Source organism: Paenibacillus tepidiphilus (assembly GCF_008635795.1).
GTDB lineage: Bacteria > Bacillota > Bacilli > Paenibacillales > Paenibacillaceae > Paenibacillus_AQ > Paenibacillus_AQ tepidiphilus.
In genome coordinates, this window is record NZ_VWRQ01000006.1 from 57,672 (window position 1) to 115,342 (window position 57,671).

Annotated in this window: 49 protein-coding genes and 1 pseudogene (2 of these 50 cut by a window edge); 22 read left to right on the forward strand and 28 right to left on the reverse strand. The window is 54.6% G+C overall.

All coding sequences use genetic code 11. The features are described from left to right. From F1379_RS09560 to F1379_RS09580, 5 genes are all read right to left on the reverse strand, one after another. Positions 1 to 357, reverse strand: the 5' portion of a protein-coding gene (locus tag F1379_RS09560) for a Cof-type HAD-IIB family hydrolase (RefSeq protein ID WP_150268921.1). Its footprint begins 423 nt before the window's first position; the window shows 357 of its 780 coding nt (coding positions 1-357); the start codon lies at positions 355 to 357; its stop codon lies off the left edge, out of view. 43 nt (positions 358 to 400) lie between these two features. Beyond that, on the reverse strand, positions 401 to 2,539 hold the full coding sequence (locus tag F1379_RS09565) for a peptidoglycan D,D-transpeptidase FtsI family protein (protein WP_150268923.1): 2,139 nt from the start codon (positions 2,537 to 2,539) through the stop codon (positions 401 to 403). Between the two features lie 27 nt (positions 2,540 to 2,566). After that, positions 2,567 to 4,645 (reverse strand): peptidoglycan D,D-transpeptidase FtsI family protein, encoded by a 2,079-nt coding sequence (locus F1379_RS09570; RefSeq protein ID WP_150268925.1) that lies wholly within the window; start codon positions 4,643 to 4,645, stop codon positions 2,567 to 2,569. 179 nt (positions 4,646 to 4,824) lie between these two features. Further along, positions 4,825 to 5,970 carry a transglutaminase domain-containing protein gene (locus tag F1379_RS09575; protein WP_150268928.1) on the reverse strand — a complete coding sequence of 382 codons (1,146 nt, stop codon included), beginning with the start codon at positions 5,968 to 5,970 and terminating at the stop codon, positions 4,825 to 4,827. Positions 5,971 to 6,012: 42 nt separating this feature from the next. Further along, complete coding sequence (locus F1379_RS09580) at positions 6,013 to 6,459, reverse strand: hypothetical protein (protein ID WP_150269291.1); 447 nt, start codon at positions 6,457 to 6,459, stop codon at positions 6,013 to 6,015. A gap of 234 nt (positions 6,460 to 6,693) precedes the next feature. Between F1379_RS09580 and F1379_RS09585 the strand changes: the two genes are divergently transcribed. After that, a complete protein-coding gene (locus F1379_RS09585) occupies positions 6,694 to 7,866 on the forward strand; it encodes an MFS transporter (protein WP_150268930.1) in 1,173 nt (390 codons plus the stop codon). A gap of 383 nt (positions 7,867 to 8,249) precedes the next feature. Beyond that, positions 8,250 to 8,606, forward strand: a complete 357-nt coding sequence (locus F1379_RS09590; RefSeq protein ID WP_150268932.1) for a toprim domain-containing protein — start codon at positions 8,250 to 8,252, stop codon at positions 8,604 to 8,606. 161 nt (positions 8,607 to 8,767) lie between these two features. On the opposite strand, the gene cyoE is transcribed toward F1379_RS09590, so the two are convergent. After that, positions 8,768 to 9,697 carry a heme o synthase gene (cyoE, locus tag F1379_RS09595; RefSeq protein WP_150268934.1) on the reverse strand — a complete coding sequence of 310 codons (930 nt, stop codon included), beginning with the start codon at positions 9,695 to 9,697 and terminating at the stop codon, positions 8,768 to 8,770. A 261-nt stretch (positions 9,698 to 9,958) separates the two neighbouring features. Here cyoE and F1379_RS09600 point away from each other — a divergent pair, with 261 nt between their 5' ends. Continuing rightward, positions 9,959 to 10,960 (forward strand): metal-dependent hydrolase, encoded by a 1,002-nt coding sequence (locus tag F1379_RS09600; RefSeq protein ID WP_150268936.1) that lies wholly within the window; start codon positions 9,959 to 9,961, stop codon positions 10,958 to 10,960. Between the two features lie 143 nt (positions 10,961 to 11,103). Further along, a complete protein-coding gene (locus tag F1379_RS09605; protein ID WP_150268938.1) occupies positions 11,104 to 11,298 on the forward strand; it encodes a DUF5325 family protein in 195 nt (64 codons plus the stop codon). Here F1379_RS09605 and trpS read toward each other — a convergent pair. Then, on the reverse strand, positions 11,295 to 12,284 hold the full coding sequence (gene trpS, locus F1379_RS09610; protein WP_150268940.1) for a tryptophan--tRNA ligase: 990 nt from the start codon (positions 12,282 to 12,284) through the stop codon (positions 11,295 to 11,297). The two genes, F1379_RS09605 and trpS, sit on opposite strands and share 4 nt — an antisense overlap. A gap of 465 nt (positions 12,285 to 12,749) precedes the next feature. Here trpS and F1379_RS09615 point away from each other — a divergent pair, with 465 nt between their 5' ends. Further along, complete coding sequence (locus F1379_RS09615; RefSeq protein WP_150268942.1) at positions 12,750 to 13,736, forward strand: aldose 1-epimerase; 987 nt, start codon at positions 12,750 to 12,752, stop codon at positions 13,734 to 13,736. Between the two features lie 91 nt (positions 13,737 to 13,827). Continuing rightward, positions 13,828 to 14,064: an alpha/beta-type small acid-soluble spore protein gene (locus F1379_RS09620; protein WP_150268944.1), complete on the forward strand. Its 237-nt coding sequence runs from the start codon at positions 13,828 to 13,830 to the stop codon at positions 14,062 to 14,064. A 138-nt stretch (positions 14,065 to 14,202) separates the two neighbouring features. On the opposite strand, the gene F1379_RS09625 is transcribed toward F1379_RS09620, so the two are convergent. Together F1379_RS09625 and F1379_RS09630 are read right to left on the reverse strand one after the other, a co-directional pair. Continuing rightward, on the reverse strand, positions 14,203 to 14,616 hold the full coding sequence (locus tag F1379_RS09625) for an O-methyltransferase (RefSeq protein WP_150268946.1): 414 nt from the start codon (positions 14,614 to 14,616) through the stop codon (positions 14,203 to 14,205). Between the two features lie 339 nt (positions 14,617 to 14,955). After that, a complete protein-coding gene (locus F1379_RS09630) occupies positions 14,956 to 16,755 on the reverse strand; it encodes a M3 family oligoendopeptidase (protein WP_150268948.1) in 1,800 nt (599 codons plus the stop codon). Positions 16,756 to 16,871: 116 nt separating this feature from the next. Between F1379_RS09630 and F1379_RS09635 the strand changes: the two genes are divergently transcribed. Then, a complete protein-coding gene (locus F1379_RS09635) occupies positions 16,872 to 17,063 on the forward strand; it encodes a YycC family protein (protein WP_150268950.1) in 192 nt (63 codons plus the stop codon). Beyond that, positions 17,060 to 17,290, forward strand: coding sequence for a hypothetical protein (locus tag F1379_RS09640; RefSeq protein ID WP_150268952.1), 231 nt, complete (start codon positions 17,060 to 17,062; stop codon positions 17,288 to 17,290). Before F1379_RS09635 ends, F1379_RS09640 begins: the two co-directional genes overlap by 4 nt. Before the next feature lie 111 nt (positions 17,291 to 17,401). On the opposite strand, the gene F1379_RS09645 is transcribed toward F1379_RS09640, so the two are convergent. Further along, positions 17,402 to 18,088 carry a DUF2225 domain-containing protein gene (locus F1379_RS09645; RefSeq protein ID WP_150269293.1) on the reverse strand — a complete coding sequence of 229 codons (687 nt, stop codon included), beginning with the start codon at positions 18,086 to 18,088 and terminating at the stop codon, positions 17,402 to 17,404. 45 nt (positions 18,089 to 18,133) lie between these two features. Beyond that, positions 18,134 to 18,517: a globin domain-containing protein gene (locus F1379_RS09650; RefSeq protein ID WP_150268954.1), complete on the reverse strand. Its 384-nt coding sequence runs from the start codon at positions 18,515 to 18,517 to the stop codon at positions 18,134 to 18,136. Between the two features lie 456 nt (positions 18,518 to 18,973). Here F1379_RS09650 and ylbJ point away from each other — a divergent pair, with 456 nt between their 5' ends. The 4 genes from ylbJ (at position 18,974) to F1379_RS09675 (ending at position 23,952) form a co-directional block, all read left to right on the forward strand. Further along, entirely contained in the window at positions 18,974 to 20,224 is a 1,251-nt protein-coding gene (gene ylbJ, locus F1379_RS09660; protein WP_150268958.1) for a sporulation integral membrane protein YlbJ, read from the forward strand. Between the two features lie 102 nt (positions 20,225 to 20,326). Next, entirely contained in the window at positions 20,327 to 21,130 is an 804-nt protein-coding gene (locus tag F1379_RS09665; protein ID WP_150268960.1) for an NAD kinase, read from the forward strand. Positions 21,131 to 21,294: 164 nt separating this feature from the next. After that, positions 21,295 to 22,461 carry a copper amine oxidase N-terminal domain-containing protein gene (locus F1379_RS09670; RefSeq protein WP_162551111.1) on the forward strand — a complete coding sequence of 389 codons (1,167 nt, stop codon included), beginning with the start codon at positions 21,295 to 21,297 and terminating at the stop codon, positions 22,459 to 22,461. Positions 22,462 to 22,509: 48 nt separating this feature from the next. Beyond that, on the forward strand, positions 22,510 to 23,952 hold the full coding sequence (locus F1379_RS09675; protein ID WP_150268964.1) for a S41 family peptidase: 1,443 nt from the start codon (positions 22,510 to 22,512) through the stop codon (positions 23,950 to 23,952). A 188-nt stretch (positions 23,953 to 24,140) separates the two neighbouring features. Here the strand turns inward: F1379_RS09675 and F1379_RS09680 are convergent, their stop codons facing one another. Then, positions 24,141 to 24,758 carry a YutD family protein gene (locus tag F1379_RS09680; protein WP_150268966.1) on the reverse strand — a complete coding sequence of 206 codons (618 nt, stop codon included), beginning with the start codon at positions 24,756 to 24,758 and terminating at the stop codon, positions 24,141 to 24,143. A 362-nt stretch (positions 24,759 to 25,120) separates the two neighbouring features. Between F1379_RS09680 and F1379_RS09685 the strand changes: the two genes are divergently transcribed. Beyond that, entirely contained in the window at positions 25,121 to 26,185 is a 1,065-nt protein-coding gene (locus F1379_RS09685) for a M23 family metallopeptidase (RefSeq protein ID WP_150268968.1), read from the forward strand. 8 nt (positions 26,186 to 26,193) lie between these two features. On the opposite strand, the gene F1379_RS09690 is transcribed toward F1379_RS09685, so the two are convergent. The 3 genes from F1379_RS09690 to F1379_RS09700 form a co-directional block, all read right to left on the reverse strand. Next, positions 26,194 to 27,894, reverse strand: coding sequence for an alpha amylase N-terminal ig-like domain-containing protein (locus tag F1379_RS09690; RefSeq protein WP_150268970.1), 1,701 nt, complete (start codon positions 27,892 to 27,894; stop codon positions 26,194 to 26,196). A gap of 218 nt (positions 27,895 to 28,112) precedes the next feature. Continuing rightward, complete coding sequence (locus F1379_RS09695) at positions 28,113 to 28,700, reverse strand: hypothetical protein (RefSeq protein ID WP_150268972.1); 588 nt, start codon at positions 28,698 to 28,700, stop codon at positions 28,113 to 28,115. A gap of 18 nt (positions 28,701 to 28,718) precedes the next feature. Continuing rightward, positions 28,719 to 29,255: a hypothetical protein gene (locus tag F1379_RS09700; RefSeq protein ID WP_150268974.1), complete on the reverse strand. Its 537-nt coding sequence runs from the start codon at positions 29,253 to 29,255 to the stop codon at positions 28,719 to 28,721. Positions 29,256 to 29,534: 279 nt separating this feature from the next. On the opposite strand from F1379_RS09700, the gene F1379_RS30260 reads away from it, so the two are divergent. The 4 genes from F1379_RS30260 (at position 29,535) to F1379_RS09725 (ending at position 37,558) form a co-directional block, all read left to right on the forward strand. Beyond that, positions 29,535 to 31,316 (forward strand): DUF6385 domain-containing protein, encoded by a 1,782-nt coding sequence (locus F1379_RS30260; protein ID WP_239004614.1) that lies wholly within the window; start codon positions 29,535 to 29,537, stop codon positions 31,314 to 31,316. Positions 31,317 to 31,437: 121 nt separating this feature from the next. Next, the gene (locus F1379_RS09715; protein WP_239004625.1) at positions 31,438 to 33,447 is read left to right on the forward strand and encodes a TPR domain-containing glycosyltransferase; all 2,010 of its coding nucleotides are present in this window, start codon (positions 31,438 to 31,440) and stop codon (positions 33,445 to 33,447) included. Beyond that, entirely contained in the window at positions 33,444 to 35,270 is a 1,827-nt protein-coding gene (locus tag F1379_RS09720; protein WP_162551113.1) for a glycosyltransferase family 2 protein, read from the forward strand. Before F1379_RS09715 ends, F1379_RS09720 begins: the two co-directional genes overlap by 4 nt. Then, positions 35,267 to 37,558 carry a glycosyltransferase gene (locus tag F1379_RS09725; protein WP_150268980.1) on the forward strand — a complete coding sequence of 764 codons (2,292 nt, stop codon included), beginning with the start codon at positions 35,267 to 35,269 and terminating at the stop codon, positions 37,556 to 37,558. The genes F1379_RS09720 and F1379_RS09725 overlap by 4 nt, the downstream gene beginning before the upstream one ends. Before the next feature lie 213 nt (positions 37,559 to 37,771). On the opposite strand, the gene yunB is transcribed toward F1379_RS09725, so the two are convergent. Continuing rightward, positions 37,772 to 38,953: a sporulation protein YunB gene (yunB, locus tag F1379_RS09730; RefSeq protein ID WP_338046128.1), complete on the reverse strand. Its 1,182-nt coding sequence runs from the start codon at positions 38,951 to 38,953 to the stop codon at positions 37,772 to 37,774. A 224-nt stretch (positions 38,954 to 39,177) separates the two neighbouring features. On the opposite strand from yunB, the gene F1379_RS09735 reads away from it, so the two are divergent. Next, complete coding sequence (locus tag F1379_RS09735) at positions 39,178 to 39,786, forward strand: hypothetical protein (protein ID WP_150268982.1); 609 nt, start codon at positions 39,178 to 39,180, stop codon at positions 39,784 to 39,786. Positions 39,787 to 39,850: 64 nt separating this feature from the next. After that, the gene (locus F1379_RS09740) at positions 39,851 to 40,108 is read left to right on the forward strand and encodes a hypothetical protein (protein ID WP_150268985.1); all 258 of its coding nucleotides are present in this window, start codon (positions 39,851 to 39,853) and stop codon (positions 40,106 to 40,108) included. A 173-nt stretch (positions 40,109 to 40,281) separates the two neighbouring features. On the opposite strand, the gene F1379_RS09745 is transcribed toward F1379_RS09740, so the two are convergent. From F1379_RS09745 to F1379_RS09760, 4 genes are all read right to left on the reverse strand, one after another. Beyond that, entirely contained in the window at positions 40,282 to 40,893 is a 612-nt protein-coding gene (locus F1379_RS09745; protein ID WP_150268987.1) for a TVP38/TMEM64 family protein, read from the reverse strand. Between the two features lie 163 nt (positions 40,894 to 41,056). Continuing rightward, the gene (locus F1379_RS09750) at positions 41,057 to 41,953 is read right to left on the reverse strand and encodes a glycine betaine ABC transporter substrate-binding protein (protein WP_239004615.1); all 897 of its coding nucleotides are present in this window, start codon (positions 41,951 to 41,953) and stop codon (positions 41,057 to 41,059) included. Positions 41,954 to 41,971: 18 nt separating this feature from the next. Continuing rightward, the gene (locus tag F1379_RS09755; RefSeq protein WP_150268989.1) at positions 41,972 to 42,805 is read right to left on the reverse strand and encodes an ABC transporter permease; all 834 of its coding nucleotides are present in this window, start codon (positions 42,803 to 42,805) and stop codon (positions 41,972 to 41,974) included. Further along, entirely contained in the window at positions 42,802 to 44,001 is a 1,200-nt protein-coding gene (locus F1379_RS09760; RefSeq protein ID WP_150268991.1) for a quaternary amine ABC transporter ATP-binding protein, read from the reverse strand. The genes F1379_RS09755 and F1379_RS09760 overlap by 4 nt, the downstream gene beginning before the upstream one ends. A 254-nt stretch (positions 44,002 to 44,255) precedes the next feature. On the opposite strand from F1379_RS09760, the gene F1379_RS09765 reads away from it, so the two are divergent. Continuing rightward, positions 44,256 to 44,813 carry a GbsR/MarR family transcriptional regulator gene (locus F1379_RS09765; protein WP_150268993.1) on the forward strand — a complete coding sequence of 186 codons (558 nt, stop codon included), beginning with the start codon at positions 44,256 to 44,258 and terminating at the stop codon, positions 44,811 to 44,813. Positions 44,814 to 45,014: 201 nt separating this feature from the next. Further along, a complete protein-coding gene (locus tag F1379_RS09770) occupies positions 45,015 to 46,052 on the forward strand; it encodes a LacI family DNA-binding transcriptional regulator (protein WP_150268995.1) in 1,038 nt (345 codons plus the stop codon). Positions 46,053 to 46,892: 840 nt separating this feature from the next. On the opposite strand, the gene F1379_RS09775 is transcribed toward F1379_RS09770, so the two are convergent. Both F1379_RS09775 and F1379_RS09780 read right to left on the reverse strand, forming a co-directional pair. Then, positions 46,893 to 47,909, reverse strand: coding sequence for a ketoacyl-ACP synthase III (locus F1379_RS09775; RefSeq protein WP_150268997.1), 1,017 nt, complete (start codon positions 47,907 to 47,909; stop codon positions 46,893 to 46,895). Positions 47,910 to 48,145: 236 nt separating this feature from the next. Further along, positions 48,146 to 49,000, reverse strand: a complete 855-nt coding sequence (locus F1379_RS09780) for an SDR family NAD(P)-dependent oxidoreductase (protein ID WP_150268999.1) — start codon at positions 48,998 to 49,000, stop codon at positions 48,146 to 48,148. Positions 49,001 to 49,177: 177 nt separating this feature from the next. Here F1379_RS09780 and F1379_RS09785 point away from each other — a divergent pair. Next, positions 49,178 to 49,656 (forward strand): annotated as a pseudogene (locus F1379_RS09785) (MerR family transcriptional regulator). Positions 49,657 to 49,763: 107 nt separating this feature from the next. On the opposite strand, the gene F1379_RS09790 reads toward F1379_RS09785, so the two are convergent. From F1379_RS09790 to F1379_RS09815, 6 genes are all read right to left on the reverse strand, one after another. Continuing rightward, entirely contained in the window at positions 49,764 to 51,107 is a 1,344-nt protein-coding gene (locus F1379_RS09790; protein ID WP_150269002.1) for a glycoside hydrolase family 28 protein, read from the reverse strand. 16 nt (positions 51,108 to 51,123) lie between these two features. Next, positions 51,124 to 51,999, reverse strand: a complete 876-nt coding sequence (locus tag F1379_RS09795) for a carbohydrate ABC transporter permease (protein WP_150269003.1) — start codon at positions 51,997 to 51,999, stop codon at positions 51,124 to 51,126. 22 nt (positions 52,000 to 52,021) lie between these two features. Beyond that, positions 52,022 to 52,990 (reverse strand): ABC transporter permease, encoded by a 969-nt coding sequence (locus F1379_RS09800; RefSeq protein ID WP_150269007.1) that lies wholly within the window; start codon positions 52,988 to 52,990, stop codon positions 52,022 to 52,024. Between the two features lie 99 nt (positions 52,991 to 53,089). Continuing rightward, the gene (locus tag F1379_RS09805; protein ID WP_150269008.1) at positions 53,090 to 54,661 is read right to left on the reverse strand and encodes an extracellular solute-binding protein; all 1,572 of its coding nucleotides are present in this window, start codon (positions 54,659 to 54,661) and stop codon (positions 53,090 to 53,092) included. A 772-nt stretch (positions 54,662 to 55,433) separates the two neighbouring features. Further along, positions 55,434 to 56,780 carry a helix-turn-helix domain-containing protein gene (locus tag F1379_RS09810; RefSeq protein ID WP_150269009.1) on the reverse strand — a complete coding sequence of 449 codons (1,347 nt, stop codon included), beginning with the start codon at positions 56,778 to 56,780 and terminating at the stop codon, positions 55,434 to 55,436. A gap of 341 nt (positions 56,781 to 57,121) precedes the next feature. Beyond that, positions 57,122 to 57,671, reverse strand: partial view of a helix-turn-helix domain-containing protein gene (locus F1379_RS09815; protein WP_150269011.1) — the end only. Its footprint extends 848 nt past the window's final position; 550 of the gene's 1,398 nt are visible here — the last part of the coding sequence; its start codon lies off the right edge, out of view — the gene reads right to left on this strand; it ends in the stop codon at positions 57,122 to 57,124.

Below are 57,671 nucleotides of genomic sequence, written 5' to 3' on the forward strand. Positions count from 1 at the left end.
CCAGTTACGCTGGTTGTACACCTGGTCCACCGAGTACGCCCAATACCAGACGCCGAATTCCTGAGCCAGGTCGTACATCTGCTGTACCAGCGCCGGGTCCATCAGCGAGCGGCGGTACAGCTCACCGGGCGCGCGCCACACCTCACTGCCGTTGACCATAATCATCGGCGTCTTCAGCCCGAGCTGTTCGGCATAGGGCATAGCACTGCGCGTAGCGCGGCCGGTAGACAGGCAGACATGTACGCCCGCATCCACCGCTTTCTTGATCCACTCCACAGTAAGGGGAGTGATGATCTGCTCATCATTCAGCAAGGTTCCATCCATATCCAGTGCAAGCAGGCGGTATTTGGCATTCATCTGCCATCCCTCCATTCTATGTGATCTTTCTATAAATCCAGCTTCAGTTGCCGGTGTTTGCAGTGCCCGTATCCTCAGCTTGTCCGGATGCACCGCTTCCTTCGCCGTCTGCATCCGCTTGCTGCAGGCTCTTCTTCGGCACGCCGTCCAGACCGTATTCCCAGTCGTAGGCGTCAAAGATCTTCCGTGCCACCGGAGCGGCGCTGCTCGAGCCAAAGCCGCCTTCGGGGATGACTACGGCAACAGCCAGCTTCGGATTCTCACGCGGAGCGAAGGCGATAAAGACACCGTTATCCGCCATTTCCCGGCGGCCTTTTACATAGTACTCCTGCTGGGAGGTCCCGGTCTTGCGGGCAAAATCATACTCGAAATCGGAGAAGGCGCTGACTTCACTGTTCATGCCCTTCTTGATCTCTCTCCAATAAGACTTGTCGAACGAAGTGACCGCATCGAGCACCTCGCGATCGAACTCCTTGACTACATTGCCTTCAGGGTCTGTAATCTTGCTGACGAGCTGCGGCTTAACGCGTATCCCTTCATTCGCCAGTGTAGAAGCGTATTGCGCCAGCTGCAGCACCGTATAGCTGCCCTGCTGTCCGAAGGAAGCATAGACCAGCGCCGCCTGGGCGCTGCCTGCGGCCTTGATATTGGTATAGTTGATCTGGCCGAGATACTCGTTGGGCAGACCGCTTTTGGTAGATACGCCCAGACCAAATTCCTTCATGTAGGTATCCCAGACATTGACGCCCTCACCCTGGTACTTTTCATACAGCTTCTTGCCGATCATGTCCACCATGAAGGCATTGGACGATTTCTCAATGGCCCGCGACGGGTCCATCTGGCCATAGACGTGGCCGGAGGAGTTGCGTACGGAAGACGCGTCATTTTTACCGAAATAGGCAATCCCTCTGTCCGTATAGATGTAAGATGTGCCGAAAAAGCCTTCGTTCAAGCCAATCAGCACACTAAGCGGCTTGATTGTAGAACCGAGCAGCACCGTCGAGCCGAATCCGTTCCCGGACATTCCGGAGGAATACGGCGTAATCGTGCCGTTCTGATAATTACCCATAATCTTGTTCCAGACCTCAGTGTCCATCTTCTCCGCAGTCCACACATTGGTGTCGTAATCCGGCATACTCGCCATCGCCACCACCTTGCCGGTATCCACCTCCATCGCCACGGCGTAGCCGGTCTGGGCATCCGGGTGTGTCTTTCCTTGAACCGTATGGGTATGGAGCCAATCAATCTGGTCGAGGATGGCCTGCTCTGTCTTCATCTGGATATCCTTGTTGATGGTCGTCCAGATATCGTTGCCTTTGACCGGAGGTACGACCTCCTCCACCTGCTCGGCCATGTTCTGGGGATTGACCGAAATGACCTGATAACCGTTCTTGCCGCGCAGCTCGCGCTGATACTGCAGCTCCAGCCCGTCGAAGCCGACAAATTCATCATCTTTGTAATTGAGGCCCGGATCGGCATCGATTTTCTTCATGGCATTTGCGATGTTCTTGTATATATTCAGCGTACCCGAGGATTTGAACGGCTTGATGTAACCGACGGTCTGTACCGCCACCGAATCCTTGTCGTAATGCCGGACACTCTCCTCTACAATCTCGATACCGGGGTATTCTGCCTTATGCTCCATGAAATAAGCCACCTCGGCTTCGGTCAGATCCGATTTGATCCGCCGGGCCATAAAGCCGGAGTACTTCTTGAAATACAGGTCCAGTGAATTGATGACATCCTCTTCTGTCAGCTTGACGCCGTCCGGATCGCCGTACTGGTTGAAGTCGGCCACCAGCCGGGACGCGAGCTCGTTCGCATTGGCCTCTGCCTCGGGAGACAGCGTTGTTTTGCCGGTTTCCTTATCGGTAACCTTGGCGGTAAACTTCGTGGTCAAAGTAATGTACAACGATTGCACCGGTGTCGAGTACGCCAGTGGCTCCCCGCCAGCCGCCTTGATTTCCCCCCGGATTGCCGCGAGCGGTACATTCTTGGTGTCCCGGCTCGTCTCCACCTCCGTAAGTGTCGGACCTTCGACAAACTGTAATACGGCAAGTCGGATAATGATGACACAGAAGATCAGAAATGTGCCGAAAAAGAACACGTTGATCCGCAGGCCCAATGTACTCTTGCTGCTGGCTTCCTCCGAGGGAGCCGCCTGCTTGCGGAAAAGACTCACTGCTCTTCACTCCTTATCTCTTAGCTGTTATTGTTCCGTTTCTGCTGATTCGGAAGACGCCGGCAGATTCTTCTTCGGGATGCCGTCCAGACCGTATTCCCAGTCGTAGGCATCGAAGATTTTGCGCGCAACCGGAGCTGCGCTGTTCGACCCGAAGCCGCCTTCCGGAATGATTACCGCTACGGCAAGCTTGGGCTCCTCGCGGGGAGCATAGGCGATGAACACACCGTTGTCCCGTACGGCTCTGTCCGCGATCATTTCCGAGGTTCCGGTCTTGCGCGCGAAATCGTAAGGGAAATCCTCAAAGGCGCTGACCTTGGTGTTCATCCCCTGTTTGATTACTTTCCAATAGGCGGGTTCGAAGTCGATCCGGTCCAGTACCTCCCGCTTAAACGCTTTGACGGTTTTGCCCTCGCTGTCGGTAATTTTGCTGACCAGCTGCGGCCTGATGCGCTCGCCTTCGTTGGCCAGCGTCGCTGTGTATTGGGCCAGCTGAAGTGCCGTGTATCCGCCTTTCTGGCCGAAAGAAGCATGGACCAGCGCCGCCTGGGAGCTTCCGGACTCTTTAATCTTGAGATGATCGCGGATGCCTGTCTTTTCTCCTGGCAAGCCGCTTCCGGTTGTGATGCCCAGACCGAAGGCTTTCATATAATCATCCCATACCTCGACACCCTTATCGCCGTATTTCCGGAACATCGGGTTGCCGACCATATCAACCATGAACGTATTTGAGGATTCCTGAATGGCTTTCGCCGGAGTCAACGGGCCTGTCCCGTGACCGCTGGCATTGCGGACGGAGGAATTGTTGTCTCTCCCGAAATAAGCGATCCCTTTATCCGGATAGGTGTACGTGGTCCCGAAGAAGCCCTCCTTCAGCCCGATCAGTACGCTTAGCGGCTTAATGGTGGAGCCCATATATATGATCGAGCGCAATCCGTTCCCCGATTGTCCGGAGGTCGTATCTGTAATTGTGCCATTCAAATAATTATTCATAATATTGTTCCATACTTTGGTCTCCATCGTTCCGGAAGACCATACATTTGTGTCGTAATCCGGCATGCTTGCCATGGCCACGATATTCCCTGTGTCTACTTCCATCGCTACGGCATAACCCGTCAGCGCGTCCGGATGAGTCTTTCCCTGTACCGGATGCGTATGAAGCCAGTCGATCTGCTCCAGGATCGCCGCCTCAGTCTTCATTTGAATATTCTTATTAATGGTCAGCCAAATATCGTTGCCCTTAACGGGAGGTACGGATTCCAGCACTTCCTCCGCCATATTCTGCGGGGTGACCGAAACGGTCTGGTAGCCGTTCTTGCCGCGCAGCTCCCGCTGGTACTGCCGCTCCAGCCCGTCGAAGCCGACAAATTCATCTTCTTTGTAGACCAGGCCGGGATCAGCGCCGTCTTGCTTCATCGCGCTACGGATGTTCTGGTACATAGCCAGATCCTCGGTTGATTTGAAGGGCTTAATGTAGCCCACAGTCTGGACAGCTACCGTATCCTTGTCATAATGCCGCGAGGATTCCTCCACGATGGTCAGGCCAGGATACTGCTCTTTGTGTTCCATGAAATAAGCGATCTCTTTATTGGAGAGTCCTGCTTTGATCCGCCGCGGGGCATACCCCGGCGAGGTACGGAAATCCAGATCCAGGGCTTTGGTGACATCGTCCGGGGTCATCTGCACACCCGCAGGATCGCCGTATTGGGCGAACGTCTCTGCCAGCTGCCCTGCCAACAATTTCGTATTGGCCACAGCTTCGGCGGTAAATTCAAACTCTTTCGTATCTTTATTTCTCACCTTGGCGGTGTAGTCTGTCGTCAATGTAATATAAAGCGATTGGATCGGCGTGGAATAGGCCAGCTGCTCACCGGCGGCGGCATAAATGACTCCGCGGTTCGCCGATAAAGGCACCGTCTTCGTCTCACGGCTGACCTCCTCTTCCGAAAGGGTAGGCCCTTCGACAAATTGGATAACGGCCAGACGGATAATGATAACGCAAAAAATGATAAAAGTCCCAAAGAAAAACAAATTGACGCGCAGCGCAAGCGAGCCTCGGCCCGCCGCCTGATCCGGCTGATGCCCGGGATGATCGAACCATTTCACTGAAAATACGCTCCTAATGAATCAAAGTAAGCATAGCTTCCTTTAAATTCATGTTCCCTCTCATCGCTGCCGGAAGCTTCGCCTTAATATATTCATGATGACTCCCAGGGGCCTGCACAGACGCAGGAAACCGGGTCTTCCGCTATTGTACCATATCGGCCAAGGCTTGCGCTTCTTTGTCATAGCACGTTCTCTTTCACATGGGTATCGGCGAAATCCTGATTATTGAACCAGTCTCCGCTGCCCGCCCAGGTCGAATCCAGCGGTATCCACACCTGCTGCTCACTTAGATACACTTCGTTCCAGGCATGCGCCCCGGTGCCTCCCTGCCCGTCATATCCCACACCTGTAACTACGCGGACCTGCAGGCCCTGCGAGCGGGCCATAACCGCATAGAGCCGGGCATAGTCGATGCAGACGCCAAGCCTCGTATCAAAAGTGTCCTGCGGCGTCTGCTCCTTCCAGATCCGGTTCTGCACATAATTCTCGGCCTTGTCATAATCATAGGAAATTCTTGAGCCGACCCAGTCGTACAGCTGGCGAGCCTTCTCCTCGTCGCTGCCGGCCGCGCCGGCGATATCCGCGGCCGCCCCTTCAATGTCGGGCGAAATCGCATGGTCAATGACTTCATATTTCCGCCGGAGAATGTCGTTCATCTCTGCGCTTACGGCTTCAGTCAGTACGGGCAGCTTCCCCCGCACCTGTTCGACGCCCAGCGGCTCGAACACAGCCGCTGCACTTTGACGGTACAGCGGCGAAGATTCCACGTACCGGCTGAAGCCGCTGTCGGGGCTAAGCGCTACACCCAGATACAGGATGAATACGACAACCAGCCCCCGCACGAGGCCGAGGGCAAGTCCAATCACCGCTCCGCTCAGTCGGCTAAGCGACGTCGGCCTTCTTCCCTGCCATCTTCCTGTGGAGCGGGGCAGCGAGAACGGCAGCAGCATGAACAGGAGGCCGAGCATTAGACGGATCAGCATATAGGCCAGGAGCAGGATCAGCAGGAACCGCACTACCGGCGATCCGGCTAGTACGGATACGGCTGTATAATACACCTGCTGCCAGCCGCTCAGCGTTCCGTCCGGGAGCTGTACGCCTTCGGCCCAGCTACCGGCTGCCGGCGACAAATATACCGCAGCCGGAATGGCCAGCGCCAGCGAAGCTGCAGCCAGCAGGCCGCTGCCCAGCAGGCCGAACAATCCGCCCGCCGCCCGGGCAAATCCGCGGCTCCAGCCCTGTACCAGCGAGAAGAGTACGACAAGCAGCAGGATGATCGAAATAATGTCGGCGTTCCCAAGGCTGTCCACCCAGCGGTTCAGCATGTCATCTCCTCCTTATTCAGAGCTTCCTGCAAAAGACGCAGGTTAACTTCCGGCCCCGTTCTTGCGGGCCTCGTCGATAAAAGCTTTCGTTGTATCGGTAACGCTCCATTGCCCAAGACTGACCCCGCGGAAAATCACTTCCACTTTATCGTTACCGGCCGCACCCTTCACTTCCAGATTAGGCGTAGTAATCGTAAAGGTTCCGTCCCCGCCCGAGGTATACTTCGCTTCCTTCGCCTCGCTGAGCATCATCTCCTGGGCTTCGCTCTTCAGCGTGCTCACCGTACTGTCGGTCACTTTATTCACCGCATCTCCAATCTGCTCCATCGTAACACCGCTATAGATGAACAGACCGGCGATAATGACGATTACGATTGCCCATTTCAGCACTGTTTTGACCAGATTGATTACGGCAAAAAGCAGAATGAGAGCAATTACGATCACCAGCCAGTTCTCTCTGATAAACTGTGACCACACTTCCGGATCCATCAAGTTCATAACACCCCTGTCATAAATTTCATCGAATAAATATCAATACTATCATTATTATACATGATTGACTTGTTTATTAAACTCCGGGTCCTATCTTCATGAATTATACATTAATTGGTATAAGCCTCCAAACGTGGACGTACAGTACAAGTAGGCTTGTATGAGACTGTATGCCAAAGCGCCCGGCCCTGTCACTTCAGCAAGCGGCCGGACATTTCGGAGGTGTATCACGTGAAGACTGCACTATGGCTGTACCTGTTTCTCTTTCTTGCTTTCTTCGATTTGCATGCGCAGTATCCCATTCTGACGCCGTTTGCCATTTCCCTTGGCGCGGGACCGGCGTTTATCGGCTGGATGATGGGCATGTATTCGCTGACCCATCTTCCGGGCAATCTGATGGCCGGCGTGCTGGTCGACAAGAACGGCAGCCGCCGTTACATTGTCTTCTCGCTTGTCGCCGCCGGCTGCATCCTTCTGCTGCAGGCGCATGCCCAGCTTCCGTGGCATCTGCTGCTGCTGCGGGCGGCCAGCGGCTTCGCACTGGCCTTTCTCTCGCCGGCCTGCATGACGCTGCTGGCTTCGCTCTCCGCCAATCCGACGACCCAGGGCAAATATATGTCCGGCCACGGCATCATCCACACCCTGGCCTCGGTCGTCTCACCGGCAGCAGGAGCCTTCATCGTGCACCGGGCCGGATATTCCGGCACCTTCTCTACACTCGGCTGGCTGCTCATTGCCACCGGCGTCATGGCCTTCTTCAGCGTCCCCCGCCACGTAGGCACGGGCATGAAGCCGAGCCCTGCGGAGCCGAAGCTGGAGCCGGAAGCCAATCCCGGATGGTCTTCGCTTCCGGTATCCAAACGATACTTCCTGCTGCCGTTCTTCGTCTCCTGCTCGCAGGGAGTGCTGTTCTTTGAGCTGCCGCTCTCCCAGGGCACGGATGGAATCGTCTCGACCGGCATCCTGCTGTCGCTGATGAGCATCGGTGCACTGGTAACGCTCAGCCTGCTCTTTCTGAACCGCGTGGCCCCCGGCCTGCGCATCGCCTGTGCGCTGCTGGCCATGGCGCTGCTCTTCTTTGCCCTCGCCGCCTGGGACGCACTTCCCGCAGGCGTGATTCTCTTCCTGCTGGGCGCAGCCAAGGGCGTGCTGTTTCCGGCGATGGCCTCACTCTTCATCAGCCTGGGCGGCGGCGGAAAGCTGGGCCGGATCTTCTCGCTGCAGTCCATCGCCATGTCGCTGGGCGCCTTCGCCGGCCCGGTCATTGCCGGACAGCTGCGGCAGAGCATCTCCCCCTATTTTCTCGCCTTCGTCTTGCTGATGACTGCACTGCTGCTGCTTCCGCCGGGAAGCTCCGGCAAGTCGAGAGTCTATAACGCTGACTTGAACAGCCGTGCCGCTTGAGACTTCTGGAGCGCATGCAGGTGCGTAAGTCCGCAATGCGCCGATCCCGAAGCCGACAAGCCCCGGCGGCTGCATGCCGAACAGAGCTGTCCCAAGCGCCGTGATATGGCGGCTTGGAGACAGCTTTTTTTGCCGAGAATAAGGAATGGCCTGCCGAAATATCCACCTTGTTTTATGACATTTCCCGGGGAATGATGACAAGCACAGGCTTTGCTGTTAATCCAGCGGTTTATTAGATAGAATAACAATATATAACGGGGAAGTTGTTGATCTGGAGGAGCGAACGGGTCCGCCTGAAAGCTCTCCACAGCTACATCGCTAGCTTATGCTGTCGCCGGATTTCTCACTCGACTCAATGCCACAACTATGCGGAGGTGACAGAAGTGTCCATTACCATTATTGTCGAAGGCAAGAACGACCGCAGCCGCTTAAGGCGGTTGTTGACAGACGAGGTCGATATTCTGTGCACCTTTGGGACACTGAATACCCAGAAGCTGGATACGCTGCGGCGCAAGATTGGCGATAGCGAAGTATTTCTCTATATGGACAACGACAGCTCGGGCCGGAAGATCCGCGGCGTACTCAGCGATGTCTTTCCGGATGCCGTCCACCTTTACACCAGACGGGGATATGCCGGCGTCGAGGGCACTCCGGACGAGTACAATATTACCCAGCTTGAAAAGGCCGGGCTGGAGGAGTTCATCATTTATCCCGCTCCTTCTCCCTTCATTGAACGTTAATCCTGATTCATCAAGATTCCCCGCTAAGCAGGGCTTAACATGAAGCTGATTCAGGTACTTTCGGGGAGCACCGACAACTCATTATTTTTTTCACACCAAAAAACGCCTTATCGTCCAAGCCTGAAGGAGGCTGAAGCGACAAGGCGTTAGTTATGTCCGGCTTATCCGTGAATCGTGTTGAGTACAAGCACGATCAAGCTAACCGTCAGGTAGTTAATGGAGAAGAAAAAATTCTTCTTGGCCCAGGCTTCGTCATCCTTCGCCTTGAAGCCCGACACCGTCAGATACAGCCAGGCCAGCGACAGTGCTGTCGAGATCACCAGGTAGAATATACCGGCATAATCATAGATGTACATCAGCACCGGAATCGGCAGCAGCAGGGCCACATAAGGAATCATTTGCAGCTTCGTGCGGCGCACGCCCTTAACGACCGGCAGCAGCGGGAAGCCCGCAGCTCTGTATTCCTCCTTGCGGCGGATGCCCAGTGCCCAGAAATGCGGCGGCTGCCACAGGAAGAGCATCGCGAACAGCAGCCAGGCCCCCAGGTCCACCCGGCCGGTGACGGCCACATAACCGATTACCGGGGGCATTGCCCCGGAAATGGCGCCGACGGAGGTACTCCAGGTCGATGTCCGCTTCAGCCAGAGCGTATACACCACGACATAGACGAACATGCCGACAATACCGAACAGTCCGGCCAACGCACCGGAGAAAGCAAATAATACAGCCAGCCCTGCAATGCCCAGAACAATCGCATAGATCAGCACGGTCTGCGGCTTCAATCTGCCCGTCGGGAGTCCGCGCTCGCGGGTCCGCTCCATTTTCATATCCAGATCCCGGTCAAAATAGTTGTTAAACACACAAGCAGAAGCCATAACCAGCATCGTTCCCAGCAGGGTGAGCAGCAGTCTGCCGTAATTGACATCCCACCCCGAGGCGACCCAATATCCCGCAAAAGCGGCGATCAGATTGGAGCGGATAATGCCCGGCTTGGCCACGGTAATAAAATCACGCCAGCTTGCACCTTCCGGCGACTTGGCCGACATGGATGCGGAATCGGAAGAAGCATGATAACTGAATTGATTGTCCACGTTCACTGTTCCTCCTTCAAGAGACTTCTTAACGTTCCGCCAGAGCCGGTATTACCGGCTTAAAACGAGAGTTTTGAGCGAAATTTTCGTTTAGCTGTTAACTTTATCATATCAAAATTGAAAAACCTTTGACAATCATTGACCTTAATGTTCATCAATTTGACAATTACGTGACGACAATTCGTTGACGAATGCATTAATAACTCCATGCAAATTTGGGTAGTAATTAATAGAGAACTTCCGTACAAAGGAGACCTGACCATGGATACCGCTACACATTTTGTTATGGGCCTCGGCTTGGCCGGACTTTCCAGCGTTGATCCCGCCGTCGCTTCCGAGCCCAGGCTCGCCGCAGCGGTACTGGTCGCCACGGTGCTGGCTTCCCAGGCACCCGACGCCGACACGGCGCTGCGCCTGAAGAAGAACAACGCGCTTTATATCCGCAATCACCGGGGGATTACCCACTCCCTGCCGTTCCTGCTGCTGTGGCCGCTGCTGATTACCGTTGTCATTGGACCGCTGTTTGGCTTCTTCGGGCTTGATCCGCTCAGCCATATCGCATTGTGGAGCTTCATCGGAGTTGCCGTACATGTATTCAGCGACCTGTTCAACACCTATGGCACACAGGCAGCCCGCCCGTTCACCGAGAAATGGATAGCCTGGAACATCATTCATATCTTCGATCCGTTTATCTTCGCCAGCCATGCGGCGGCCATCATTCTCTGGATCACCGGACTCGTGCCGCCCGCCCCGCTCTTCATTGCACTGTATGCCGGTATTGTCGCCTATTATGTGTGGCGCACGCTGGTGCATGCCAGGGTCACGCGCAATATCCGCCAGCGGGATGTGCATCATGAGAATGGGGACCGATATCAGGTCATACCGACCATCTCACCGTCGCGCTGGAATGTCGTCAAATGCAAGCCGGACGGCAGCTATAATATCGGCTTTCTGACCAATGGGCGGCTGGAATGGTTCAAGCATGCGGTATGCTCTGCCCATCCTGCCGTCGAGCACTCCAAGGCCCATCCCGACATCCAGGCCTTTCTGTATTTCACTTCGTACGCCGTGGCCGAGGTTGAGGAATTGCCCTCCGGTTATATTGTACGCTGGGGCGATGTCCGTTATTTACACCGCAAGCAATTCCCTTTTGTTGCGGTGCTGGCAATGGACCACACCTTCCATCCGCTGGGTTCTTATGTAGGGTGGCTCAGCAGCGAGAAGCTGGATGAGCGCTTTGCGGTCGACCCCAGCCCGCAATGATCACTTGACGGCCGTCTCCCGATACGGCACAATCACTATAAAGCGTTTGCAGCCTGTCTTGGAGGCAAAGAACCCGGAGCGCTGACCGCGCTCCGGGTTCTTGTGTTTATTATCATTTTACCAGCAGAAAGGAAGAATGCCGCATGGGCAAGGGCCTCTCACTTTGGTTTGCCATTTCTTCGATTGCACTGCTTACTGCAGCCTCCATCTCCATCAGCTATAATATCTGGCTGGTGCTGCTGTTCAGTGTACTATGCATACTGAATATCGGCTGGGGCTTTATCCTTAAAGCACGCCTGCGGCGTAAACAGGAAGGCGGCTCGAACCAGCAGGCTTAACGCTGCGGAAGAAAGCCCATCCGCTCCTTGACGCCGGCCAGCGTTGCGGAAGCAACGGAGCGGGCCTGCTCTGCGCCCTGGGCCAGAATGTCCGGCAGCATGCCGGAGCTGCGGATTTCCCGGTATCTGTCCTGGATCGGCTCAAGCGTCGATACGAGCAGCTCGCCGAGATTCTTCTTGAACCCTCCGTACATCTGGCCCTCATATTGGTCGGCGATTTGCTGCAGGGTCATTCCCGAGCACTCGGCGTAGATGCTCATCAGGTTGCTGATCTCCGGCTTGTTCGCCGGATCATAGACGACCTCGCGTCCCGAATCGGTTGTGGCCCGGCTCACCTTCTTGCGGATGACATCAGGCGGATCAAGCAGCGCGATGTAGCTGCCCGCGTTCGGGTTGCTCTTGCTCATTTTCTTGCTGGCGTCATCCAGCGACATGATCCGTGCGCCCACCTTCGGGATATAGGGCTCCGGTACAGTGAAGAATTCACCGAACCGGTGATTGAACCGCGCCGCCAGATCGCGGGTCAATTCCAGATGCTGCTTCTGATCCTCTCCCACCGGCACCAGATCGGCATTGTAGACGAGAATGTCCGCCGCCATGAGAGACGGGTAGACAAAGAGCCCTGCTCCAACCGAATCCTTGCCGGAGGACTTGTCTTTGAACTGGGTCATCCGCTCCAGCTCACCCATGGCTGTCAGCGTCGTCAGCATCCAGCCGAGCTCCGCATGCTGCGGAACATGCGACTGCATATATACGCGCGCCATATTAGGATCGATACCGGCTGCAAGATACAGAGCCGCTACGGCTTCGGAGTTCTCGCGCAGCGCGGCAGGGTCCTGGGCCACCGTAATGGCATGCAAATCCACTACCATGAAGTAACATTCATATTCCTGTTGCAGCTTGACGAAATTCTTGATCGCTCCGATGTAGTTGCCGAGCGTCAGTGAACCGCTCGGCTGAATGCCGGATAATACTTTCTTGGTCATGTTGAACCCCTCCACGCAATTTACTTGATATCTTCCACACCGAATTCATGACAACGACAAAAAAGGCCACACATCCGCAAGGGACGTGTGACCGTGGTGCCACCCTTATTCGCTGTCTCAAACGTTATCCCTCAGAATCAGTCCCGGGACAGCCTTGGCTTCCGGTAACGGGGAAGAACCGGCCGGTCTACTGGGACTGAAATAGTCCTGTTCAACTCGGCGCTCAAGGGCCCATTCAGTCAAGATACGCTGCCTGGTTCGCATCACCCACCGGCTTTCTGAAAGCGCATTCTCCACTTACTTGTCCCTGTCATCACGTTGACATGATTGGTTGCACTTATCATAAGATGTTGTACAGTTGTTGTCAAATCCGATGTTACCGCCGGCAGAAAATCTGGTATGATTGATTATATTTCACGGCTTGATCCGCAGCAGTTCAAGTAACCTAAAAGGAGCATGGAATTTATGAAACAGGTGACTAAGGGAAGCTGGAACGGTTATGATACATATATTTTGCATAGCCAGGAGCTGGAAGTCACGCTATTGCCGCGGCTTGGCAACAATGTAATCGCTTTGCGCGATCTTGTGCAAGAGCGCGACATCCTTCGGACGCCTGCCGAGAGCGAGCTGGAATATTACATGCTTAAGCCGTATCATTTCGGGATTCCGCTGCTGATTCCGCCGGGCCGACTCCGCAAAGGGCGTTTTCATTATGAAGGGGCCGATTACCGGTTTACACCGAATTCCGGCGATAACCATATTCATGGCCTGCACCGCACCCAGAGCTGGTGTGTCAGCGACATCGAAGAGGACGAGGAGGGCTGCGCGGTTGTCACGGAATTTCTGACACAGAATGATCCGGACTGGATGGAGCAGTTTCCTGTTCCGCTGAAGCTGGAAATGACGTTCCGGCTGCAGAATGCGTCGCTCCATCAGACGCTGAAGGTCACCCATCTGGGCGAGCGCGAGCAGCCCGTTCCCTTCGGCATCGGCTATCACAGCTGGTTCCATCTTGACGGCCAGCCCGAGCGTTGGCAGCTGATCCTGCCGGCCCAAGCGGTCTACGAGCTGGATGCCGGTCTCATTCCTAGCGGCGGACTGCTTCCCCTTGGATCTCTCGAGGCATTGCACCAAGGGATGAACCTGCAGGGCGCCATTCTCGATACCATATTGCGCGTGGGCGGGGACCAGGCGGCGGAGGCCGTTATGCTCCGTGAAGACGGGTATGGACTGCGTTATTCGGCGGACAGCGAGTATTTCCGCCACTGGGTGGTCTATACGAACGGAACGGCTGACCGCTTCCTGTGCATCGAACCTTATACCTGGCTGCCGGATGCCCCGAATCTCGCCAAGGACGAAGACTTCACCGGTCTGATTTCTTTGGTGCCGGGACAGACCGTTGCCTTGCGCACATCTCTTGAATTGCTCTATCCGCATCCTGAAGCACCCTGAAATTACCATCCTTAAAAACTTTCTGACCTGTGCATGAAATCTTCCTCCCGCGCTCATACTATCTTCACAACGGGCGAAGGAGGTGACAATCATGGGTCAAGCAGGTCAATCCGGTCGTAGCAGCCGTTCTAATAACCTGGTCGTTCCCCAAGCAACAGCAGCGCTGCAACAGCTGAAATTCGAAGCAGCGCAGGAGCTTGGAGTAACCATTCCGCAAGACGGTTATTACGGCAACTACACTTCCCGCGAGACTGGTTCTCTGGGAGGTTACATCACCAAACGTCTTGTACAGCTGGCAGAACAGCAACTCTCCGGCCGCGTACAGTAGCCTGATCTTTTAACCGATTCGTCTCCGCCGGACCTTTACCCGGCGGAATAGTACCCCAGCCCGCCCGCACCTTCCTATAAGAAGGCGCAGGCGGGCTTTTGATTAATCCGGGATACACTCCCTCGATTCCCCAGAACGTTATTTATAACGCTGTTCTGAACCTTCAGATATCTGCGACAGCCGCGGGTAACGGATCATCAGATTAGCCATGTTATAGTTGGACTCCAGCGTGGCATCCACTACAACGATGCCTTGGCGGAGGGCGAATTCGTAGGCGATCTCCCCGTGGGTCCAGCGGCGCTTGTAGTTCAGGCTCTCCAGTGCCATCAACCGGAAGGATGACTGCTGCTCCTGGCTCAGCCCATTCTGCTCGTCCCTGAAGGTGCCGCCGCGTCCCTGAAGCGGATTATGCCGGATACCGAACTTGCCGATAGCATTATTGCGGATTTGTATAAATACAGTGCCGGACGATAGTCCCGCCAACTCCTCCTGCAGCTCCTTGAATACCAAATCAATCTGCCTAGCCAATGATAGCTGTTCCGTACTTAACATGGTCTTCCTCCTAAAGGGTTTGGGTTACCGTATAGTTCTTCTACATATACACAATTATCTATGCTGGTTATTAACGGCAAGCTTATAATATAAGGCTTAAGACTCATTATAGGTGACACGCTTTCTTCCTTCAACATTATTCAACATATTTGGGTATTAATTACTATATATGCGTAATTTTCATGATGAAAGCTCATGTTTTAACCTTTCTATCGACCGCAATCGACATTTAAAGGGTTAAAAAAAGCTCCCAGAGGGAGCTTTTTGCGTGTTAACACCAATTTTGGCGCGACCGTATTTGATTCTGGTTTACTCAATGTTTCAGTTTTGACAAATTTCTCAGGCGTATGCCTGTGTCATTTCCATAAACTCTTCGATATCCTTGACGATCAGTTCGACAGCGCCCTGCCAGAATTCCGGCTGGCCCAGATCCACCCCGAGATGCTTCTGGACCAGATCCTCCAGAGTCATGACCCCGGTATCCCGCAGCAGCTGATCATACTTCCCGGCAAAAGTCGGCCCCTCCTGCAGAGCAAGCCGGTATAAGCCCGTGCTGAACATATATCCCACCGTATACGGGAAATTATAGAACGGGACATCCGTGCTGTAGAAATGCAGCTTGGCCGCCCAGAAATGCGGATGATAATCTGAAAGCACACCGCAGAAGGCTTCCTTCTGCGCTTCCACCATCAGCTCGGACAGCTCGGCAGCGTTCAGAAGACCCTGCTTCCGCTTCTCGTAGAAGCGGGTTTCAAACAGGAAGCGTGCATGAATATTCATGAAGAAAGCTACACTGTTCTGGATTTTCACTTCAAGCAATGCCAGCTTCTCCTCCGGCGTCGCCGCCGCTTTAACCTGGGCATCGGCCACAATCATCTCCGCAAAGGTGGAGGCTGTCTCCGCTACGTTCATCGCGTAATTCTGGTTGAAATACGGCTGATCGTCGAGCAGGTAAGAATGGTAAGCATGCCCCAGCTCATGAGCCAGCGTCGAGACATTGGACGGCGTGCCGCTGTAGGTCATAAAGATGCGTGATTCTTTGGCCTCCGGGAATGAAACACAGAAGCCACCTGGACGTTTACCCGGACGGTCTTCGACCTCAATCCAGTTATTGTCGAAAGCAAGCTCGGCAAAATCCGCCATCTTCGGACTGAATTTGCGGAATTGTGCAACAATGTCGTTTGCCGCTTGTTCATAGGGGATCTTGCCGGAGGTCTCGCCGACAGGAGCATCGACATCGACCCAGGTCAGTGTTTCCAGACCGAGCACCTTGGCCTTTCGCTGTAAATAAGCGACCAGATGGTGCTTGCTGTCCGTAATTACCTTCCACATGACATCCAGCGTCTCGCGTGACATCCGGTTGATGGCCAGCGGCTCCTTCAGCACATCCTCCCAGCCCCGTGCCTGATACAGCTTGATCCGGAAGCCGGCGAGATGATTAAGCGTGTCTGCACAGTGATCGGCCGCTGCACCCCACGCCTCTTCCCACTTGCCGAACATCTCCTGGCGGACGCTTGCATCGGGGTTATCGAGTGTATTGAACGCTTGGCCCACGGACAACATCCGCTTGCCTTCCTCATCTTCATAAGGGATCTGGATGCCGCCGACAATCGTGTCGTAATGCTCACCCCAGGCATGGTATCCGTCTACAGCGAGCTCCAGCGCCAGGCTTTCCAGTTCAGGACTCAGCTTTTCCCGGGCCATTTCACGGCTCTCGCTGAGCACAAAGGCGATCGGGGCGATCTCCGGACGGGCCATCCAGGCGCTCCATACTTCATCTGAAGTTTGTCCGAGTACATTGTCGAATTTGGAGCTGATTCCCTGATAGGCCGCCCGCAGTCCCGTTACTTTGGAGGAGAGGCGTACAGCCCCTTTGTCCTGCTGGTCCTGCGCACCCAGACAGCCGACGAACTCAGCGGCCTGGATCAACCGTCCGGCGCAGCTTTGCAATAGCGCAACGACAGCATCCAGCGCTTCAGTCTCCTGAACGCTTGCAGGCGGGCTGCTGGCCTCAACCTTATTCCGCAATATATCCAGATCGCTCTCCAGCTTCTGCAGAAACTCGGCGAGCTGGGGGGAGGAGGAGCCTCCTGCAAAGATCGAATCCAGATCCCAGGTAAGCGATAAAGCAGATTTCATACATTTTCCACTCCTTAAAATCAACATTGGTTTACTTTGTAATTGTCCGGCAGCCATGGTAAAGTAGTTGGCAGAAACACCGCTAGCACCATTCCATCCTAAGGAGGGCTTCACAAGTGGGTCCACTGAAAATTTCTCCCGAAACAGCCATTACCTTGTCCAAACAGCTTGGCGTTCCTCTGGAACACCTGATGCATATGCCTCAACATATTCTGCTGCAAAAAATTGCTGAGCTGTCGAAGAACAGCGGCACCGGAACCAGCGGCGGCGAGTCAGGCACTTCCGGATCCGGCCAGGAAGAACAATGATCCCTTTCAGTCACAGCTGGCCTTATGACATCTTTCAAAGGGACGTGTATATGCAATATTGTCCCTTCTGCAGCAAGGAGCATGTACTGCTGCCCATGAAGCCGCAAGAGCTGAAGAGCGTGCGGGAAGGCAAGAAGAAGCTGCTTGTCTTTCCCTGCTGCGGGAGCAGCCTGACGGTCGTCGACAGTGACGCGGACTATCTGCTCTTTGACCGTGCCGTCCGCTAGCCAAACATGAACCACGAGCAGCCCCTACCATTCAGGAGCGCGGACAGAGTGTATACTCGGTCCGCGCTCCTTATATTCCATCCTTCTCCGTTCCTCGGAACCGTCCGGCGCCTATATAGGCACGCCCTCCGGATCGTTATCCTCTCCGCGCATCTGCTCGCGCAGCAATGTCCATTGCTCCCTTGAGGACCGGATCATCGCAGCGTCGGTGATGCGCTGGTCGTTAATCACCCGCGAGAACCAGCGCACAGCGTCGTTGAATTCTCCGACACGGCGGCTCAGCTCACCGATGAGGTACATCAGCCGGGCATCATTCCCGCCCATTCCGTCCGTTTCGAAGACTCTGATATATTCCTCCAGGGCATAACGCAGAAAGCGCTGCTCCTGCTCGGTTCCGCCGTTATAACGGTACATCCAGGCGATATGGTGAAGCAGCGAGGCGATAATACGGCTCTTATCACTGATGCTTTGCGCACAGATCAGTGCCAGCTTGTACGTCTCCAGAGCAGCCATCCAATCGCGTTTGCCGCCAAAATCGCGGGAGAGCCAGCGTTTGCCAACCTGTTCGTAAAAGGCCTTACGTTGCATATCGCTCAGCTTGTCAGCGGAATTCTCCGTCGAAGCGAAGCCGCACTGCGGGCAGACCCGCACGACGTAGTAATCAGGGTTCTCATCCTTGTAGTAGGAGCAGAAGTCTGCATCGCGGCGGATGGCTTTCTTGAGGCTTGGCCGTACCCGGGAGGTGGAGAACTCATGCTCACAATTGCAGCATGTGACTTTAATCGAGTAAAGCGGCATTAAGTCTGGCAAATACCTTCATCCTTTCAAAGGGCCGGTTCCATTCTACCCCTCATTCATGTTGACAAAATGATGCGCCGGGCCGGACAGACGATTGAGTACCACAGAGCGCAAAGGCTCCTCAACCCCGATATCCTCCAGCGCCTCACGCATACATTCCAGCCATTCCCCGGCGCGCTCCGGGGTAATAGGAACATGCATATGCCTTGCCCGCATCATCGGATGGCCGTGCTGCTCGGAGAACAGTGCCGGGCCGCCAAAGAACTGGCTTAAGAATTGAAACTGCTTCTCCATCACAGGGGTAATATCAGCCGGAAACAGCGGACCCAGCTGCGGATGGCGCTGCACCTTGGCATAGAAGGCCTCCACCAGACGGCTTAACCCTTCCGCTCCCCCCAAGTTATCGTACAGACTCGCGTTAGGATTCATTCGGCACCCCAGCTTCCTTACAAATTTTCGGTTCTACCTTCTTATTATACACAAATCGCCCCTATAAAGTGGGGGGCTTTTGCATCGTTAAGGATTTAGGCACCTGGACGGATACCCTGAACAGTTCGCTATAGGAAATACCCCAAAACAAAAAAAGCGCTGAATGAAAATTCAGCGCTTTAAGCTTATTAATAGGTCCGAAATTCCTCATCACCGGGTGGGACGAGAGAGGACCGGATCACATAAACAAAGGCACAAACCAGAACTCCGGCAACTACACTCATCACCATCACTCCATCCCTAATTATCATCGTTAACAAGGTGTGCGTTTTATTAGATCCATCATACCATAAATACCGCAAAAATACAGCGTATCCTGCAAACGGTTTCCGTTTTTTTGTGCTGTTTGTCCTATGCGCGGCATAGTCTATAGGCATAGACCGGGAGGCGTTGACCATGACCTTGAACAAGTTAGCCGGCCTGCTGCTGGGTGCCGGATTTGCCTGCTGCATGCTGCTGATGCTGCTTCATCCGGAAAGCTCTCTCACTGCGGCGCTGCGCGGCTTATCCATCTGGTGGGATGTGCTGTTTCCTTCGCTGTTTCCCTTCTTCGTTATCTCAGAGCTGATGCTCGGCTTCGGTGTGGTCCATCTGCTGGGGGCTCTGCTAGACCCGCTGATGCGTCCGCTCTTCAACATACCCGGCACCGGAGGCTTCGTCGCAGCTATGGGGTACGTCTCCGGATATCCGGTAGGCGCCAGGCTTACGGCCAAGCTCCGGGAGCAGGGAATGATCAGCCGGGTGGAAGGCGAGCGGCTGGTCGCCGCCACTACCTCCTCCGACCCGATCTTTCTGCTGGGAGCGGTATCGGTCGGCTTCTTCCACGATGCTTCGCTGGGTCTGGCGCTGGCTGTCGCCCACTACGGGGGCGGCCTTATCGTCGGCCTGCTGATGTCCTTTCACGGACGCTCGGAGGATGCGGAGGCTTCAGGCAAGCAAGAACCGCAGCCGGGAACAGGTAATGCGGAGGGCGGGCGGCTGCGCACCGCCTTCCGGGCTATGGCCGAAGCGCGGGCCAGAGACGGACGCAGCCTCGGCGAGCTTCTGAGAGGAGCAGTGCAATCCTCACTGCAGCTTATTATTGTCGTGGGCGGACTGGTTGTATTCTTCAATGTGCTGATGGAGCTTCTTGCCCGTACAGGTATATTGTCACTGCTCTTCGGGGCAATCGCCCAGTTGCTGCCCTGGGCAGGGCTCCCTCCGGAGCTGTCCGCAGCGCTGGGCAGCGGCCTGTTCGAGGTCACGATCGGCGCCCGTTCGGCCGGAGCGGCTGCACCGTCGATTCCGCTGGAGTACAAGGCTGCCGCCGCCGCTTTTATTCTGTCGTGGGGCGGTCTGTCCGTGCATGCCCAGGTGGCCAGCATACTGAACGGCACGGGGCTCCGCTATATGCCCTTCCTGGCCGCGCGTCTAATCCATGCCTTCCTGTCGGGAGCGCTGCTGCTCCTGCTCTGGAAGCCGCTGCACTCCCTTGGCGCTTCGCAAGGAAGCTGGGATGCCGTGCCCGCAGCGGCCGGTCTGTCCTCCGCAGCGGCCGGCCTAACCGCCAGTCTGGGCCTGCTGGCGGTTATACTTGCGGCAGCGGTGCTGCTAGCTGTGCTAGCAGCACCGCTCCGCGCCATTGTCCGGCCGTGGCGGCGGCGCTAAGCCCGGTGTCCGCCTGATTTTTCATCGGTTAAAATATTGTTTTCCGCTGCAAGATTGATTATGATCGGTGTATCACAGAATTATAAAGGGGCTTGGCACATCTTGAGATATTATGTTCTGGACCGCGGCGACGAGCTGTCCATCACACTTGCGGAGCAATTCCACCGGCTTGCGGCACAGCGGAATCTGCAGCTCGATGCCGAGTCTCCGCAAATTGTTATATCCATCGGCGGCGACGGAACGATGCTGCATGCATTTCACACCTTTATCGACCAGATTCAGAATTTGGCGTTCGTCGGCGTTCATACCGGCCATCTGGGCTTCTATGCCGACTGGCAGGCGGAAGAGCTGCCCACGCTGATCGACTATATATGCGGTGAAGGCCAAGGTGGACCATCCAGTCCGCGTATGGTAAAGTATCCGCTGCTGGAGCTGGAGATTCACAAGAAATCCGGTTCCTCCTCCCATATTGCGCTGAATGAATTTACGCTGAAGGGCGTGGATGGTACGGTCGTCATCCAGGTCGATATCAATGATGTCGCCTTCGAGATGTTCCGGGGTGACGGACTGTGCATCTCTACTCCATCGGGAAGCACGGCCTACAATAAAAGCCTTGGCGGCGCCATGGTACACCCTACGATTGAAGCGCTGCAAATTGCCGAAATCGCCTCGATCAACAACCGGGTGTTCCGCACGATGGGCTCGCCGCTGCTGCTGCCGAAGCATCATCATTGCGATATTTTCTCCCGCAAGGACCAGAGACTGCTGCTTACCGTCGATCACAACAACATTCCGGTCGACGATCTGGTCTCGGTGCGCTGTCAGGTATCCGACAAAAAAATAACCTTCGCCAGATACCGCCCCTTCCCTTTCTGGAGCCGGGTGCGCGAAGCCTTTCTGATTTAACGCTTATTCCGTACGGGGATGAATTTTTCGTTCCCGTTTTTATTTTCCTCATTTTTACAATTATAACACCTGCTGCTTACATGAAATGATAGACAGTCCAAAAATGCAGGTGGTATAATGAACCTATTTTACATAGTGCTGCTAATTATAAAGGAGAGAATATCTTGAAGAAATTATTGTCCCTGCTGGCGGTCAGCGTGTTAGCGCTGGTTCTTGCCATTCCCGCTTTTGCAGCGGAGAAACCGATTACGGTTTCCATTAACGGCAGCAATGTCGCTTTTCCTGCAGGTACCCCTTATTTAAGCAATAACTCCGTGCTGGTTCCCTTCCGCGCCGTGTTCGAGAAGCTCGGACTGGGTGTGCTCTGGGATGCGAAGAGCGGCACTGTCACCGGAAGCGGAAACGGATTGACCATTACACTCACAGTGGGCAGCAGCCGTGCCACAGTCAACGGCATTGTCAAGAAGCTGACGGTAGCTCCTGTCTCCAAGGCAGGCACGACGTATGTTCCGCTGCGGTTCATTGCCGAAGCTACCGGAGGTACAGCGGTATGGAACGCCGCGGGCAGAAACGTGGTTATCAAGACCCCGGCCTCCAAAGCCTCCGATGAAGCAGCAATCAAGGCAATGATCCAGCTGGCGAACAAATATTACAATGAAGAGAATGCCACTGCCTTCTACGAGCTTGTTGATGAGCAAGAGGACAAGGCCGGAGCTATTGCCGACCTGGAGAACACCTTTGCGGCGTATGACCTTAAGGTATCTGTCGACAATGTGCAGGTACTGAGCATTGAAGGAGACGAAGCAAGCGTCTACACCGAGGAGACATCAGTCCGCACAGGCGGCTATTATTTGCCGGATCAGCAATATTCTTATCTGTATACCTTCACACGCACCAAGGGAGCCTGGAAAATCTCCTCTGTTGAACTGCAGGACTCATCGGTTCTGCTGACCAGGGAGCAAGGTATGACCGCAGCAGCTGCACCACAGGGCGATGCCGCCGCCATTAAAGACCTTGTGGATAAGTATTACCAGAATATGAATGCGGAAAACGCAGAGGGAGTTCTGGCACTCCAAACTTCATTCGGCGAATATGAGGCGGATTACAAAGCGGACCTGCTGGAGTTTTTTAACGACTACAATTTCAGTTACACCCTGAACGCTTCCAACATTTATTATTACACTGCGGACGAAGCCGCCGTATATACGGAAGCCTCCCTTAAGGATGCCGAAACGGGCGAAAGCTACCCGCAGACATTAGTATTTATTATGTACAAAGCGAACGGCGTATGGAAAATCGACGATTACTATAATATCGGAACAGAGAACTGATTGCTTACTCGACCCTTAGGCCCAAAACTATAAAAAAGGACGTATACTATGATGAAATCCGCGAAATTGTTCAGCGCTGCGCTCAGCGGCTGTCTGGCCTTGTCCCTCGCCTTCGCCCCTGCGGCACTGGCGGAAGAGAATGCCGCAAATACTGCATCCAAGACCGATATGATCAACGAAGTGATGCAATATCTGGAATATTACAATATTGAAGGGGTGGATCAGGACACCCTGATCCGCGGGGCCATCGATGGAATGATCAGCACGCTGGACGACCCATACAGCTCGTACTTTAACAGTGAGGAGGCCGCCGAATTCGAGCATTCGGTTGACCTGGAGTATGTAGGAATAGGCATCATGCTCATGTATACGCCAACAGAGCTGTACATTGAAGAGGTTATGCCCGGCTCTCCGGCGGAGCAGGCGGGTCTGAAGCGCGGTGATACCATTCTGAAGGTGGACGGAATTCCTTACGCTCAGATGGAAGGCGACGAGCTGGCAGGCGCTGCGGGAACAAAGGTAACACTGCTCGTGCAGCGCAGCGGCTCGAACAAGACCTTCATTGTTACACGGAATGAAATCAACACCGACTCCGTAACAAGCAAGGTGCTCGGCAAGAACGTAGCCTATATCGCCATTAGCGGATTTACGGAAGATGCCGATGAGGATTTCACCGCCGAGCTGGCCAAGATGCGCGCAGCCGGCATGAAATCTCTCGTGCTGGACTTGCGGGACAATACTGGCGGCTACATGGACACCGCCAAGAACATTGCCGCCCAATTCATTGACAACGGGGTCATGTTATATACTGCGGATTCCAGCGGGCAGCTGGTACCCGAGATGATTACGGGCGGCAGCAAAATCGGCGTACCGGTCGTGGTCCTGACCAACGAATATACCGCCAGTGCTTCCGAAGCACTGACCGGAGCCCTGCGCGACAACAAGCTGGCGACGATTGTCGGCACGCGCTCCTATGGCAAGGCGCGTATCCAAAGCCTGCTGCCGATGAGCAACGGTGACATGCTCAAGCTGACGACCATGAAATATCTGACTCCGAACAAAGAGGATTTCAACCATATCGGACTTGCTCCGGATATCGAAATCCAAGGTAAGGCTGCACAGCTGGTTACCGCCCTGCAAATCGCCGGACTTCAGAGCATCACGCTTACCGGGGATCATCATATACTTGATATCAACGGAGTCGCTTTTGCCGGAAACGTCGGCTTGCTGAAGCAGAACAACAAGGTGTATGCTTCGGCCCGCGTGCTCGCCGCATTGACCGAAAGCGACCTGGCCTGGGACGCGAAAAACAAGAAGGTCGTGCTGACTACGGGTGCCGGCAAAGCCTTCGGCTTCACCTTGGCATCCAAAGAAGCTGTCTCCGTAAACGGGGAGACGCTGATCGATCTGACTGCCTTTAAGAAGAAATTTCCAGCGCTCTCCTGGAGCTACAACAGCGCTCAGAACAACCTGAAATTATCCATTCAATAATTTGATTACAGTAAACGAAGGAGCTGTCCCAGGGCCATAAATGGCCGTCGGGGCAGCTCCTTTTGACGTTCTTATCCCGGCCGATGCCGAACCGAAAACAAGCAGAGCAGCAATCCCCCGATACCGGAGAACCACCGCTCTGCTTAATAATTTCCCCGGGAGCTGTCCGCTCCACTCACTTCCGGTCGTTAATTGGAATTCTGTGGCTGGTTCTGTTGCTGTTGGTTCAGTTGGTTCTGTTGCTGCTGGTTCTGTTGCTGCTGAGCCGGACGGTTGCCTTTTTTATGATGGCCGTCTTTGTTCCGGTGATGGCGGCCGTTATGCTCCCTGGCAGGCCGGTCTTTGCCGGAGTGTTCCTTGCCTCCGCCGTTTTCTTTGCCTTTGGCGGCCGGTCTCGACGGACCTGGCTTCTCACGCGGTTCCCGGAATGGAGCGGCGGCGGCTTCTCCGCTGCCTCCCTCTTGCTCCGGTTCTACCGTAGATTCCACAGGGTCCTTCAACAGAATATCCCGTTCCCCGCTGTCCTTCGGCATTTCTTTCATCTTCTGCAGCACGAAGTAGGCGCAGCCGAAATTACAATATTCATTAATGTAATCCACCATGCCTGAAATGGCCGTATCCCGGTTCACCTTCGGATGGTTGTCCCGGTAGAACCCCTTCAGACGCAGCTGACTGTAGCCCCAATCCCCGATAATGTAATCATATCTGTCCAACACCTCGCTGTATCTGCCCCGAAATGCTTCGGGGTTCCAGCCGTCCTTATGATCGAGCACAAGCTCGTAGCCCTTCCCACCTATAACGATCAAGCGTATGTCGCCTGCCTTTCAATGATGATTTGGAAGCGTAAAAAAAGCCGCGCTGCACTCTCTCCTCTATAAGCGCGCACGCCTCCGGCGGATAGTACCGCTGCACCTGCAGACGCTTTGGCAAAGGCTGCGGATTTTGCACTAACGTCAATATAACATAATCCACACCCTACAGGTCATCCATCCCCTGTAAAATTTCATTCCATCCGGAACCTGCCTCATATTATAGCATGCGTTCCAGACAATTTCCTGTTTTTGTGAGAACACGGCTGCAGCGTCACGGATAAAAAAAGGCATTTTGCTTCAATCTAAAGAAAAGCACTGTGCTTAACCGCACGTCCCGAACTGAGGAGGTCGTACTCATGCTGGCCCTTGTTAAACATATTGGAAAAAAGAGCGCCGTGCTCTGCCTGTCCGCTGCCGCACTGCTGTGGGGGATGGCGGATGCCGCGTCTGCCGCAGGTGCCGCTGCCCAATCCGGCAGTATTGCAGCGGACAAGGATCAGGAGTACGCCGCCCGCAAAGCACTGTATGAGCAAATGAGCGCCGCCACGGGTATCCCCTGGTTCCGCTACGCCGCCATTGATCAATATGAACGAACCATTGCCAAGAAGAAAACGGAAGCCGGGAACACAGCCTCCGGCCGGCTAACCGCCATAACCATTCCCGCGCCGATATGGGCGGGTCCGCTGAATCCGGATCAGGATGACAAAAACCCGAAATCCATCCTTTTCTTCGGCGGATTCGGGCGTGACGGGTCGGGTGACGGCCTGGCCGACCCCGGGAATGATATCGATGCCCTGTACAGCATAGCTGTCCATCTGCATGAATATGGCGACTCACCGAACGATTTCAGCATCGCGGTATGGGAGTATTACCATAACGGCCGTGCCGCTCAGCGTATCGCCGAGTTCGTCAAGCTGTACGAGCATTTCGGGCGGCTGAATCTTGCAGGGAGCGCCTTTCCGCTGCCGATCGGGAACAGCTATGCCTACCGCAGCACCTGGGGCACCGGCCGCAGCTGGGGAGGAGCGCGTATTCATGAAGGCACCGACATCTTCGCACCGCACGGCATGACCGTTCGCAGCACCTGCTTTGGCATTGTGGAGACGAAGGGCTGGAACCGCTACGGAGGGTGGAGAGTCGGAATCCGGGACATCGAGAACCGGTATCATTATTACGCGCATCTCTCCGGCTATGAGAAATCATTGTCCAGAGGCGATATTGTTACTCCCGGACAGACCATTGGCTGGGTTGGCAGCTCAGGCTACGGAAGTCCTGGAACTCAAGGCAAGTTCCCGCCGCATTTGCACTACGGCATATACCGGGACCGTGGAATTAACGAATGGGCCTTTGACCCATATCCGCTTTTGAAGCAATGGGAGAACCAGGAGCTGCGGTCACTGCGCAAAGCCAGGAAGAAATGAGCCTGGCCTTAACGGAGCATTAAGCAGCCGAAGGGCTCCACTTCCACGAGCATGCGGCCCGAATTGCGGAAGGTGACGCCGCTCAGCAGATCGGTCACGGCATTCGTATCGCTGCGGAAGCTGTCCACTGCGATTTCACAGGTATTCGGCGAGTTGTTGATCACCAGCCCGATCCGGTCCTGTTCGCTGCGCCGCACATATCCGACGACATTGCGCGCTTCATCTGTGAACCAGGGCCGGAATGAGCCGGTGCGCAGGACCGCGTGCTCTTTGCGGAGAGCCATTAACCGGCGGTACCATCCGTTAAGCTCCGCATGCTGCTCCTCTTCCTGCCATAGCATCGGCTTGCGGCAATGCGGATCGGTCGCCCCCTCCATGCCGACCTCATCGCCGTAGTAAATCATCGGCATCCCGATATAGGTCATTTGGAAGAATACCGCCAGCATCATTCGGCGGATACCGGTCTGCTCATGGTCCCAGCCCCGTCCGCCTTGCTTGCAGGCTGTCAGGAAACGCAGTGTGTCATGACTTCCGAGCAGCTGGAACATCGCCGAATTGGCTTGATCATTGCACAGCGCCTCCATATGGAGCAGCTGCTCCATAAAGCGAACCGGTCCGACCGACTGCTCTGCGAAGAATTCGAGGATGGCATCGCGCAGCACATAATTCATCCCCCCATCAAACTGGTCTCCCCGCAGCCAGGGACCCGAGGCATGCATAATTTCTCCGATAATCAGCAGCTCAGGGAATTCTGCCTTAAGTTCACTCCGGAAACGCCGCCAGAATAGCGGGTCTACCTCATTCGCCACATCCAGCCGCCAGCCGTCGATACCGGTCTCGCGCACCCAATACTTGGCCACTTCAAGCATATACTCGGCTACTTCCGGATGATTGGTATTTAGCTTAGGCATGTGATATTCGGCTTTGGCAAAGGTTTCATAGGTAGGAACAGGCTGCTGCACCACCGGGAACGAGTGTATAAAGAACCAGTCCTTATAACGAGAGCTATCGCCTTGTTCAAGCACATCGCGGAAGGCGAAGAACTTATCGCCCGAGTGGTTGAATACTGCATCCAGCATCACCCTGATCCCCTCACGGTGAGCCTGCTCGACCAGCTCGCGCAAATCCTCCGTGCTGCCGAAGGCAGGGTCGATTTTATAATAATCAGTAGTATCGTATTTATGCTCTGTAGGCGATTCAAAAATCGGCGTCATATAGACCACATTAACGCCCAATTCCCGCAGATATGGGAGTTTGGCCGTAATCCCCTTCAGCGTGCCATTATTGAAGCTGCTCGGATAGATTTGGTAGACGATGGCGTCGCTGCTCCATGCGGGCAGCTCCAGTGCTTTGGGCCGGTGCAGATACGCATATTGAAAGGCTCCCGCCCGCTCCCTGTTCTCAGCCATTCCCCTTTCGCCGTACCACTGATACTCCCCGGCTGCATTCTTAAGATGAAACAGATATCTGCATTTACCGGTCTCCGTACGGATAACTGCTTCATGGATCTCATAGGCGCCTGCGGAGCCGATGAACTCCATCGTCTGCGGAACCTCACTCCCGGGCGGGTCATAGCGGTCTGAATGGAGGACTGTACAAATCAGCCCGCAGCCATTCTGCACGAACAGCCGCAGCTTAAGAGCTCCCGGTCCGGACGGACAGGCAAAAGGATCTTCCGAAGTGTGATACACGAACCAGCGTGTTGGCATTATTACATTTCTCCTATCTGTTGTGTGACAGGTCATCACACATTATATGTTCCGCCTTCTTCATAGTGAGAAACCGGTTTCCTTGTGAATGAAAGTACCATTCCTGAGCCTTTATTGTCAATGGAAAAGCCCTGTTGCGGATGCCGAACAAGCCTCTGCACCTACAGCAGAGGCTTGCCGTTCTTCGTATAGCCTTACAGATACAGGAATATCATGAATTACGCCGGGCTTTCCCACCATACGAGGCTGACAGCGGATGTAATGGTTAGACCGATGGCGGAGCTTGAAGAGACGACGCTGGCGCTGAGGGCGCTCCCGGGCGGGAGCACGATGCTGCCGGAGAAGGGCTGTGAGAACGTTCCGGGAGCGAGCTGATAGGAATATAACACCAGACCTCCGCTGATGACAGAGGTGGAAGACTGCGCTGTGGCGACGCTTGCCGCTGAGCTGCCCAAATTGTTGTTAACCGGCGTCAGTGTGGCGGGAGAAGTTAACGTGCCGCCGCGTACAATGCTGAACGTACCCGACATCGCGGACAGCAGCGAGGAGCCGCCGATGCTGCCGCTGATACGGGAAATGTGGAACGTTCTGCCGCTGCCCACAGGATTGGCAATGCGGACGGAGGAAATCGCCGAGATCAGGGCGAGCACGACCGTGGCGGAAGCGGAGGCATTTGCCGAATACAACACGGTATTCTGCGCAGCGTTCATCTCCGGCGGCGCCGAAATTTCCGGTGTCAGATAGGTATTGGTCGATTCCACATATACAGGCTGGTCCTCGTCGTTGAACACAGTATGATTAGGCATTCTCCATTCCTCCTTCCATCAGCTTTCCCACCAGTTGATGCTTCCCGTGGCAGCCGAGCTCCCTGAGGCAATCGTGATCGCCAGGGTTACGGAGCTGCCGGGCGGCACGACAATCCGGCCGTTGAAATCGACAACGACCGGACCTGCGGCCAGCAGCAAAGACGCCAAGGTCCCCGGACTGCCTGTAGGCGCAGCCGTCGAAGTCCGCACTGTCATTACACTGGCGTTCACACTGCCAAAATTAAAATTCACAGGCGCAATCGTAGCGCCTGTAACAGTCGCATTTCTTAATACGGTCAGCGTCACTGCCGACGCAGCAGAGCTCCCCGTCACCCTGGAGACATACGCCGTCCGGCCACTGCCCCCAGGGTTGGCCACCTGAATGACGAGCGGCGCGGCCGTAGTCACTGTAGAAGCAAACGGTGCGGAGAACAACAAGCCGGCTAACGCGGCATCCGCCTCCGGAAAGTTATCAATGGCCGGGGAGATGTAGGTATTGACCTGCTCCGTGTAGAGCGGACCGCTGCTCTGATTAAAAATCGCCTCATTAGGCATAGCTTCATCCTCCAGTCGTGTCAGCATACTCTCATCGTATGCACCTGCGGTTGACAGGTTGTTCGGTAATCCGCATATTTTTGCCGGCAGCGCCCAGTCATTCTCTTAAACTCTCCATATATTGATATCACACCATTCGCGAATGGGTTTATTCCGTACAGGCTCTCCGCTTCCAGATTCCCTTGTTTCCGCGCATGAAGGCCCGGACGAAGTGTCCTGGGTCTTTTTACGAGCAAGTCTTCTGGCAACAATTCTAGCAAAAAGAAAGGGTGAATCACTTTGCCGAATTTCAGTTCGTTCCAAACCAATCCGGATAACCTGCGTGCACTTATCTTCGGCCGGGACCCTTCAACCTCTACCGACCTGCCTTTGTTGACCGATCCTAGTGGTAATCTGACCACTGTCATCCTCGGCGGTACCATTACCAGCGTCCTTGGCACCACCATTACCGCCGGTACGTTATCCTCCGTCGGTTCGGTCGGCACATTGCTCGGCGGTACCATCACCAGTGTACTTGGTGCTACCATTACTGCCGGTACTTTGTCCTCGGTAGGATCAGTAGGTACCTTGCTCGGCGGTACCATCACCAGCGTGCTTGGCGCTACCATTACTGCCGGTACATTGTCGTCCGTTGGTACGGTCACAGACATTCTTGGCGGTACTATCACCAGCGTGCTTGGCGCTACTATTACTGCCGGTACACTTTCAGCCGTTGGCACATTGCTCGGCGGCACCATAACCAGCGTGCTTGGCGCTACTATTACTGCCGGTACATTGTCGTCCGTTGGTACGGTCACAGACATTCTTGGCGGCACCATTACCAGTGTGCTTGGCGCTACTATTACTGCCGGTACATTGTCGTCCGTGGGTACGGTCACTGACATCCTTGGCGGTACCATCACCAGTGTGCTTGGCGCTACTATTACTGCCGGTACATTGTCCTCGGTAGGATCAGTAGGTACCTTGCTCGGCGGCACCATCACCAGCGTGCTTGGCGCAACCATTACTGCCGGTACATTGTCGTCCGTTGGTACGGTCACTGACATCCTCGGCGGTACCATTACTAGTGTACTCGGCGCTACTATCACTGCTGGTACACTGTCAGCGGTTGGCACATTGCTCGGCGGCACCATCACCAGTGTGCTCGGTGCCACAATTACTGCCGGTACATTGTCGTCCGTTGGTACGGTCACTGACATCCTCGGCGGCACCATCACCAGTGTGCTCGGTGCCACAATTACTGCCGGTACATTGTCGTCCGTTGGTACGGTCACTGACATCCTCGGCGGTACCATTACTAGTGTGCTCGGTGCCACAATTACTGCCGGTACATTGTCCTCCGTCGGCACGGTCACAGACATTCTTGGCGGTACCATTACTAGTGTACTCGGCGCTACCATCACCGCTGGTACACTGTCAGCGGTTGGTACTTTGCTCGGCGGCACCATCACAAGTGTGCTTGGCGCTACTATCACTGCTGGTACGCTTTCAGCCGTTGGTACATTGCTCGGCGGTACCATAACCAGTGTGCTTGGTGCTACCATTACTGCCGGTACATTGTCCTCCGTCGGCACGGTCACAGACATTCTTGGCGGTACCATTACTAGTGTACTCGGCGCTACTATCACTGCTGGTACACTTTCAGCCGTTGGCACATTGCTCGGCGGCACGATCACCAGTGTGCTCGGCGCTACCATCACCGCCGGTACGCTGAGCAGTGTCACTTCAATTTCACAGCGCAGCTTCGTGGAAGAAGCTTTTATCGGCATTCCGACCGCCGATGCTTACACCCCGCTTCCGGCACAGACTACCAGTGTGCTTGGCACTTACTCTTATTTTGTAGTAAACACCGGTGCAAATCCCGTCAATACGCGGGTCGAGATCAGCGCCGACGGAACGAATTATTTCATCGACACCACAGGGGATAATCCGCTGCCTGCCGGCTCCGTAGACGTTATTGTGCCAGCCCGCTTCCTCAAATACACCCGTCTCTCCTACCAGTCGGCCACACCGGGTGCAGCGTCCTCCGTGAATGTCATTTTTGATGCACAGGGAACGTAAAGGAATCGTTGTTCATAAAAATAAAAGACTACACCAGGCAAAGAGTGCATGTCTCCCATGTGCTCTTTGCCTGCGTATTCAGGAGCGGCATTCCGCCGTCCAAGGAGGAAGGAACGTGAACATGCCTACACTCGGAGTTCATCTGATCGTCAAGGACGAAGCAGACCTCCTGCCCCAATGTCTTGACAGCGTGGCCGGCGCCGACGAAATTGTCGTCGTCGATACCGGGTCCACGGATAACTCCATAACGGTAGCAGAGCAATACGGCGCCACTGTCTTGTCCAGGGAATGGGCCGACGATTTCTCTAAGGCCCGCAACGCTGGACTGGCCCAAGCCGGAACCGACTGGATTCTCGTACTGGATGCCGACGAGCAGCTGCAGACAACGGTCGCGGATATCCGTGCGCTTCTTCACAGCACAGCGGCGACCGCTTTTACTGTTATCATTGACAGCCAGGTTGGCGCCAGAGCCGAAGAACGCGTCACCCACAGAAGTGTGCGCCTGTTCCGGAACGGTATGGGATACTGCTATAACGGTGTGATCCACGAAGGAGTGGATGCATCCATTATTGAACACAGCGGCTTGCAATCTATTGCAGACAGCAACATTCAGCTTATTCATTTCGGCTATCTCCCCGGGCTCATGGCCGCAAAAAACAAAATTAAACGCAATGAAGGGCTGCTGCGCGGCGCCTTAGCCAACGATCCGGGGGATGTGTTCTCCCGATACAATCTGGCTGTTGTCTGCTGCCAGGACGGACGGCTGAGCGAAGCGGAAGAACTGCTGGTGCAAGCGCTCGGCCAAGCACCTACTCACGCCTCCTTCCGCCCGTCCATCATCCGTGATCTTTGTACTCTTTATTTGTCCACCGGCAAACGGCAGAGAATCGACAGCTTGCTGATGCGTGAACTGGAGCGTTACCCGGACTACGCGGATCTCCATTTGCTTCAGGGCCAGTCCTGGGAGCAGCAGGGACATCTGGAACGCGCTTTTCAGCATTATCAGCAGGCACAAGCTCTCTCGGACAGCCCGGCTCCCCACGGCAAATACGTCGGCGAAGCCGGCAGCGCCACCTACCGTCCGCTATGCTATATGGCGGGCATTGCTGCCAAAATGGGCAAATGGGAGGAGGCCGCCAGATTGTATTACCGCGCAATCCAGTATCATCCGCTTTATTCATCCGCGCTCACTGGTATATCCGAAGCCTTCGGACGGCTGGATGTGCCGGAGCAGGACATAGCGGCGCTGCTAATGACGCTGGTTCCGCAGGATGTACCTGCCGGAAGAGCGGCCATCGTCTCCGCTCTGTACGAAACAGGCGCCTATGAAACCATCAACCGTCTGGACAAACTACGTTTCCCGCTGGAACCGGAAACCGCATTGACCTTCATCTTCGCACAGCTCAGCGCCGGTCATGCACAGGAAGCGTCCGGCCTGCTGGAAGATAGCATGAATCTGCTGTTCACCGAGCTGGAGAAGAAGGACCTGCCCCGGGACCTATGGCTGCTGCAGAGTATTTGCCACTGGGAGCTTGCGGGAATCTCTGATTCTGGAGTGGTTCCGGACCGCATGGACTGGCTGCGTAACGATGTGTGGCGTCTGGAACGAAAAATCGGACCGGGCTCCTCCATTACCGGCGGCGTTGCAGCCGAGCTGATCCGGTTATCCGTCAAGCTGCGGCGCTATCCGCTCGCTTCCGCTTTGGCCGAGGCCTTCCCCGCTACTGCGGAAGAATTAGCAGCGGCGTTTTACGCAGAGGGACGGCTGGCCGAGGCCGGCGAGCTGTTTATCGAGTTGGCCGAAGCCGGGGAGGTGCGGGGCACGACTGCTTTTTATCTTGGGGAGATGCTTTATGACAAGGGTCATTATTCGCAGGCGGCGGAGTACTTCCACCAGGCAGTGGACATGGAAACGGGAGAGGACTCGGCCCGGATCGGCCTGTCGCTCTGTTATCTGCATCAGGCCAAGCAGGAACTGGAGCAGGCGCTGCAGTCTGAGCAAGACCCTCCTGCCCATTCGCCGCTGCGCGAGGACCTCGCCGGAATCATCAATACCATTGCCTTATTGAATCATATCTCCTGGCATACGGAATGGAGCGGTCATCAGATCCGGGGAGGGAGCCAGCCATGAGCAAGCAGCCGCGAAAGCCGCTAATCTCCTTATGTATGATCGTCAAAAATGAAGCCGAATCGCTCGCCGGATGTTTAAACAGCGTCCGCGGTGTAGCCGACGAAATTATCGTGGTCGATACCGGCTCCACCGACGCCACGCCACAGATTGCCCGGGACTACGGTGCCCGGGTCATACACTTCCCCTGGAACGGCGATTTCGCCGCCGCCCGTAATAAGGGCCTGCAGCGCGCCAGGGGGACCTGGATACTGGTGCTCGACGCCGATGAAGAGCTGGAGCCGGATAGCCGGGAGGAAGTGCTGGTCTGTGCACAGCACAGGGAGTACGAGGCTTTTTTTCTGCGGGTCCATAACCACCGCGGGCTCGCCCGCACCTCGCCGGCCATTACGGTGAATCCGATTTTGCGGATGTTCCGCAACCGGCCGGAGTACCGCTTCACCGGCATCATTCATGAGCAGATTGCCAGTGTCATCGTCGAGGCCCGGCCGGAGGCAGCGATGCACCTCACCTCCGCAGTCATTCATCATTACGGATACGCCGACGGCGTGGTGGCCCGGAAAGATAAAATCAACCGCAATCTCCGGCTGCTGCAGGAGCAGCTGGCGCAGGAGCCTGATGATGCTTTTCACCATTACAACATAGCGGTCGAATATATGCGCCTGGGCGAGCATGTGTCTGCGCTCCAACATATTGCGGAATCAATGAAGCGAACGGATACAGATACCAGCTATGCCCACCTTCTGTATAAATACAAAGTCCGCTGCCACCTGGCGCTGGGTGATTCTCCTTCCGCGCTTTCCGCCTGCAGTGAAGGAATTGCCCTGTTCCCGGATTACTCCGATCTGCATCACCTTCGGGGCGTACTGCTGCTGCAAGGAGGGGCTTTGGCAGCGGCTAATCGGGCGCTCCGTGAAGCGCTGCGGATCGGCGCTCCTCCTCCCGCTTACCATACGGAAGCAGGATACGGCACTTATCTTACACTGGCTGCCCTGGGGCACTTATCCCAGGAGACCGGCGAGGACCAGGCCGCATTGGCTTGCTATGCACAGGCGGCACGGCAGCATCCCGAGCCTTGGCCGCTGATTGCCCGGCTCGTACGGACGCTGAAATGTGCACAGCGGGAGCACGAAATCCCAGGCTGGCTGTCCCGGCATTTGCCGGAGGTCTGGGCAGCCGGGCGTTCCCGCATCCTGGAGCTGCTGCTGCGGGATGGCTGCTGGTCGGCCGCAGCTGCCGTGATCGGCGCAGGGGTGGAGTGCAGCGATGACGGGGAGGACAGCGGTGACGCCTGCGAAGGACCGAGCGGGGCTGAGACAAGGGCTGGTGGCAGCGATAACGCTGCAGATAGCAGCGGCCCAGGTAGCGGCGTAGGACGGAGCGACGTTAAGACAAGGGCTGGTGGCAGCGATAATGCGGCAAATAGCGGCAGCTCTGGTAACGGCATAGGATGGAGCGGGGCTGAGACAAGGGCTGGTGGCAGCGACAAAGCGGCAGATAGGGGCGGCCCTGGTAGCGGCGTAGGACGGAGCGGGGCTGAGACAAGGGCTGGTCGGGCTGGTACGGGTAGGTTCTCGGAAAGCATACTACGGCGCTGCTTGGATCAAGCTCAGCAGCCGAGCTTGGAGGATATCCGCTCACTGCTGGATGAAGCAGAGCCATATTGTCGGCAGGCACATCCGTCCGTCCGACAAAGCCGCGCCTGGCTGCTGCTAGCCGACCATGTACTCTCCCGTGTGCCGGAAGTCTCCACCTATGGAGCGGCGGCATCCAGAGCCCGGGCTATGCTGCCGCTTCCGGACGTCAAAGGGGGAGGTCAGCTTTGACTCGTAATGTAGACCCAAACGTACCCGACCTTTCCCTCTGCATGATCATCAAGAATGAAGCGCGTCATCTGGAGAGATGTCTGGCCTCCGTGCAGGGACTTGTGGCGGAAATAATTATAGCCGACACGGGCTCCAGCGACGGCAGCCGGAGCATTGCCCTTCGAATGGGAGCACGGGTCATTGATGTACCCTGGGAAAAAGACTTCGCCAAAGCGCGAAACTTTAGCCTCCGGGCCGCTACCCGGCCCTGGATTCTGGTGCTGGATGCCGATGAGGCCGCCGACGCCTGGGAAGCGGAAAAGCTTCGTCTCCTGCTGGATTCTCCGCAGGCGGACGGATATTTTCTGCCCTTCATCCACTACGTGGGCGCTGGGGCGGAGGGACAATATGTCACAGACAATATTTGCCGACTCTTCCGCAACGATAAAAGGATACGGTTCAGCGGCAGCATCCATGAGGAGGTCGCCAGCAGTATTTGGACCCTGCCGGGCGGCCATATCACCTATGCCGATCTGCCAGTTCGCCATTACGGCTACCTTGAAGCAGAATTGCAGCATAAGGACAAAGCGCGCCGCAATCTGGAGCTGATCATTGCAGCCCTGGCGGCAGACCCGGAGAGTGAAATGCTCAGGTATGCCTTGGGCGCAGAGTACTACCAGTTGAGGCAATATGCTGAGGCTGCGGAGCAGCTCCTGCCTCTGCTGCCCGGACTTTCGCCCGGTTCCGGCTACGCCGCCGATGTTTATTTGAAGACGGCGTATGCCCTGCAGGAGTGCGGTCGCCGTACGGAAGCCAAGGCGGTCTACACGACCGGCCGTTCGTTGTTCCCGGATTTCACGGATTTGTTGGAGAGCAGCGCAGTCATGCTGCTGGGGGAGGGCGAGCTGCATGAGCCTTACCGGCTGCTGCAGCAGGCACTCGCCAGCGGAAACACGGCACATAAATATCCGTCCTCTGCCGGAAGCGGTGAGGAGCGGACCCGGCTGCTCGCCGCTCAGGTCTGCGAGCGGCTGTTTCTGTATCCGGAGGCGATGGAGCATTATGAACAGGCGATCCGCTTTAAGCCGGAGGATGCCACAGCTTGGGAAGCGCTGGCCGCGCTGTGCCTGCTGTCGGGAGAGCAGGACCGGCTCACGGAGCTAACCCGGTCCAGCCGGGACCGCCTGCCGGCCGCGCTGCTCGGCCGGCTGGTGCCCGCTGCGCTGAACGCCCGCGCCTTCGGCTGGCTTGCAGCGCTCGAAGCGGCGCCGCAGCTGCCTGCGGGCGTGCGCCGCATCCTGTGCGTCCTGCCGGAGCTCGCCGGGCAGGACGCACAGGCAAGGGCCGCAGCCGCCCGGCTGGAGCGGCTGCTGGAAGAGCGCCCAGGGCAGCCGTTCATTCACGGCTACCTCTGGGCCTGGTCCTGCCGCGCCGGGGATTGCGCGGCTGAGGCGCGCTGGCTCGCGGAGCTGGCCGCGCACCGCCCGGGCCTTGCCGCAGTCGGCCGCCTCCTGCGGGCAGGCCCGGAACCGGCCGGCGCTCCACCGGCGCCGGCCGACCTGTCCTATGCCGCGCAGCTGCTGCTGCAGAGCGCGGCCTGGGAAACGCTGCTCACTCTGATGCAGCGCGCCCCGCAGCTCGGCTGGAGCGGACTGCCCCAGCCGCTCTGGTGCGGCCTGCTCGCCGCGCCGGCCGCCGTGCGGAGCCGGTGGTGCGAGCAGGCCGCCGCCCACACCATCCGGTATCCCGATGCTCCAGCGGATACAGCCACGCAGTTATCCGGATTGCTTCGTGCCGGTTCAGCCACCGGTTCTTGTTGTCGGCCTGCCCTTGATGCAGCGGCGCAGTCGCATGCCCCAGCTCCAGCGGATACAGCCACACAGTTATCCAGCTTGCTGCGCGCCGATTCAGCCACCGGTTCTTGTTGTCGGCCTGCCCTTGATGCAGCGGCGCAGTCGCATGAACCAACTCCAGCGGATACAGCTTCGCAGTTATCCGGCATGCTTTGCGCCGGTTCAGCCGAGCCGTCTCCCGGCCGCTCTTCCGCCAATGTTGCTGCCGGGCCTTCCGCTCTGCGCCACTCCGTTGCCGATTGGCTGCTGCAGGCAGGCGTGGCCAGCTCTTGCGGCCATGCTGTCCTGCTGGACCCTGCCGCCGAACGCATGCTGCTTGGCTCCGGCAGTCAGGCAGCGCGAATCGGCATGGCCTACCGTAAGCTGCAGCTCGCCGCGGCCGCTTATCCGCTGGACCTGCCGGCGGAAAGCATAGCCTGGCCGCTGCTGGCCAGGCATGCGCTTCTAGTACCTTGACCGCATCAAATTGTAGCAATGCACCATCTATGCGAGTAAGGCTGGGGATGTCCGCACCTACATCCCTTTCCCGTGAACAGGCCGACCAACAGCACAATCCGGCTAATCAATCCTATTGTAGACGATAAATCGACCATAATAGGCTACCGTGAAGGTAAATAGGGCAAACGTAGGCGATAAATCGACCATAATCCACAAATCAAGCTCACCGGCTTATTCTTCCCCGCCGGACCCTCCGCCGCCCTCTACAGCATTTCCCCCGCCCTCCGGGCCCGCAGGTGCATTGCCGGCAGTAGACGGCGCTTCATTATTCTGCCCGCCGCTGCTTGGGGCAGGACTGTCGCCCTGCTGCTCTGTGGCTCCCGCTCCCTTCGGTTCTGTAACGGAAGGTGCAGGAATGGCGATGCCCGGAGCGGCAGCGCTGTTGTCGCCCACCGGCTGCCCCTGATTGTCGTAGTAGTACATCGGGACATCCCCGACCACCATGAGATAAGAGACAGGAATTTCGGTATCGACCACCTGCGGCTCCATATCAAACGGAATGACCACCGCCACCTCGGTGACAATATGGATATATACCTCGACCAGAATCATATTGATGCCGGCATTTTTCTGGCGGGTATTGAGTTCTACCTTTACGGCCCCCTGCGGCTCGATCTTGATCGGGACATCCGGCCCGAAGGAGGCAATCAACGGACTGCCAAGCGCCTGGCCGAGCGGAATATGCTCGGTGCGGTTGTGGAGCTCCTGAAGCGTCGTCTGAATGACCTCTGCCGCCTGTGAGGTAATCCGCATATGCTCCTTGTAGTTAAGCATGAAGCCGGAGATTTTGCCGTCGTTGTCACTCTTCCAGTCGATCAGTGCCTCGGCGTTGCCCTCATCAGCCACCTGGGACGTAATTGCCTTGTTAATCGACTCTGTGGCAATCTGCTTGACACGGATTTGCGCCAAATGAACGATGGGCGGCCTTAAATGCCGCTCAACATACCTCAGTCCCAGCAGAAAGCTCAGTACAAGCAGCAGGCTGACCATCAGCCAAAATCTGCGGCGTCCGCGCGGTTTATGCTTTCTTGCGCCATAGACCGGCTGAGCCCCCTTGCCCTTCCCTGATCCCTGCCATCCCGTCAGCGTTCCGCGTCCCTGCTGCCCACCTGGACTTCTGCCGGTCTCCCCATAGCCCACCGGCTTTCCGCTCTGCCGTCCCGGACGCGCCTTGAACGACGGAGAACGGCGCGGCATCCCAACCAGCGGCGTCCGTGCCGGCCTGGCCTGAAATCCCGCGCTACGCTTGGCCTGCGGGCGGCCGCTCCAGCTGATTTTTGGCAGCCGCAGACGGCCCATGCCCAGACCGGACAGAAGCCCCCGCCGATTGCCCCATTTTCGCATTCTCCCCATGAAGCCCTCTCCCTCCCGAACACTGCGGCCAAGCCGCCGCTGCTTATTATAAAGTATTCGAGAGGAGAGAATATTAACCCCATAACTGACTCAAGAAAAAAAATCCTTACACAAGGGTAATTTAAAATTCTTGCATGCGCCATTACAGAAAAATTGTAATTATATAAAATATGACAAATAAATGATATAAATTGGGTAATATAATTGAGGAAGTGGAAAAGCAGGTGACTTTTTATACATTCGAAGTAACTTTTGTCAATGGAAATAAACAGATTATTAAAGATATTAATAATTTCGATGATACTCAGATAAAACAAATACAGGGAGTAGCGGCTGAGTGGGAGCAACCCATTCTGAAGGCGCAAAAGTATGGTATTAATCTAAATACAATCCGATCAGAACATAAATCTAAGGTAGTGAATTTCAAAAATAGAATGGTTTCAGGAGTTTCCAGTTTGGATTTACTGAAACGGGGAATTATTCTAATAGCCTTTCATTCTGTAGAAAGAACGCTTAAACGAATGGGTTCTAAAGACGAGTCAATGTACATCACTTTAATTGATAGAATTGTAAAAGCAAATGAAATATCAAAAGTACAATGGAAAGGTCATGCACAACTTTCTTATACTTTTATAAATAATAGTGATCCAGAAGAATACATACTGCCACTATCATTCCTTTTAAAGAGGGGTGGAAGTCACCAGATTAAACTGCTGACTGTTGTATATGATGATGAGGACAAAGAATTTGAAGCGATGGAAAACCGGTTAATTGAAAACCCTCTCCTCGCTGAAAGTTTCAAAAAAATGGAGAAACTCTTTAAAAAAACTTGAATATATATAGGATTAGGATTATCATTTAAGCACTTGGAAAGACTATCGGGTAGAAGGGGATGAAATGGAGATGAGTTCGGTACTTGGGAGGAAAAAAGAAATGACCCGTGCATTTTCCACTAAAAATGTAACTTGGGACATTGAGGGTAACAAGTACGAAATCCAAAACGTCCCATTTAAAAGCCTAAACGCAGACGGTGAAGAATTTATAAACATTGATGTGGCAATTAAACTGGAAATGATCAAGGAATTAATGGTAAATAACCGCATTCCAAATACTGTGGATTTCAGTTTAGTTGCTGATTTGGAGCTACCTATATAGGTTTAGATTTAACCCATGAGTCTACACTCATGAGGACGTTTTCGTTTCTAGAGGCATGAATATCCTCGTGTACGCTAAGCCTTATGCAAGCAGATTAAGAGTTCATCAACACAAAAAGGACACTCTCCCGGCCATAAGCCGCAAAGAGTGTCCTTCTATTTATATAATTGCAATTATTGCATCCGGCTGCGTTTGTCCTCCTGCAGATGTCCCCAATGACGGCGGATAAACACCGCCACCAGAATGAAGGCGAACACGGCGTACCAGCCCAGGAACCCGGCCCACTCTTCACGCGGCACAATCAGCGTCGAGCCGATCGTTCCGAACAGCCAGATGTAGGACAGATTGCCAAGCACGGTTCCCCAGATGTTCGAGCGAACCTTGATCGGCGACACGGCTGCCATAAAATTGATTACATTGCTCGGCACAATCGGCACCGTCCGCAGCAGCAGCAGCGTCCAGATTCCGTAACGGTCGAGGTATCTCTGCCACTTGTCGTAACGCTTCAGCCTGGAGCGCATTTTGCGGTCGAACCAGTTGTACAGATAGCGCCGGAACAGGAAATACACCAGAATCGCCCCGATGTTGCAGGCCACCCAGCTGACCAGCATACCGCCGATGACGCCGAACTCCGAGACATGCAGCACAATCAGGATCGCCAGCGGGAACAATCCGAACAGGCTCTGAATTACCGTCAGCGGGAAGGTGGCGAGTATAATGTAAGGCCCGCTCAGCCCGAGCGTCTGCAGCAGCCAGTCAATCCAGCCATTTATGGTTTCGGTCATGGGGAAACTCCTCCCTGCTTCCTCCTATCCCCATGGAAAAACACCCCGGACGGGGTGTTTTTAAACGGAGTCGGTTTTCTTTTCATCATATCATATCCGCCGACCTGCTGTAAAAAGAACCGGACTGCCGCCTTTTCCGCTAATCCTTTACTCTGTACAGCATTTATTCGGCGGCTGTTTCTCCCGCTGCGATCCAGGCATCGACTTTATCGGTGTTGGCTTTCACCCAGTTCTTGGCCGCTTCCTCCGGCGACAGGCCGCCCTGGATTTCAACCATCACCTGAGCCATATCATCCGCAGTCCACTCGAAGTTGTCCAGGAAGGCATAGACCTCCGGCATATCTTCCTGCAGACCCTGACGGACCATCGTATGAATCTGTTCCGCTCCGCCGTAAGTGCCCTTCGGATCTTCGAGATACTTCAGATCCATATTGGCGAACATCCAGTGCGGCGTCCAGCCTGTTACAACGATTGGCTCGTTGTTGTCATAGGCTTTCTGAAGTTCCTGCGCCATCGCAGCGGAGGAGCTTTCCAGCAGGGTGTAGCTGTCCAGCGCATAGTCGCTGATCGCCTGCTCGGTAGCCATCATGATGCCCGCACCAGGTTCAATGCCGATGATCGTATTGTCCAGCGAACCCGCCACATCGGCGTTCTTTAAATCTTCAATACTGTTGATGTCCATATAGGCAGGAACTGTGAGCCCTGTTTTGGTACCATCCAGATTGACGCCCAGGTCTTCGATCTGGTCACCATATTTCTCAATGTAGGAAGCATGGGTGCTTGGCAGCCAGGCGGCGACCATCGCATCTGCGCTGCCGTCGGCCACTCCGGCCCACATCGGTCCGGCATCAACCTGCAGCATTTCGACCTTGGCGTCCAGCTTTGTCTCCAGCACTTCCTTGACTACATTGGTACTGGCAATTTCCGAATCCCAAGCCACATAGGCCAGCTTCACCGTATCCCCCTTGGCATCATTAGAAGACGAACATGCGGACAATACGCCCACACCCAGCGCCAGGGTCAGAATTCCGAGACTTCTCTTCATTTTAGTTGTTTTCATTGTAGAAACACTCTCCTGTCATGATTTTTTGGGTTTAACCAGATTTTGCGTCAGACGGTCAAGCAGAATGGCGACAATAACAATCGCGATGCCCGCTTCAAAGCCCGCACCCGTCTTGGCCTGCGACACCGCACGGTAGACATAGGCACCGACGCCCTGGGCGCCGATCATTGAAGAGATAACGACCATGGACAGCGACAGCATAATGGTCTGGTTAATTCCCGCCATAATTGTCGGCAGGGCAATCGGCAGCTGCAGCTTGAACAGCTTCTGCCGGGCAGTGGAGCCGAACGCATCGGCCGCCTCCACCAGCTCCTCCGAGACCTGTCGGATGCCCAGGTTTGTTAAACGGATCGTTGGCGGAATCGCAAAAATAATCGAAGCAATAACGCCGGGAACCACGCCCAGCGAGAAGAACGATACCGCCGGCAGCAGGTATACGAATGCCGGCATCGTCTGCATAAAGTCCAGAATCGGTGTAACAATATTCTGAACAGTCTTGCTCTGGGCGCACAGCACGCCGAGCGGCACGCCGATCAGCACAGCCAGCACGGATGCCGTCAGTACCAGCGCCAGCGACTGCATCGACGGGCCCCACAGGCCCAGATTGTCGATCAGCAGCAGCCCGATGACGGCGAACAGCGCCATTTTCCATTTACCGATCCAGTATGCCAGCGCTGCAATGATCAGCGTAAGCACAATGGCAGGAAGGAAGGTCAGTGCAGTCTCAATACCGCTGACCATCCCGCCGATTATAGAAGCTATCAAGTCAAAGAACGGACCGAAATACGTGGTCAGCCAATCTTCCAGCCACTCCACGCCCTGTCCGATCGGAATTTTAGGCAGATTCACAGCTTAAGTCCCCCTTCCGGAACGGCATTGCCCGCAAGCGCGGACAGTACCGCACCCTTAATGACAATCCCCTTCAATTTGTCGGCCTCGTCAACCACCGCCACCGGCAGGTGGGCCTGGGACATCAGCTCGAACAAATCGTTCAGCAGCGTATCCGGGTGTACACGGGGAATCTCCCGCCGCATCACTTCCAGAATCGTCTTGTTCTCCTTCAGCGCCTGTGAAGCATCATCGGCAGTGATAACTCCCTGCAGCTTCATCTCTTGATCCACCACGTACAAGCTCGAGACGCCGCCCTCGCGCATCAGCTGCAGCGCTACACGGGGACCGCGTTCCGGCCGGATCAGTTCCGGCTGGCGCATGACATGGGATGCGGTCAGCACCTTGGACAAATCGACGTCCTCAACGAACCGCTCAACATATTTGTTGGCCGGCTGGATCAGAATCTCTTCCGGTGTGCCGATCTGTACAATGACCCCGTCCTTCATCAGGGCGATCCGGTCGCCGATGCGCAGTGCCTCATCCAGATCGTGGGTGATGAAGATGATCGTCTTCTTCACCCGGGTCTGCAGCTCCAGCAGCTCCTGCTGCATATCCTTGCGGATCAGCGGGTCCAGTGCACTGAACGCTTCATCCATCAGCAGAATGTCCGGGTCGTTGGCCAGTCCCCTGGCCAGACCTACACGCTGCTGCATCCCGCCGCTCAGCTGATCAGGGCGGTGGTTCTCCCAGCCCTTCAGCCCGACAAGCTCCAGTGACTCCATGGCGCGGCGGGTCCGCTCTTTTTTGTCGATACCCTGCACTTCTAATCCGTACTCGGCATTCGCCAGCACCGTGCGGTGCGGGAACAGCCCGAACTTCTGAAACACCATACCGATATTCTTACGCCGGAATCCGCGCAGCTCCTCGGGATTCATCTTGACGACATCCTTGCCTTTGAACAGCACCTGTCCTCCCGTCGGCTCAATCAAGCGGTTAAGCAGACGCACGAGCGTCGATTTGCCGCTGCCCGACAATCCCATAATGACAAAAATTTCGCCTTCCTCAATACGGAAGCTGGCTTTGTTGACGCCAACTGTAAGCTTGGCTTCACGGGCGATTTTCTCTTTGGACCACCCTTGCTCTAGTAATGGAAGCGCCCGTCCCGCATCGTGACCGAATACTTTGGTAAGCTCTTTTACCTCGATAATTGCCATGCTGACCTCCCTCTTCCTTTCTATTGTTCAGGTTGTTTCTCTGTTAACAGTGTAACGAACTTATGAAAAGTAAGGCAAAGTGCATATTCGCTAAAAAATTAGTGTACAGTTTTTACTTTACGTACTTTACATATAGAATACTCCGTTTTACGCCGGATTCCGTCCAAAGCACATTCTTTACTTCTGTCACTGGTCTGATTACAATACATACAGAGGTTTGCAGTCATTATAAGCCTATCCTCAGGAGGGACATCATGAACGATTTAGAAGGGCTTGCGCCCGCGCAAATAGAGAGAATCAGCAAAGCCCGGGAGCGGGTCATAGATTCCATCGGCAAAAACATGGATTTATACGGCATTACCTTATCCATCGGGCATTTATACGGTTATATGTATTTTAATGAGGGACCTGTCACACTGGATGAGCTGAGCCGCACCATGGGCATGAGCAAAACCTCGATGAGCACCGGCGTACGCACCCTGTTGGATCTCAAAATGATTGACAAGGTGTGGGGCAAAGGCACCCGCAAGGATCTGTTTGAGGTGGAGCCGGACTGGTACCGCAATTTCAGCGACTATTTCTCGATCAAATGGCGTAAAGCGGTGGAGGGAAATATGACTGCGCTCGCTAAATCGCTGGAAGAAATCAAACAGATGCAGAGCGACTATGCGGACGATGCCGCTGTCATGAAACTGCTCGCAACAGACCAGGTTAAAATTGACGAAGCGATTAAATATTACCGCTGGCTGCTGAAGCTGATCGAGGCGCTGGAGACCGGCAAGATCTTTGAGCTGATTCCCAAGGAAGAATAGTGCAGAAGGATAAAGGCCATGTACCCTTTCAATAGGGAGCATGGCCTTTTTGGTCTGCCCGGAATCGCCCGATTGACTTGGCCCGGGAAGATGAATAGACTGAAATGGACTGGATTTGCAGCGGAAAAACAGGAATACGGCTGAACTCCGCGTTTATGCGGGTTTTGTACGTGTGCGAATGTTGCGGGAAGGTGGCTGGGCATGGGGGTCAATATCAAGACGATTGCCGAAATGGCGGGGGTATCCGTCTCAACAGTTTCGAAGATTATGAACAATTACAGCGATGTCTCGGATAAAACAAAGCAGCGGGTATGGGAGATTATCCATCAGACCGGCTATTCTCCCTCCAGCTCCGCCAAAACGCTGGTTTCCAAAAAATCGAGCCTGATCGGCGTTATTTTTGCCGGGGAGCTGAACGTGGAGTTCACGCATCCCTTCTTCGTCGAGGTGCTCAATGCCTTCAAGAAGCAGATGGGCGTGCTGGGCTATGACCTGATCTTCTTCTCCAATGAGAAAATGTTCCGCGGCGGCGATTACTATGCGCGTTCCCGGCATTTTCAGGTGGAAGGCTGCGTAATCATTTCCGGTGAAAAGATGGAGCCGGCGATCCGCGAGCTCGACCAAAGCGACATTCCCTGCATCGGCGTCGACCTGGAGCTGACCGGCGCTAAATCCGGTTATGTCATGTCGGACAATGCGCAGATTGCCGCGAAGGTGGTAGAGCACTTCTATCTGCTCGGCTACCGCGACCTCGGCTTCATCGGTAGCGCCGCCGATTCGGAAATCTCGCAGCAGCGGGAAGCCGGATACGTCAAGGCCATTACAGGCTTCGGCCTGACGCCGCAGCCGGAGTGGTTCGTGCACGGCGACGACTTCTTCGAGCCCAGCGGCTATGCCGCCATGTGCCGCATACTGGATAGCGGCAGCCTGCCGCGGGCGGTGTTCGCCGCCTCCGACCTGCTGGCCCTCGGGGCCATCCGCGCCCTGCGGGAGCGCGGGCTGCGCGTCCCCGAGGATGTCGCCATCGCCGGTTGCGACGACATCGAGGCCAGCAAATACACGACTCCGGCGCTGACCACCGTGCGCCAGAACAAGGAGCGGCTCGGCGTGCTCGCCGCCCATATGCTGTACGACCTGATCAACGGCCAGTCGGAGGGCGGCTCCTTCGTCGTTGAGCCGGCCCTCGTCGTGCGCGAATCCTGCGGCAGCGGAGGGCAGGGAACAGGCCCGGTTGCGTAAAGCGGCGACGGAGGACAGGGATCAGGCCCGGTTGCCAATTCGGCGGGCCTGTCCGCAGGGGCGGCGGTGCAGATGATGCGCCGCCGCTGTTGCGCATCGGGCGGATTCGCGCTTTGGCGCGGGTACTGCCCGGGCAGGAGCGCGAACCCGCGGCCGTTGGCGCTCGGGCGGGTGCCGCTGCGCGGCAGGCGCGGCAGCTAGCGCGTCGTTGCCGTCACGCGGCAGGCGCTGCAGCTAGCGCGTCGTTGCCGTCACGCAGGCGCGGGAGCTAGCGCGTCGTTGCCGACACGCGGCAGGCGCTGGAGCCTAGCTCGCGCTGTAGCTCCTCCGGCGGGGCGCGGGAAGCTGGAACGGCCATCGTTGCACACTGGTGCCATCTTTTTGCTGCCTAATTGTACTTTGTACAACTATTTGGCCCAATTTGCCGCCCAAAACCACAATAGATGTATTTCGTACACTTATTTCTTCCCAAAACAGGGGAAATGGCTCATTTAACAAAAAATAAGTGTACAAAATACAATTAAGCTCCGCTCTAATCATCACAATGCGATTTTAATTGCACCAAATACAACTATCCGGTGAACCAGCGAATTTTGAGCACTCAGCAGTAGTAGAGATACAATGCCTTCTTAATCGCAACAACAGCTAATGTATCAGATTGACAACATTGCACATGCACACAATCTTGCAACCGCCAGTCAGAGCAACCGCTCTCTACTCATCCGCTCTACCGTTACTCTGTTCCCTCTGCCTCTCCCCCCCTCTGGCCCTGCATCTCTGACCCTCCGCTCTACCTCCTTATACCCCTGCCCCTTCCCCCTCCCCATCTCTTTACTCCTCTTACAACAGCCCAGGCATGCACACCTGCGGGTCAAGCGACAGCTTGAGCAACTGCCCGGCATGCGTCAGTCCCGCACCGAACCCGTACAGCAGCACCTGCTGGCCGTTCTGCACTGTACCTGCACGGATGCCGAGATCCAGAGCAAGCGGGATACTTGCCGCAGAGGTGTTGCCGAAGTACTCCAGACTGTACAGGGTCTTCTCCAGCGGATAACCCAGCCGCTCGCACACCGGCTCAATGATGCGCAGATTGGCGCTGTGCGGAATCAGCCAGTCGACCTCTTTGAGGGACGCGCCGAAGCGGGACAGCGTCTGCTCCACTCCCTGCGGTACCGTCCGCACCGCCCAGCGGAAGACCTCGCGTCCGTTCTGCACCAGCTTGCCCGTATTCGCAAGCTCCACTTCATTGACCGAACTGGCCAGACCCGAACGGTATACATGCTGGGCTCCGCCCCCGTCGCTGCCCAGATGAAATCCCCTGAAATCATCCGGCTCTCCATCCTCCTTTGCCTCCACCAGCACCGCCCCCGCCCCGTCGCCAAACAGGATACAGGTGCTTCGGTCGCTGTAATCCGTAATTTTGGATAAGGCGTCCGCTCCTACAACCAGCACGCACCGGTGCAAACCGGCAGCAATGTAGGCATGCGCGGTATGCAGGGCATACACGAATCCGGCACAAGCCGCACTCATATCGAGCACTCCGGCCGATTGCGGGATGCCCAGCCGATGCTGGAGTATGGAGGCTACCGAAGGAAACGGAAAGTCTGGCGTGCTGGTCGCCACCAGCACCATATCAATTTCCGCAGCGGATTTGCCGTAACGCCGGAGCATATCCGCTGCGGCAGCCACACATAAATCACTGGTGAACTCATCCGGCCGGCTGATCCGCCGTTCGCGGATTCCCGTCCGCTGGACAATCCACTCATCGCTGGTATCCACCATCTGCTCCAAATCGTTATTGGTCAGCCTGCGGGCAGGGACATATGATCCTATGGCTGTTATTCTGGCTCCTCGCACTGCAATCACCTCTTATTTAGTATCTAGTATTAGTATCTGGTGCTAATAATACTTGATAACCGTCTCTTTGCCAAGTGAAGCCGCAGGAAAACAACCTGCCAATTTCAACTATTAACGCTTGCCCATCCTGCCAATTTCAACTATTAACGCTTGCCCATCCTGCCAATTTCAACTATTAACGCTTGCCCATCCTGCCAATTTCAACTATTTAACACTTACCTGACCCGCAATGTACATCATTCTATGGCCAAAAACTCATCTTCGTAAATCGCCTGAACCCTTTCCAGAACATCCCGGGCTTGACTGATATATTTTAATGCCACAACCTTGCCCTTCTGCACAAACACACCGGTTTCATTGCTGTGCTTCCCGAGGGCACCTTCGTACAGCTTGTCGGCGCCGGAAGTAGGCGGAGAGAAGAACAGCTTCATTAACGGCTTGACCAGTAAGGGCAGCCCGGATTCCTTGCCTTTTCTCAGCGTATTGTTACCTCCCGGATCAACACTGCGGATCTTAATGTCTTCCTTGGCAAGCTGCGGCCCGATGGCCTGAGTCCATAGGGAGAGCGCAAGCTTTGAAGTGGCGTATGGACCAAGCAGTTTGCGAAAGGTTTTAGGGCGCTCCAGGATCTCGATACTGAATTCCTTAGTAAATTTCAGCGCCGAGGATGAGGTGTTAATCACGGTTTTCAAGGCACTTTGTTTAATGAGCTCCTTTACCTCCATCAAAATGATATACGGAACGACCGTCATCAGCTCGTAATGCTGTTCACGCCCTTGTCCTGAATAGCGCAGCGCGGGAAAAGACCCGCCGGCGTTGTTAAACAAGATGTCGATACGCTGCTCCGTGCGTTTGATGGCTTCCAAGGACCTCTTCAGACTGGCATAATCGGCAAGGTCGGCCGTCTTATATATCCGGAGCCTTCCCTTCTGAATGGCTTGCTGAAGGCCTACATCCTCCGCAGGAAAATCAGAACGGTTCAATGCCACCACCTGCCAATCCTCTGCCAGCAGCTTCCGCGTTAATTCCAGCCCGATCCCGGCGTTTGCGCCTGTAATCATTGCAACCTGTTCATTCCGTTTGATGTTCATTGTCATTCTCCTTCGGCTAATGGAGTATTGTTCCTGATAGCGCATATTCTATAACTTGGAGTCGACTCCAAGTCAATGCGCATGAGCTCAGATCCTATTCCTAAGAAAAGCGGCTTGACTTGGAGCCAGCTTCAATATCTATAATGAACAAAACAATAGTCTCCGGGAGGGATGAGGATGAGGGAAGAACAGACTTTTACGATCAAGCAGGCCGCAGAGCAAACCGGAATTTCTGAAGATACCATCCGTTATTATGAAAAAATCGCATTGCTGTCCCGGGCAGAACGTAAGGATAACGGACACCGTGTCTCCGTCAAAAGGATATCCATACGATCCGGCTCCTGTCTTGTCTGAAAAAAACGGGGATGGCGCTCGAAGAAATGCGACCTTTCTTGGCTGTCTCCTCCGATGCCGACCCGGCGGAATACCCCGAACTGGTAGAGCACTTACGGAGCCACAGGGGAAATATCGTCAGCCAGATCGCCTCTTTGCAGCAGATCGTCGATTTCATCGACATGAAGCTGGAGGAAGGGCGTTTACGGCAGGATTGCACAAATGAGATGCAGAAGAACGCCTCCGGTACAATGAATGGCCATCCGAATCCCAAGGCCGTTTCACCCGTTCAGATGAATTACTTTTCCCGGTCCTCTATCTGAATTTTGGGCGGAGATTACTTATATCCATAAAAAAACTGCGGCCGCAAAGGCCGCAGTTCCATTTATCCGTGTTCAATGTCCCCAATTCACCAATACACCTGTTAAGGTTAAATCCCTGCCGTTTCTCCGCTCCGCTCTTCCAGCAGCGCTTCCGGCTTCGCCGTATTACGGGAGCGGCAGGCCAGCAGTTCAACATTATCCCCGTTCTCGACATAGAAGGCCGGGCCTTCATGGTTCTCTACGGTGACATTCTGGAAAAGGATGTCCCGCACATTGCCCATTACGAAGCCGCGCCGCACCATATCCTCCAGCCCGGTCATCATATCGGGCTGGCCCGGAACGGCATTCTCCGCCATGGAAATGTCGATGTTGGTGAAGCTCATCTCGGCCACATACTGTTCGGCCAGCCCGTACAGGAACCCGGCGGCGGCGTGGACATTCCGGGCGGTGATGTTGGCATAGTGAATGCGCCGGAACAGCGGTGTCTCCTCCGTAACCGGATATGGCTGCTTGTCCCAGACGTACTTCTCCTTGCCGCGCGGTCCGCAGTGGTAATAAAGATTCGCCGTGAAGGGACAGAGGACACCGTCCATGACGATATTGCTGACCCGGATATCCTCAATCACACCGCCGCGCCCGCGGCGCGACTTCATGCGGATGCCGCGGTCTGTCTCCTTGAATACGCAGTTGCTGATCACGACATTGCGGATACTTCCGCTCATTTCGCTGCCCAGCACCACGCCGCCATGGCCGTGCTGCATCGTGCAGTCCGCAATGGTAATGTTCTCGCAGGGGACCCGTTCCTCCGTGTCCTCCGTTCCGGCTTTGATCGCGATGCAGTCGTCGCCGACATCAATATGGCACCCCGTGATACGCACGCCATTGCAGGACTCCGGATTAATCCCGTCCGTATTCGGCGAATCCGCCGGATTCAGAATGTTGACATTGTCCACCGCCACATTGCGGCACAGAATCGGATTCACCGTCCAGCTCGGCGAGTTGAGCAAGGTCACATCGCGGATCGTTACCCGGTCGCAATTGTAGAAACTAATTAGCGTAGGACGGGGATACTCCAGCTCATCCGGCCGGTGGCGGTGCTTCTCCCACCAGGGCGCACCGTTTCCGTTCAATGTGCCGCTGCCGGTGACAGAGACATTGACCAGCCCCGTACCGAATATACAAGGGGAGTGAACCTGCCGTCTTACTCCTTCCCATCTGGCCTCCACCGGCGGATAGTCCGCCGGATCGGTGCTGAACGACAGCACCGCGCCCGGACTTAACCGCAGCTCAATGTTGCTGCGGAGCATAATGGCCCCTGTGGTATACGTGCCGGCGGGCACGTACACCGTTCCGCCGCCGGCCTGATCCGCCGCAGCGATGGCTGCCAATATCGCGCCGGTTGCCGGCACTCCGCTGCCTGGCAGCGCTCCGTAATCCGTGATGTTATACACCGGCTTGCCTCCTTTGTTAACCCTTCATTGATCCGAGCAGCGCACCCTTGGCAAAATGCTTTTGCAGGAACGGATACACCATCAGGATCGGCAGCGTAGCCACCACGATGACAGCCATCTTGATCGTCTGGTCCGGCGGCGGCACAGCCGCGTCGAGCGTCGAGCTGTAATCCATACCGCTGGCCAGTACGACAATCTGTCTCAGCAATACCTGGATCGGCCATTTCGCACTGTCATCCAGATAGAGAATGGCGCTCATGTACGTGTTCCAGTACGTTACAGCGTAGAACAGGGAGATAGTCGCAATCGAAGGCAGCGAGAGCGGCAGCACAATGCGGAACAGGATGCCGAAGTCGTTGCAGCCGTCGATTTTGGCCGATTCCTCCAGTCCGTCAGGAATGTTCTGGAAGAAATTTTTAAGGATAATCATGTTAAACGCACTAATCGCCGAGGGAAGGATCAGCGCCCAGTAGGAATTAATCAGTCCCAGTTCCTTTACCACGAGGAAGGTCGGGATCATCCCGCCATGGAACAGCATAGTGAATACGACAAGGAAGTTCACCACATTGCGTCCGTCCAGATCCCGGCGGGCCAGTGCATAGGCCATCAGTGCGGTGATAAACATACTGAAGGCCGTACCGATAAGAGTAACCCCGATCGACACCCCCAGCGCCCGGAAGATCGTATTTGTCGAGAAAATAAACTCATACGCCTCAAAGCTCCAGACCTTCGGAATCAGCACGAATTTATTCGCCGCCAGCTCGGCGCTGGTCGTAAAGGACCCGGCCACCACATGAATGAACGGCAGCACCGTAATCAGCGCAATCAGGGCCAGCAGCGTAAAGTTCACGGCGGCGAATATTCTCCCGCCAAGCGTTCTATCTTCTACCATTTCTCGTTACCTCCCGCTTGCATTAATAAACGCCTTCTTCGCCCATTTTTTTGGATAGCCGGTTGACTGTCATTACCATGACGAGTCCGACAAGCGACTTAAAGAAGCCGATGGCTGTACTGTAACTGAATTGCCCTTGCTGCATACCTGCAGTATAGACATACGTATCAATAATTTCCGCGACTTCGCGGTTCATGGAGTTCAGCATCAGGTAGACATGCTCGAATCCAAGATCCAGCACGGAACCGATTTTCAGAATCAGCAGAGTAATAATGACGCTGCGGATTGCCGGAAGCGTGATGTGCCATACCTGACGCAGTCTGCCTGCACCGTCCATACGCGCGGCTTCATACAGCCCCGGATCGACGGCGGCGATGGCCGCCAAGTAAATAATCGTGCCCCAGCCGGCTTCCCGCCAGATGACCTGGATAATATAGAGCGGCCTGAACCAGGTAGGATTGAGGAGGAAGTTCACTTTTTCAAAGCCGAAGAAAGTGAGCAGCTCGTTAATAATCCCGCCGTCCATCGTTACCATAACGAAGGTAATGGAGACCACGATAACCCAGGACATAAAGTGCGGCAAATACACCAGCGTCTGGAAGGTTCTTTTGAAAAAGCTGCCGCGCAGCTCATTGAGCATCAGCGCCAATATGATCGGCACCGGGAAATAAAAGATGATATTCATTCCGAACAGAATCAGCGTGTTCACCAAAATGTTCAGGAAATCCGGTTCGGTGAACAGGCGCTTGAACTGCTCCATTCCCACCCACTCGCTGCCGAGTATTCCCTGGTAAGGCTTATAATCCTGAAATGAGATAATCAGACCGTACATCGGGAAATACTTGAACACCAGAAAATACAGCACTCCCGGGATCAACATAATATACAGCAGCTTGTTCCTCCACAGCCGCTTCTTCAGCTCGCCGTTTCGCTTACGTTTACGGGCCTTCGGCTGCGGAACAATACCGGGCTGAGCGGTGGCCTCCTGCATGGCTCTCTCTTCCTTTCTGTTTCAAAATCTTCTATACATCAGCGGGAAGACCGGGCCCGTCTCGCGGCGGGTCAAGTCTTCCCTATGACTCAGAGCTTCTTACTTCTTATAGGCTGCGTTGTATTCTTCGATAATCTGAGCGCCGCCGCGGCTCTTCCAGTTCTCCACTTCTTTTTCGAATCCGGCTTTATCAAGCTGGCCGTACATATAGTTATAGGTTGCGTCGGTAATGATCTGCTGCAATTCCACGCCTTTGGTCGTATAAGTCTCGGAATCCAGTGCAGCCGTAGGATCGGCTACGCCCACCTTAACATTCTCCAGAACCAGCTCTTCGGCATGAATACGGCCAGGCAGTACGTTATAAGGCTGGTACATACCGTTGGTTTCGCTTTCGCCGATTACGCTGTCCTTGTAGCCCTTGACCTCGCGTTCGATCAGTTCCTTGTTATCCGCAGCCTTGGCTTTACCGTCTTCAACGGTATAGTGGGTACCTTCAATCCCCCAATACATCAGGTTGGAGACTTCTGGAGTCATCATTTTGTCGAAGAAAGCCAGGATATTCTTCAGCTCGGCTTCATCCTTAATTGCAGATTTCGGGAACAGTACTACGTTGTTGTAGCCGGGAATCATCCACTGCGCGAACTTGCCGTTCGGGCTGGCAACCATACTGTGCGTATCCAGCACGGCATCCGGTACGTTCTTGATCAAATCCTTGTTCAGGGAATCAATGTCCTGCATGGAACCGCCAATGTAGAGGCCGGCTTTGCCGCTGGTGAACATGTTCACGGCATCTGTCTTACTGGTGGCCGCGAAGTCCTGGTTCATGTATCCGCCTTCACGAAGCTTTTTAAAGAAGTCCATCGTGTCGATGTACTGCTGGAACATGAATTCAGGCTGCAGCTGTCCATCCTTCTCACCCCAGCTGTTCGGGGTTTCGAACCAGGAGGATACGGTTTTGAAAGCACCATAGACGAGTTCATTACGGTCTACGACACCGATGGTGTCCTTCTTGCCGTTGCCGTCCGGGTCCTGCTCGGTGAATGCTTTAGCCATTGCGAACAGCTCATCAACGTTAGCCGGAGCCTTCAGGCCCAGCTTGTCAGCCCAGTCCTTGCGGTAGATAATCCCTTGCCGCGCCAGCGGACGTCCGATATAGAGCGTATAGAGCTTGCCTTCCACCTTTGTATTGTTGAGAATTTCTGGCTTCAGCTTGTTGAGATTCGGGAACTCCGACAGCAGCGGACCGATTTCCCAGAACTGTCCGTCCTTGATCGCTTCCTTCATCTGCAGGAAGGTCGTCTGATTCTTCAGATAAGTGACCTGCGGCAGGGAGCCGGTGGCGAACGAGGAGTTCAGCTTTTCTTCATACGTATCTGCCGGGAAGAATTGATAGGTCAGCTTTGTGTTTGTCAGCTTTTCCACTTCAGTCTTAATGGTGTCAGGCGGTGTTTCCGAGGTGTTCAGCGGCAGCATGATCTTGATCTCTGTAGGCTTGGCCGGTTCGGCCGGCTCCGCCGGTTTCTCTGTGGCGGCTGTGTCAGTTCCGCTGTTTGCAGCCGGTTCTTTCGTCGCATCCGCAGCATTGCCTCCGTTGTTGTTGTTACCGCACGCTGCCAGCATGCTCATTGTCAGCAGCGCGGACAGGAGCAGGGTGAAGGATTTTTTCTTCATACCTTTGTTGACCTCCGTTTTGAACTTGTATTGGTTACACGCTTCACACTACAGGCCAAATCCGGTTACGAAAACAATCATTTACCCAGAAAGCCGCGCCGTACCTGGGCGCCTGAGTAAATGATTATCGGGTGCACGGGGTGATCATTGGGAGGGTGCTGGGGGTTGCTGGAGGGTGCCGGGGGCGGCATTGTAGCAGGGCGCAGCGGGAAAAGGCAGTGAAGCCTTACTTCGGCGGCCAATGGGCTGCTGCGGGGAAGGTTTGGGCCTGCGGCCGCTGTTGTCAGCGGATGTTATTGATTGGAACGATTAGAGGAGGGGAACATCCGCAGACAAAGGCGGACGCTACTGCTCCTCCGGCTCCAAACTCCCCCTCCGCGCCGGCACGCCGCCGGAGGACCGCCCTTCCCCCTGATCGTGGAAGGGGGAGTAAGGGCTTGCCGCCGCTTGTGATTTCGCGGCGGCATGCCGGATATTGGTCCCGCAGCTACTAGGCTGCTGCGGGGAAGGTTAGTTTGATTTTGGCACACTAATTCGTCCACTTGCGGTTTCCACGGTTCTAATTCGATTTTGGCACACTAATTCAGGCCCATGTCCGCTGAAACGTTAAATAAGCTCATATTAAGTGGCGATTATCTAACTAGACTTCTGAAATTCAAGGAAAAGACGGAATTAGTTTGCGATTATCCACTTAGAATGTGCATCCCCACTACTCAGCAGCTTCAGCAAGCACCCGGCAGCAGAAAAAAACCTGAACGCCAGCTTTTGGCGTTCAGGTTTTAGGGAGCGGTTGTTTACCGCTGTTCGGTCTATTTTGATCACATTGCAGAATCTCTGTTACTCTGCCCAACATCCGATGTTTCTCCGGATTAATCCGTTTATATTTCTTGCTGCATTGGTGCAAATATTCTCTTCCCTTGGCATGTTCTCCCCGCAAGTAATAATATTGTCCCAGCTCATACATTAGGCTGGCCTGGCCGTCAAGCACCATATTACGGGAGTAACGCTTCAGCACCAAGTCTTTTCTGATTACTTCAATATCTTTATGAAAATGCTGCAGGACATCGTCTACATTCTTCTTGTGTTTATTAGCAGCTTTCATGATATAGAGCAGCCCGATGACCAGTTCTTCTTTTTGTTCATCCAGATAGAGAACATAACGATCCATAACTGAAAAATCGCCGCTGAGTATTTTGGTCATGTAAATATTGGCCTTAGACCATTCCTTAAATAAACTTTTCCATAACTCTACATCTTCCCCTTCTTCTTTCACCCAACTAAAATCACTGTAAGCATGTTTAAACTTTAGTGCGTTGTCAAAGTCACCAATCTCATCGCAGACATTGCCCCGCAGCAAATCACTGTAAGCAATATACATAAATAGAGGTCTGCTCAACTTCTTTACTGCATTTTTGGGTTTACGTCCAGCCTTATGCGACAGTTCGTACTGAATACGCGCTTTATGCCCCATTTTCTCAGCGATTTCATCAACCTTATCCCAGCAATGCAGAGAACGGTATGTATTCGCCAGATCTTTAAGCGCATCCAATTGTTCCAAGTCATCAAGACGTTCTACATAAGGCTCAAAGCGGGTAGCGGCAATCAAATTCTTATTCTGGTCTTCGCTTAACGAAATCGTAAATATCCGGTACTGGCAAACCGCCAGCCTTTCTGAATGCTGATACCGCTCACCTTCCGCGACGCATTCATACAATATAGCCGCTGCTTCCTTAAACCCTGCCGCATACAGCTCCTCAGCGGTATCGAAGAATAACGATGAGTAGGCCAGCTTGTCCAGCACATGCTCCACTACCCGCCGGATACAGTCCAGCTTGCCCAATTCTGCACAGCGATAGAGTAAGGGGCCGATTCTACGCCAGTCCGGTGGACCATCAATGATATAATTATCAATGTAAAGTTCGTAATAGTAACCGTCTTCATAACCCATGGCTTGAGTAATACGGTCTAGCTGCTGCATGGCAATGGGTCTATGACCATTTAAAATGTTACTCAGCGTACCAGAGTGCAGATCCGTTAGCTTCGCAAACTGTGAGATCGATATCATTTCTTTTTTCAGATATTGGTCCAGTTCCGTCAAAATTGAACGTGAAGCCTCCATTTCATAAATCCACCTTTCTCAATCGACTTTTGGATGCCGGTACCTGTAATACTAAGTTTTAGCAACCGGCTTTGATGGTTCATACGAATAGAACGGCGTTAAGTCTCATTAAGTTTCCACCGATTCTTCGTACTGCCACATTAATGAGCCAAAGTATGCGATTGTTTACAATTTTATACTTGTACAGCAAAAAAAGACCCCACGCAAGTTTTGCGCGGGGTTAGGGGCGTTGACTTATGTAATATATCAAAACTTAAATTTAACCTTCACCATGATAATAACTGGTTATCTGAGGCTGCGAAGGCAAATCCGTAACATGAATAATAGGGAACAGCAGGGCGCTAATTGTTATAAGTATAATTGCTGCCGTTTTCTTCAAGAATGTCTCCTCCTAATAGTACAGTTTGATAATTTTTTTGCAGTTTTACATTTGCTGCCATTCGATTTCGTTCAAAGAGTTTGACACATTCAATTATACCTTTTTCATTATTAATTTGTACAAATATCTTTAAGGAATTCAGTAAAAAATTAAAACCTACTTCATAATTCCGCTGGTTCATAGAATAATATGCTAATTCGTAATTTAGTTTTGCTTGGCGATCTACAGCAAGCTTTCGAGAATATCTCCCCTGCATCAATTCATTGGAAATTCTCACTATATCCTCTTGAAAATCCTCGAGAATTGAATCTATATTAAAGTTATATTTATTTGAGGTTTTTAAAATATATAATAGCCCTATAACCAATTCTTCCTTGTGTCCATGAATGTAATCAGTGTATGTCTTAATTACAGAAAAATCTCCACTAAGCATTCTGGTTAACAATACATTAGCTTCAGACCACTCTCTAAACAGGTTTTTCCAGTGTTCAATCTCTTCCCCTTGTTCCTTT

Bases quoted from the DNA above. Each gene is read 5' to 3' on its own strand.
- F1379_RS09640 (WP_150268952.1), top strand. From the start codon at position 17,060: ATGATCCCTTTCAGTCACAGCTGGCCTTATGACATCTTTCAAAGGGAC.
- F1379_RS09805 (WP_150269008.1), bottom strand. From the start codon at position 54,661: ATGAAGAAAAAATCCTTCACCCTGCTCCTGTCCGCGCTGCTGACAATG.
- F1379_RS09645 (WP_150269293.1), bottom strand. From the start codon at position 18,088: ATGCCGCTTTACTCGATTAAAGTCACATGCTGCAATTGTGAGCATGAG.
- F1379_RS09770 (WP_150268995.1), top strand. From the start codon at position 45,015: ATGGGGGTCAATATCAAGACGATTGCCGAAATGGCGGGGGTATCCGTC.
- F1379_RS09760 (WP_150268991.1), bottom strand. From the start codon at position 44,001: ATGGCAATTATCGAGGTAAAAGAGCTTACCAAAGTATTCGGTCACGAT.
- F1379_RS09690 (WP_150268970.1), bottom strand. From the start codon at position 27,894: ATGCCAACACGCTGGTTCGTGTATCACACTTCGGAAGATCCTTTTGCC.
- F1379_RS09745 (WP_150268987.1), bottom strand. From the start codon at position 40,893: ATGACCGAAACCATAAATGGCTGGATTGACTGGCTGCTGCAGACGCTC.
- F1379_RS09720 (WP_162551113.1), top strand. From the start codon at position 33,444: ATGAGCAAGCAGCCGCGAAAGCCGCTAATCTCCTTATGTATGATCGTC.
- F1379_RS09580 (WP_150269291.1), bottom strand. From the start codon at position 6,459: ATGGATCCGGAAGTGTGGTCACAGTTTATCAGAGAGAACTGGCTGGTG.
- F1379_RS09700 (WP_150268974.1), bottom strand. From the start codon at position 29,255: ATGCCTAATGAGGCGATTTTTAATCAGAGCAGCGGTCCGCTCTACACG.
- ylbJ (WP_150268958.1), top strand. From the start codon at position 18,974: ATGACCTTGAACAAGTTAGCCGGCCTGCTGCTGGGTGCCGGATTTGCC.
- F1379_RS09695 (WP_150268972.1), bottom strand. From the start codon at position 28,700: ATGCCTAATCATACTGTGTTCAACGACGAGGACCAGCCTGTATATGTG.
- F1379_RS09795 (WP_150269003.1), bottom strand. From the start codon at position 51,999: ATGGTAGAAGATAGAACGCTTGGCGGGAGAATATTCGCCGCCGTGAAC.
- F1379_RS09625 (WP_150268946.1), bottom strand. From the start codon at position 14,616: ATGTTAAGTACGGAACAGCTATCATTGGCTAGGCAGATTGATTTGGTA.
- trpS (WP_150268940.1), bottom strand. From the start codon at position 12,284: ATGACCAAGAAAGTATTATCCGGCATTCAGCCGAGCGGTTCACTGACG.
- F1379_RS09750 (WP_239004615.1), bottom strand. From the start codon at position 41,953: ATGAAAACAACTAAAATGAAGAGAAGTCTCGGAATTCTGACCCTGGCG.
- F1379_RS09615 (WP_150268942.1), top strand. From the start codon at position 12,750: ATGAAACAGGTGACTAAGGGAAGCTGGAACGGTTATGATACATATATT.
- F1379_RS09800 (WP_150269007.1), bottom strand. From the start codon at position 52,990: ATGCAGGAGGCCACCGCTCAGCCCGGTATTGTTCCGCAGCCGAAGGCC.
- F1379_RS09715 (WP_239004625.1), top strand. From the start codon at position 31,438: ATGCCTACACTCGGAGTTCATCTGATCGTCAAGGACGAAGCAGACCTC.
- F1379_RS09605 (WP_150268938.1), top strand. From the start codon at position 11,104: ATGGGCAAGGGCCTCTCACTTTGGTTTGCCATTTCTTCGATTGCACTG.
- F1379_RS09630 (WP_150268948.1), bottom strand. From the start codon at position 16,755: ATGAAATCTGCTTTATCGCTTACCTGGGATCTGGATTCGATCTTTGCA.
- F1379_RS09575 (WP_150268928.1), bottom strand. From the start codon at position 5,970: ATGCTGAACCGCTGGGTGGACAGCCTTGGGAACGCCGACATTATTTCG.
- F1379_RS09675 (WP_150268964.1), top strand. From the start codon at position 22,510: ATGATGAAATCCGCGAAATTGTTCAGCGCTGCGCTCAGCGGCTGTCTG.
- F1379_RS09740 (WP_150268985.1), top strand. From the start codon at position 39,851: ATGGAGATGAGTTCGGTACTTGGGAGGAAAAAAGAAATGACCCGTGCA.
- F1379_RS09810 (WP_150269009.1), bottom strand. From the start codon at position 56,780: ATGGAGGCTTCACGTTCAATTTTGACGGAACTGGACCAATATCTGAAA.
- F1379_RS09765 (WP_150268993.1), top strand. From the start codon at position 44,256: ATGAACGATTTAGAAGGGCTTGCGCCCGCGCAAATAGAGAGAATCAGC.
- F1379_RS09650 (WP_150268954.1), bottom strand. From the start codon at position 18,517: ATGAATCCTAACGCGAGTCTGTACGATAACTTGGGGGGAGCGGAAGGG.
- F1379_RS09600 (WP_150268936.1), top strand. From the start codon at position 9,959: ATGGATACCGCTACACATTTTGTTATGGGCCTCGGCTTGGCCGGACTT.
- F1379_RS09780 (WP_150268999.1), bottom strand. From the start codon at position 49,000: ATGAACATCAAACGGAATGAACAGGTTGCAATGATTACAGGCGCAAAC.
- F1379_RS09685 (WP_150268968.1), top strand. From the start codon at position 25,121: ATGCTGGCCCTTGTTAAACATATTGGAAAAAAGAGCGCCGTGCTCTGC.
- yunB (WP_338046128.1), bottom strand. From the start codon at position 38,953: ATGGGGAGAATGCGAAAATGGGGCAATCGGCGGGGGCTTCTGTCCGGT.
- F1379_RS09620 (WP_150268944.1), top strand. From the start codon at position 13,828: ATGGGTCAAGCAGGTCAATCCGGTCGTAGCAGCCGTTCTAATAACCTG.